Origin of the sequence: Leptolyngbya sp. CCY15150, from assembly GCF_016888135.1 — a bacterium.
Lineage (GTDB): Bacteria > Cyanobacteriota > Cyanobacteriia > RECH01 > RECH01 > RECH01.
This window is the reverse complement of the sequence record NZ_JACSWB010000175.1, coordinates 1-57,671: the sequence shown is the minus strand read 5'-3', so window position 1 is coordinate 57,671 and position 57,671 is coordinate 1. Positions and strand designations below refer to the sequence as shown.

The following is a 57,671-nucleotide window of genomic DNA, read 5'->3' as shown; positions in this document are numbered from 1 at the left end:
AGAGGCGGCCGCTATCGAGTCTTAGCAGCGGCAGTCGCCATTCACTGGCAATGGTCTTGGCGGAGAGCGATTTCCCGGTGCCCTGAATGCCCACCAGTAGGACACCCTTAGGATTGGGGATGCCATAGCGTCGTGCTTCTTCCGTGAAGGCATCCTGCCGCATCCGCACCCAGAGTTTCAGGTTTTCCAATCCTCCAACGCTTTTCAGAGAATTTTGGGGGGTAAAGAATTCTAAAATTCCCGTCTGGCGAATCGCCTGTTTTTTCTCCTCCAAAACATGCAAAATGTCGGATTCATTCACCTGCTGTTTGGCAGCGATCGCCTTGGCTAAGACTCGACGAATACGTTCTCGACTCAGACCCTGGCAGGCTTTGACGAGCTGTTCCCGAGCTAGTCCAGTCACCTTCAGCGTATCGGTCACCACCAGTGATGAAATCAGATAGTTAATCTCCGCTGCATCGGGTAAGGGAAAATCAATGACCGTAATATCTTCCGCTAACCCAGGGGGAATTTCTAGGGTATGGCTGAGTAAGATCAGCGTCTTGCGGCTGCGCTTCAGGTCGCGGGTCAGGTTTTTCAGTTCGCGGATCACCGGAGCCTGTTTTTCACTGTTGGGCTGCTGTAGGGTGGGGTGCAGATCTCGCAACACAAATAGCACTGGCTCTTGGGGCGGTACCTGGGCAATGCGCGCTAGGGCCGCCATCACCGATCCCTTGGCCGTGCCGTCATCACTCCAGCCCCGCACCACGTCCCACAGCAGCAGATGCCGGGGCGGATCGGTGAGCGCTGCCACCCGCTGCAACACCTGTTCCACCGGCTCCTCCTCCACCGACACGATGTAGAGAATCGGAAAGCGGGCCCGAATCATCAGGTCAAGTTCATGGACAAGGGGCTGGTGGGGCAGGGGGGGAGATGGGGTCATGGCTCCAGAAGCGATCGCGTTCTTCTAGGATGCCACAGGGCTAGCCACTACACCCTGCCGTTCTAGGGCCGCCGCCACTTGGAAGAGCTTCGCTTCTTGGTAGGGTGCGGCAATGAGCTGGACGCCGATGGGCAGTGCGCCGGGGCGGGCCACTGGCACGGACAGCGCCGGTAAACCAATGAAGGAAATCGGCTGGGTGAAGCAACCTAGATGGGCGCGGGGCACCAGCTCCACGCCGTCGATCACCATGCGGGTTTGGCCAATTTCCGGCGCAGGGCAGGGAGTAGCAGGGGTCATGATCACGTCTACGGATTGGAACACCTGGGCCACCTGCGCCTGATACCACCGGCGGAAACGCTGCGCCTGCACATACCAATCGCTGGGCATCATCGCCCCGGCAATCAGGCGATCGCGGGTGGCGGGGTCGAAGTCTTGGGCCCGTCGTCGGAGGTTAGCCATGTGCAGGTTGCCGCCCTCGCTGGCCGTGATCACATAGGCGGCGGCCCGGGCCCGGCTCGATTCCGGCAGGGTGACTTGCTGGGTCACGCCGAGGGCGCTGGTCACTTGGTCGAGGGCGGCAAATACCTCGGGCAGGCCGCCTTGGGCAAAGTAGTCATCGGCGATCGCTATCCGTAGGGCATCGGGATCGGCATACAACTGGTCAACGGTGGCCGTAGGGGGGCGATCGCTGCATACTGGATCCCGCGCATCTGGCCCCTGTAGGGCATCAAAACTAGCGGCGATGTCGCGCACAGAGCGGGCGAAGGGGCCGATGTGATCCAAGCTAGCCACAAAAGGAAAAGTACCCGCCCGCGATAGGCGGCCGTAGGTGGGCTTGAGGCCAAAAATGCCGCAGAGGGATGCCGGCACACGAATCGAGCCGTTGGTATCCGACCCCAGGGTGAGGGGTACCAAGCCCGCCGCCACGGATGCCGCCGAGCCGCCAGAGGAGCCGCCTGCCACTCGGTCTACATCATGGGGATTATGGGTGTTGCCGTAGTGGGTATTTTCCGTGACAAACCCGTAGGCATATTCGTCCATGTTCAGCGCCCCCATGAGGATGCCCCCCGCTTGCTTGAGGCGGGCGATCGCTGTGGCATCCTGGGTGGCGGGGGGCGTATCTCGCTCAATCATGGAACCGGCGAGGGTGGTGAGACCGGCGATATCAAACAGGTTTTTCACCGCAAAGGGCACGCCTGCCAAGGGGCCTGGGTCTTGTCCAGCAGCGATCGCCTCATCTACAGCCTGAGCTTGGGCCATGGCATCGTCGGCCAAGACCGTCGTGAAGCAATTCAGTTGGGCATCCTGGGCCTGGATGCGATCGAGGCTGGCGGTAACCACCTGCACCGCACTGACTGTTTGGGCCCGCACGGCGGCGGCAGTGGCGATCGCATCGGCGGTGGCGAGGTCAATCATGGCTTGGAAAATCTGGCGAAAAGACAGGAGAAAGATCGTCTGCAGGAGATAGCTCAAAGGCAATCACCGGCTGGGCTACACCGTAGATCATCGTCACATTGCGAATCACCGCTGCCCGAGACTCTGGGGGAAGCGATAGCCCCATCAAAGCAGCGGTTTGATCAACGTAGGCGCTAAAACCTGGCTCGGGAGAAGGCGTGGACATACACAACAGAACTGCTAAGAGCAAAAGCTTGGGAACGTAGAAACAATGGCTGATTCACTGGCATCCCTGCCCTCACCCTAAATCCCTCTCCCAGAACGGGAGAGGGACTTTGAATCCCCCGCTCTGGGAGAAGGGGTTGGGGGATGTAGAGCTTGCGCTTCCCGAAGGGTGGGTCAACTTGCAAAACTGGGATGCACTCCGTAGGAACAACGGCGGGAAGCGGGAGAAATGGTGAATATTGGTGTGATTCCCTTTCCTTTAATACCATTGGAGGGACGAAAATGGGATGTAGGTGAGCAGATGTTGACCAACCCTGATCCTCCTGCCCATCGACTACACTCTAGGCGTTGTCGTCTCCAGTCCTTCGAACATCCCCTGACCATTACCTGGCTTGATCCTACAACCGCCGAGCATTCAGCATGGACTCTCTTCTTCTCATCGCCAGCCTCATCCTCTTGGGTCTGGTTGCCTTCTACACCTGGTTTGTGTTTCAACTGCTGCAAACCGTGCGTCGCGAAAGCCACCTCTACCGCAGCAGCTTAGATCAGCAACTGCGGCTGACCACCTTCCCCCACCTCTACTGCGACCTGAGTAGCGATCGCCCCTCCGGCACCCTCACCCTAGAGATATATAACATTGGCTCCCAGCCCAGCACCGATATCCTGGTGAGCACCATCGGCACCTACACCGCCGAAACCTTGGACGTGGCCACCCTAATGCGCAACTACATCCAGCCCCGCCATCGCAAATATCCTCTGCAGCCCGACAAAGTCGGCTACTACGGCATTCGCAGCAGCGTTCGTAGCCCCATGCTGCCCTACCAAAAACGGCTGGCGATCGCCCTCCAGTTTCCCGTCTGCCCCGTGGATGTCTACGCCCTCGTGCAGTACCGCACCATCGTGGGTGAAAATTACTATCAGCTTTATTGCTTCTCGGAGCTGGACGACCAGGGGCAATATCGCGCCAATATTCCCGATGCCCATCCCCTCACGCCCATCGATCGCATCCATTTCTACGACCTCGATGCCCTAGAGCCCCCCGCCCGTGAGGGATCTCTTCCCTTTTCCCTGGCAGATTTCATTGATCTGTGGAACCATTCCATCTCCCAGCGGTTTACCACCCTCTATACCGGCGACTATGCCACCCCAACCGAACTGGAGGTGAATCGCCCGTCCGTCTAGGTCTAAAGACGGAGTGCAACCCTCGAACCGAACCAGATCGGACGGCATTTACCCGTCTAGAGAACGTAGGATAATCGGACGGACTTCATTAAGATTGGAGATAGGTGCAGAGCCAGTACCGATTTGCCATGGTCTAATTCTGGTAACCGCGCGATCGCGCCCCTGCATCCATTACTGAACTCACGGGATAACCTACATGAACAACAATATACGCATTGGCAACTTGTTCGGGATTCCCTTTTACGTCAATCCCTCCTGGTTCATTGTGTTAGGGCTTGTCACCCTCACCTACAGCGGACAGCTCGCAGTGGTCTTTCCAGAACTAGGGGCACTGGCTTGGGTACTGGGGTTAGCAGCAGCGCTGATGTTGTTCGCGTCGGTATTAGCCCACGAGCTAGGGCATAGCGTGGTGGCGATTAGCCAAGGCATTGAGGTGAACTCCATCACCCTGTTCATTTTTGGTGGACTGGCTAGCCTCGGCGAAGAATCCAAAACCCCAGGCGATGCCTTCAAGGTGGCGATCGCTGGCCCATTAGTCAGCTTTCTCCTGTTTGGCATTTTTTCCTTGGTCGGCGCTGTCGTTCCCCTGCCGGGCCCCTTCCAAGCGATCGTGGGCTTATTGGCCTACATTAACCTCGCCCTCGGCGTGTTTAACCTGATCCCCGGTCTACCCCTCGACGGTGGCAACGTCCTCAAAGCCTTGGTTTGGAAAATCACCGGCAAACCCTACAAAGGGATCGCCTTTGCCAGCATCGTCGGTCAATTCTTCGGCTGGGTCGGCATTCTCTTGGGGATTGCCTCCATCTTTAATCTCACCAGCTTCGGCAGTGTCTGGACATTGCTGATCGGCTGGTTCCTCCTGCAAAATGCGGGTCGCTCGGCTCAGTCGGCAGCCATCCAAGAAAAGATGAGCGGCTACACGGCCCTAGACGCCATCTATGCCGACAGCCCCGTCACCAAAGGCAGTCAATCGCTGCGAGAATTGGCCAACAACTACATCATTGGCAGCCAGCGCGACTGGCGCAAGTTCTTGGTCACCAATGACGACGGTCAGCTCGTTGGCGAAATCGACGTGGATGCCCTGAAAACCATTCCCACCAACGACTGGTGGTCGGTGACGGTCGATCAACTCACCCATCCCATTGAAACCCTGACAACCATTCCTGCCAAGATGCCGCTGCTGGAAGCCCTCGGTCTCTTCCAAGACGATAATGCTGGCGTCGTGGTGGTCGTCAATGAGAACAATCAGGTGCTCGGTCTGCTAGAGCGCGATTCAATTTTCCAGATGCTGCAGCGTCAGGAAGAGGAGAATACTAGCGAAGAAGCGATCGCCCTCAACGCACCCAGCAGCGACGCCCCTAGCGACTCGGTCTAACGTCTCAAGGGTTCGTCAACAGGAACGGGCAGGACATGCTCACAGGAATGCTCCTGCCGGCGACGAATCTCCCACGAATCTAGCGCCCACAGATCTCCATCCTCCTAGGTGAAACCCATCGCCCCTAGGAGGATTGGTTTTTTAAAGAATGGCGCACACAGATGCCAATTTGGGTATCAATGGTCATAATGTGGCTCACCAACCAGTCGGCTAGCTGAGCATGAGCTTTGCGGGCGATCGCTTCACTGGCACCGCTGTCCCGATACTCAATCCGTAGGTCGCTAAAGATCTGCAAAAATCTGTGGTGAGCTTGTTGATTGGTTTCGCCGATGGCACAGCGATGTTTGGCAGCGCAGCTTTCTTCTTGCTCGAAATGCCATTCGGTAAAATATTTGAGAAACGTCAGCAGCTTCTTAATATAGCTGGCTCCGGTTCCTTGCTCGATCGCATCCGATAGATCATTAAACGCTGTGATCAACTCCTTATGATGAATATCGATCATAGGCACACCAACGCTCAGGCTATCTGTCCATTCAAATTTCTGCATAGATCCCCTAACAGGCTTAGATAACGGCAGGTTACAGCGGATAAGACACAACGGCTAACCTATTTCTAGGCAACATCCATATATCTCTTACGCTTAGAATGCCCATCCAGATTGCCAACCTGTAGCGATCGCTCCCATTGACAGAAAACGTAATGTGAACAACCCCTCACGGACTGGATACGGTGGAACTCACTCGTCTAGGGTGAACCATCCAATTCAGAGGTTGGGGGATCAAGGCAGCGATCGCTGAGCCGAGCGAAGCCAAGGTCAGCGCCAGCATTTAGGCACCCTCGCCACCCATGGCTGGCAGGTCAATTTCCTTAATGCAGGTCGCGCGGGATAGGGACAGCACGCAGTCGATCACGGTAAGCAGATCGCTAAGTGGCACCGCCTCGCCGCCCACTAGCGCGTTAGCCGCTAAATCTGCCATCACCTCCGGTGTACCCACGTTGCCAGGATTGATCACCGTCACCCCAATCCGCGATGGCCGCAGTTCTTCTCGCAGAGCATGAACCACGCCCCGCAGGCCAAACTTCGAGGCCGAGTTCGCCACTTCCCGTCCCGAAAAGTTATCGCGCCCGGAGAGCGATCCCATCAGGATAATTTTCGGATTCTGGCTACATTGCAGGGACGGAAGCAGGGCTTGAATGAGACGGATGGGAGCCAACAAATTCACGTTCAGCACACGCACCAGATCGTCGTCGGAACAGTCCAAAAAACGATACTGGGGCGTGAAGGCATGGGTTTCCCAGGTGCCGCCCATATACAGCAAGGCATCGAGAGGGCGATCGCCCACTACCTCCGCCACCCGTTTTACCCCAGCTACAGTGGATAGATCTGCTTCAATCCACATGCCATAAAACGACGGCGTGCGGGACACAGAGATGAGGTTATCGATCGTGGGCTCTAAATGCTGGGCAACGGCTGCACCAATACCGCGACTGGCACCAGCAACCACTATCCTGTTCATCATGGTGAAATTGGCTCAACCTCTACGTCACAACTGGTTTCAGTATAGCGATCGCTCTCTTGCGTCATCGAATACCCCATCCAGTCTAGGGCATATCCAAACCATAAAAAAACCTGGCATTTTGAGCGATCGCGTTCATCGTCCGCTATGAATAGCTTACGGATCTCCCTAGCCTCAACGCTAAAACGCCATGATGGATGCCGCGCCTGCACGATTGATTTTGGTCATCGATGCCAACCCAGACCATAATCGCATTATCGAAACAACCTTACATGAAACCTCAGGATGCTATCAGATCGTGGCGATCGCTAGTGGACTGGAGGCCTTAGATTTTCTATATCACCGAGGGATCTACGACGCCTCTCCCCGTCCCGATATCATTCTTCTTGACCTCAATCTCTCAGACGCCGATGGTCTCGATCTCTTGGCGGAGATCAAAGCCGATCATCAACTGCGCCGCATCCCCATCGTGGTGTTCACCCTCTCGGATCAATCCGAGCACATTCTCAAAAGTTATACCCTCCACAGCAATTGCTATGTGCTCAAATCCGACGACCTGCACAATCTCGCCAGCATTGTGAAGCGCATTGAGGAATTTTGGTTAGGAATTGTGACGCTGCCGGTGGAGTGACCACATCACCCATTACGTCACTATGTTAAAAAACGTGATCATTATCCAAGGTAAGTATTGTTTCTTGATGAGCCCCAGGCGAATATACACAAATCTTTGCGGAATCTAGATAAATTCTGGTTTATTTAAGAATTGCCTTAGGAAAACCTGTGGATTTGTACGATATGCTGCCAAATAGGTTCAACTAAACGGGTCTACAACGGCTATAAATCTTATCTATGATCATGCTGTCAGAGGATGACTTGGGTGAGGAGTATAGACGCAAGGCTGATCCAAACGTTGGACAACATAGAGGCTATTGCCATAAAAGCCCTGTAGGTTGGTCACGCGCTGCTTGCCCCCATCGCCGACCTTCCAGGAGTCTCATGCTCTTGGATACCCTAGACTTGATAGCCATGGCGATCGCCAAACCCCCTCTGCTTCATCCTCATCAGCCTCAAAACCATGATTTCCCTACACGGCATCACCTGAGTTAGGACAATGGACTGGGCTAGGGTACAGAGCGGCTACCTAGAAATTGAGGCATTGCTGAATTGATAGATGATTTGCCCTCATCCCCAGCCCTTCTCCCTAGGGAGAAGGGAGCTAGAACTCCTGTCTCCCTAGGGAGAGGGCGGATTGAGCAATTCATACTTGTATTCAACAACGCCGAAATTGACTTAGAACACTAAACTCGTTGAAATTGTCACAAGACTATCCTTGGGAGGATGCTATGGTTGCGGTCGATCTTGATGCTCAACGCCTTAATCTCACCCATCTCAAACAGCCTGAGATTCATCACCTTGTCAAAATTCAGCCCCATGGGGTGGTGCTGGTGCTAGATGAGCCGGATCTGCGCATTTTACAGGTGAGTCGGAATGCCTCTAAGCTGCTTGGCGTCAAGGCGGAGGATCTGCTCGGGCAAACCCTCGACGAAATCCTCGATCCCTATCAAGTCGATCGCTTTCGGGCTGGGCTATCCTACAACAACTTAGAGCTGATCAATCCAACCAAGGTATGGGCGCGGCGCAACGGGGATGACTACAGCGTGTTTGATGCCGTCTTCCATCGCACGGCGGATCACACCCTGGTTCTAGAGCTAGAGCCTGCGGTCACCCAAGACAACATTCCCTTCCTCAGCTTCTATCACCTGGCCAAGGCATCTATTCAACAACTGGAATCAACTGCCAGCCTAGCGGACTTCTGCCATATCATTGTGCGGCAGGTGCGCAGCGTCACGGGGTTTGAGCGGGTGATGCTCTACAAGTTTGACGAAGACGGCCATGGGGAAGTGGTGGCGGAAGATAAGATCAAGGATATGGAGTCCTATCTAGGATTGCATTATCCAGAATCTGACATTCCTAGCACGGCGCGCAAAATGTTTCTGTCCAACTGGATTCGCGTCATTCCAGATGCTACGGCGGAAGCCGTTGACCTTTATCCACCGGTTAATCCCGCCACCGAACAGCTCACCGATCTCACCCTTTCCATCCTGCGCAGTGCCTATCCCTGCCATTTAGACTATCTGCACAACATGGGTGTGGGCGCATCCCTGACGATTTCTTTGATGAAGGATAACAAGCTGTGGGGTTTGATTGCCTGCCACCACCGCACGCCCAAGCTGGTGCCCTATGAATTGCGCAAGGCCTGCGAATTTTTGGGCCGGGTCATCTTTGCTGAAATTTCCACCCGCGAAGAAGAAGCCGACTATAGCTACCGCGCCAAGCTGGCTCAGGTGCAGACGGCGTTGATTGATTTCATGTCGGAATCCGACTATTTTGTGGACGGGCTAACGTGCCACCATCCCAACCTGCTGGATTTGGTGGACGCTAAAGGCGCAGCCATCTGTTTCAACGGCACCTGGACGACCGTAGGGCAAACGCCGCCAGACGAGGAACTCAACTTTTTGGTGCAGTGGCTGAACAAGACGGTGGATGGGGAGGTGTTTGCGACCAATGCCTTACCCCTCGCCTACTCCGATGCCGAGCGCTTTAAGAATGTGGCCAGCGGCCTGCTCGCCATTCCCCTTTCCAAGCGCAGCTATGTGCTGTGGTTCCGCCCTGAGGTCATTCAGACGGTGAACTGGGGGGGCGATCCCAACCATGCCTACGAGGTGACCGATGAAGGAGGAGAGGTGCGGCTCTGCCCTCGCAAGTCTTTTGAACTATGGAAAGAGACGGTGCGCTTCAAGTCGCTGCCTTGGAAGCCGGTGGAAATCAAGGCGGTGCTGGAATTACGGAAAGCGATCGTCAATATCATTCTGCGGCAGGCCGAAGAGCTGGCGTTGCTGGCCCAAGATCTGGAGCGTTCCAACGCAGAGCTGAAGAAGTTTGCCTATGTGGCATCCCATGATTTACAGGAACCGCTGAATCAGGTAGCAAACTTTGTGCAACTTCTGGAAATGCGGTACGACGAACGGTTAGACGAAGACGGCAAGGAGTTTATTGGCTTTGCCGTGGAAGGGGTGAGCTTAATGCAAACCCTGATTGATGATGTGTTGGTCTATTCCAAGGTTGATCTAAAGGGGGTGGAATGTGAACTCACCGACCTAGCCGATCCGTTAGGTCAGGCGCTGAGTAATCTACGGGGGCGGGTGGCTGAAACTGGCGCGGTGATTACCCATGACCCCATGCCGACGATTGTGGTAGACCGCACCCAACTGATGCAGCTTTTCCAAAATCTGATGGGCAATGCCATCAAGTTCCGTAAGCCTGGCGAGGCACCTCAAATCCATATTGGCGTGCAGCGGCGGGAAGATGATTGGCTGTTCTCTGTGCAAGACCATGGCATTGGCATTGATCCACAGTTTGCCGAACGCATCTTTGTGATTTTCCAACGCCTCCATACCCGTGATGAATATCCCGGCTCCGGCATGGGATTGGCGATCTGCAAAAAGATTGTTGAGTGCCACCGAGGCAAGATCTGGGTGGAGTCAGCCCTAGATCAAGGGACAACGTTTTATTTCACGATTCCTGTAGGAGGGCGCGATCGCAACCATGCTAGCGGACGAACGACTCAAAACTATCCTTTTGGTCGAAGATAATCGCGGCGATATCCGCCTGATCCAAGAGGCCCTCAAAAGCACCACGTCGCCCTGTGACGTGGTGGTAACTCGGGATGGCATGGAAGCGATGACCTACCTACGACAGAATGGGGACTACCAAGCGGCCATCCGTCCCGACTTAATTTTGCTGGATCTGAATCTGCCGAAAAAAGATGGACGGGAAGTCCTAGCAGAAATTAAGGCCGATCCCAATCTTCAGCACATTCCCATCATTGTGCTCACCACCTCGCGTAATGAGGAAGATATCTTTAATAGCTACGATTTGCATGTCAATTGCTATATTTCCAAGTCACGCAATTTGGCCCAGTTGTTCAAAATTATTCGCGGGATTGAAGAATTTTGGTTAGAAACAGCGATCTTACCCCCATCCGAGGTGCCCCTAACCGAGATGGGATAGCTCACGAGCCGCCGCCTTCCCTATCCCACATCCATGTTCTCTTGGTTGAAGATAATGCGGCAGAAGCGCGGTTGCTTCAAGAAGTCCTCAAAGGTACGCGCCATCAACGATTTGCCCTGGTGCATGTCAAACGGTTGAACGAAGCGATCGCCTACCTGCAAGACCAGCCTGCCCAGGTGGCCCTCCTCGATCTGACCCTCCCTGACAGCACTGGTCTCGATTCCCTCGATACCCTGATTCGAGAACAGCCCAGCCTGCCCATCGTGGTACTCACCAATACCAATGATGAAGACTTGGCCGTGCAGGCGGTGCGACGCGGAGCCCAGGATTATCTGATGAAGCGCCATGTCAATCAAGACCTGCTGGTGCGATCGCTCTGTTATGCCATCGAACGCAAGCAGGCGGCGGAAGCCCTACGGGAAGCCAATGAGGTGCTGGAACATCGTGTACAAGAGCGCACGGCGGAATTAAAAACGGCGAACGCCCTCCTACGCAAGGAAATCGATCAACGACAGCGCATTCAAGAACGCCTAGAGCTAGCTCAGGAAGCCGGCAAAATTGGTACCTTTGAGTGGAATCTCTACACAGACACCATTCTCTGGAGCTGCAACCCAGATTCTCGTTGCCCAGATATGCCGACTGCCGACGCTATTCCCTACAAAACGTGGCTGCAGCGCCTACATCCTGACGATCGCTCTCGCACCCATCAGCTATTCTGGCAATCAGCGACCCATCAAAACGAGCTCGATACAGAATTTCGCACCCTGACCTCCACCGATGAAGTGCGATGGACAGCCATCAAGGGAAGTGTCTTCAGCGATAGCACCGATCAACCCCTGCGGATGATTGGTATTCACATGGACATCACCGAGAAAAAACAGCTAGAAGCGCAGTTCCTGCGAGCCCAGCGCTTAGAGAGCCTAGGCACCCTGTCTAGCGGCATTGCCCATGATCTCAATAATATTTTGACGCCCATGCTGGCCGTGGTGCAGTTACTGCCCTTAAAAATCCCAGATTTGGATCCAAGCTCTCATCGCCTACTCAATTTACTGGAAACCAGTGCCCATCGGGGTGCCACCCTCGTGCAGCAGATTTTATCCTTTGCCCGAGGCATTGAGGGCAAGCGAATTACGCTCAAAATCAACTACCTGCTCGCCGAGATTAAGCAAATTATTGAGCAAACCTTACCGAAATCGATCGCTGTTTGCATCAATGTTGATCCCGATCTGTGGAATATTTCCGGCGATGCCACCCAACTGCATCAGGTATTCATGAATCTATGCGTCAATGCCCGTGATGCCATGCTGCAAGGCGGCACCCTGGACGTAGTTGCCCAGAATCAATGCATTGATGATCAACAGGCGCGTCTTTATCTAGATGGAGCAGCCGGCAGCTATGTTGTGGTTACCGTCTCAGATACCGGCACCGGCATCCCACCGGATATTATCCACCGTATTTTTGATCCCTTTTTCACGACCAAAGATCCAGGACGGGGTACCGGGTTAGGTTTATCCGCTGTCCTAGGTATCGTCAAAAGTCATGGCGGTTTTCTAGATGTCCAAAGCCAACCGGGACAGGGCAGCACCTTTACTGTTTTCTTACCTGCCTGCCAGCAAGAACCCATGTCTATCTCAACAGAGCTAGATATCCTAGCTGGGCATCAAGAATGCATTTTGGTGGTCGATGACGAAGAAGCCATCTGTGAAATCACCAAAACGACCCTAGAGACTTACAACTACACTGTCTTAACCGCAAACCACGGCGGCCAGGCGATCGCCCTCTTTGCCGAACATGGGCCAGAGATCTATTGCGTCTTGATGGACGTGATGATGCCCACCATGGATGGGTTAACCACCATTTCTCTGCTGCGACGCTTGGATCCAAAGGTGCGGGCGATCGCCATGAGTGGTCTGAGTTCTGCCGAGGCGATCGCGGAATCAGAACGGTTAGGCTTTCAAGGCTTCCTAGCCAAGCCGTTTACCACACGAGATCTCCTGCATAGTCTACGGGGCAGTGACCAAGCTGGGGATTAAGCTGTTGATACAAGACAAGCGATCGCTCCCCTAGATGTAAGACAAGCGATCGCTTCGACATCATCCTTAGTCCATCACTTCGACAACAACCGGGTCAGCAGTGGCGGTATCTTGGCGATTCTTAGCCTTCGAAGCGGTGCGGGCTTTCAAAACTTCCATGGCCATCTGCGATAGCTCTGTCACCAATAGGGTCACGATGATGCCATCATCCAACCAACCGATCACGGGAATGAAATCTGGAGCGAGGTCAATGGGGCTAATCAAATAGACGATCGTTGCAATCACGATGATCCAGCGATACTTGGCGTTGCGCAGGGTGGAACGATACCAGGCGTAAAAGGATTGGGCAAGATTCTTCATGGGTGGCCTCAAAGGGGGTGATGCTTTCCATTGTTCCAAGAAATTGGGCGATCGCCCAGTGTAGATATTGCCCTCCAGGGGTAGGGTGTTCCCCCCACCGGCCATCCGCAATGGAGCGATCGCTGCTGTAGGGGCCCAGATCCATGGCTCAAAACCAACCGTTTCCCGTCACACTAGAATGGAGCATAGCGATCCTCTGCTGTATCCTGTTTGACCTGTCTGAACCCGATCGAAGCATGTTGCACCCTCACTCTGGCCCTCTCAACCCGATTACCTGTGACTGTTGCCCCCCGGATCCGACCCATGATCTAGAAGCGGCGGCGGTTAAACTCCAACGGCTCTGGCTAGCGCTGGTGCTCATGGGCGGTTTTGCCTTAGCAGAAGGGGCGATCGCTCAGTTCAGCCATAGCTTGGCCCTGCTGGCGGAGTCGGTGCATATGATTTCCGATTGCCTGGCCTTGGGGCTAGCGCTTTTGGCTAGTTGGCTGGCCCAGCGTCCTGCCACCCAGCGCGCCACCTTTGGCTACCGCCGCATCGAAATTTTGGCGGCCTTGGTGAATGGATTAGGACTATTGGCGATCGCTCTGTGGATTGGTGGGGAAGCGATCGCTCATTTGCAAACGCCCCATGCAGATATTTTGAGCCGACCCATGCTGATCACGGCGCTGGTGGGCTTTGGCATCAATACCCTGAATGCATCGTTGCTGCACCATCATAGCCACGATGACTTGAACATCCGTGGCGCATTTTTGCATATGGTGGCGGATGCGGCCAGTTCTGTAGGGGTTGTGATTGCCGCGATCGCCATCGCCCTCTGGGGCTGGACTTGGGCAGATGGCCTGATTAGTTTGCTGGTGGCCGGACTAATTGGTCTGGCTACCCTACCGTTGATGTGGCAAAGTTTACGGGTGCTGCTCGAAGCCGTTCCGCCCCATCTAGATGTGGACACGATTCGTACCCATCTCCTAAGTTTTGAGCCGGTCAGCCAAGTCCAGCGCCTACACCTCTGGGCGATCGCCCCCGGCCAGGTGATGCTAGCTGCCCATCTTTCCGTATCGCCTACCCACGTAGACGGCCGCGATCGCCTCCTGGCAGAACTGCAAACCTCTCTGCATGAGCAATTTGGCATCAGCCAGTGCTACTTACAAATGACCCATCCCTACTCAGCTCTGATGTCTAGCCTGCCATCCCTAAGTCCTTCCCAGGATGAAGCGCTGCGGTAGACTAGTACCGAAAGATAGAAGAACGAAGACAGAAAAACGAAAAAGACTTCTAGGACACACAAGGATTCCTGCTTTAGCAACTAGGCGGGTTACGTCCGCCTCAGAGTGCTAGCTTCCTACTTGCGACTAAAGCGGCTATCCTGCCAAGCATCGCCCACGCCCTTGAGAATGCCTCGGGCAATTAACCCAATGCCGCGCCCCACCACGTCGGTCAACACATAGATGACGCCGCTGCCCACAAAGGCGATCGCTGCCCGCAGACGAGGAGACACCGCATCACGGGCTTCCAGCGCGAGGGTGACCACGTAGGGCAAGCCAGACAGTTGCTCTAGATCCTGGGTGCGCGGTGCATAGACAGCCACTTGGCGAATGGCCCGCCCCCGCAGGGCAAACAGGCGATACTGACTTTCAAACATATCCGTCGGCTCGGCAAAGTAGCGGCTTAGCCGATAGCGCCAGGATAGATCATTGCGGAAGCGCTCCATCTCTCGAAAGGACATGACGCGGCGATCGTAGAGCGCCTGTTTAATCGGCTCTACGTTGGCAAAGCGATCGAGTAACGGCTGCACGACGGCGTTGGCTAGCTGGATGACCAAATGGTCGAGAATTAGCTCCGCACGGGCGATCGCTGCCGGATTGCCCACCGGATAGGCCGTTCGTTCCACCCACAGCGGGGTTTGAAACAGGAGATGGGCCAGCCAGTCCACTACAAAGGGAATGGGATCGAGCAGTTCTCGCTGAATGCGTTCCTGATCGTCTAAAATCACGGCGACTACTTCCACCGAGCGATCGTTGAGCGAAACGGTGTAGTAGCGTCCTAGAAAATCAATCACCACCGCCTGCCATAGATCGAGCAAAATGGGCGATCGCTTCGTCTCCAGCTCATCCGGCTGCACCTGGGAGTAGCGAAGTTCATCCAAGATTGCTTCCAGTCGCCGCAAAATCAGATAGCACAATTCCCGCCGCTTTTCATCCCGCAGCACGTCGATTTCTAGGGGCATTTGGGTTTGGTTGATCAACGGCTGCTGTAATTTGGCCAACACTGCGTCAAATAAGATCGATTGCACATCATGCACCGCTGCCAACTGTGGTTCTAGGGCCCCCGGCACCGGCAGTTGCACGATCGCTCTGGTCTCATCGGGGGGTGGGGGCGAAGATTCCGGCTCCGGCTCGGGTTCCACCCTGGGCAGATCCGGCACCAGCCAGCGCCGCACCAGCCAGCGAGCTGCCTGCAGTTCCCGCTGTCGCCCTTCTATAATCAGCCGCTCCACCTCGTCCATGGGGTTCTCTAGGCTGGCGGCGATCGCTGCTAGGGCATCCTCAATTTGCTGCAGTCCCGATTGTCCAGTCTGTCGCCAAAGCCTGCCCCAGGGGCCCAGGGGTTGCCCGATCGCCCTAGGTGTTTCAGCGGCAGGAGCGATCGCCCCCTCATCGGCAACTAACCAGGTCGCTTGACCCGACCGCAGACGACGCATCACCCCCACCAGCACCTCTGCTGTCGCTTGGCGAGGACAATAACCATCGGCATCCACCTGCTGCGCCGCGGCAATGAAGATGGCTTCCGAGCGATCGCTTAAGAGCAAAACCGGGCGATCGGGCTGATCCTGCTTCAACTGTCGGCACAGATCTAGCCCTTGCATGGCTGTGGAGTCCCTCGCTCCTAGGGCAGCCTCTAGAACAATCAGATCAAGAGGGTCTGCATCCGATCGCATGGATAGGATATCGAGGGCGATTGCCCCCGTCTCGGCTTCTGCTACCACCTGTAGATCGGGAAAACGCTCCAGCCCCAACCGAAACCCCAACCGAAACACCGGGTCGGAGTCCACGATCATAATCTTGACGACCCGAGTGACGGCAGACTCTGACGGAGACACAGGGCGATCGCTCCACTGACGAATGAATGACGTTTTGGCCGCGCGTTATCAGGTATGGAACCAGCGGGCTAAATGCACTTTAGCTTAGCACTCTGCCCTATTCTTTGGGCATAGCATCCCTTGGTGCTCTTCCGTGACAACGCATTGAACAATCATTGAAAAAAGGAGGTAGATGATTCTACCTCCTCAACTGCAACGGGATGTTAGTGTTCCAGTTATTGTTCCAAATCTAGGATCAATAACAGCCGTTGCGGCACCAAGCCTAAGGTCTCAATCCTGAAACCTCAAACTTACGTCTTCAGCCTTAGTAGCGGAAACCGCTGTTGGCACCGGGCTTGTGGACGATAAAGCTTAGGGTTTGGCACTGTTTGATGTTGTCAAAGGACACAACACGCACATAGCATTCGCGGTATTCGGTGCGGCATTCGTTCACTTCTGCCAACACATCCTGCACAGAAGCAACACCAAATAGGGGCAGCTTCCACATCGTCCAGTAGTTCTCGGTGGGTTCAGAGGTTTCGTTGAACTCGATGCAAGGAATAAAGCCTTGATCCAGCATGTACTGAACTTGACGAGCAATTTGCTGATCCGTCAGCGGGGGCAGGTAGGACAGATTCTCGTACCGGCGCTCTTTAGGTAATGTCTTCATAGCTCGGGTCTTTATCTCTGAATTGTGGGTTGTGAAAAAACGTGACTGGCACCATGGCTGAGAGCATTTAGGGACTGGAGAGCGATCTCTGTCTCAACCCCTTGATGATCAACCGTGGACTAGTCAGACGGGCGATCGCCCTCTTCCATCACGTCAGGAGTAGCTTCTAAATCCGGTACGGCAGCCGCTGAAAGCTGCGTCATCCGTTCCAGATACTGACGGCGGTGCTCCATATTGGCCTGTTGGATGCCCGTCCGCACCATTTCTGGTAAATAGTCGGCTACTTCTTCCGCAAGATGGGCGCGCACCGTCATCACTCGGAATGCAAGGTCTTGGTTGGCTTGCATCAAGTCGCTTAAATAGACTTCTCCATCCTGGATTTTGCCCGTTGTGGAAAAGTTATTCAGCCACAGGGAGAGGGGAGGGTTAGTTTCGCCCAACTGGCTCACCACCACTCGCACAGCCTGATACGTGAGGTAGCTCACCAAAACCTTGACCGTGTCTTTCGCTATTCTTTTGAGATCCATGACTGACCTCAGACCTTGGGAAGATGGGCTGGAGGGAGGATAAACTCACTGAAAAATATGGCCCATCCTCCACCATCGCCTCAGATCAGACGGTATCTACGGCTTCGAACTCAAACTTGATTTCCTTCCACACTTCGCAAGCCACGGCGAGTTCAGGAGACCACTTAGCCGCTTCACGGATGACATCGCCACCTTCACGCACCAAGTCACGACCTTCGTTACGCGCTTGGATACAGGCTTCCAGCGCCACCCGGTTAGCGGTTGCACCTGGTGCATTACCCCAAGGGTGACCCAAGGTACCACCACCAAACTGCAGCACGGATTCATCACCGAAGATTTCCACCAGTGCCGGCATGTGCCACACGTGGATACCACCGGATGCTACGGCCATCACACCAGGCATGGATGCCCAGTCTTGCGTGAAGTAGATACCGCGAGATAGATCTTTCTCGATGTAGTTTTCGCGCAGGAGGTCGATGAAACCAAGGGTGATGTCGCGATCGCCCTCCAGTTTACCCACAACGGTACCGGTGTGGATGTGGTCACCACCGGACATCCGTAGACATTTTGCAAGAACGCGGAAGTGCATCCCGTGGTTCTTCTGACGGTCAATCACGGCGTGCATAGCGCGGTGAATGTGCAGCAACATACCGTTGTCACGACACCACTTAGCTAGGCTGGTGTTGGCGGTGAAACCAGCGGTCAAGAAGTCATGCATGACGATCGGCATGCCCAACTCTTTCGCAAACTCAGCCCGCTTGAACATTTCTTCGCAGGTGGCAGCAGTCACGTTCAGGTAGTGACCCTTGATTTCGCCCGTTTCTGCTTGAGCCTTGTGGATGGCATCTGCTACAAACAGGAAGCGATCGCGCCAGCGTTGGAACGGCTGAGAGTTGATGTTTTCGTCATCTTTGGTGAAGTCTAGACCACCACGCAGACATTCATAGACGGCACGACCGTAGTTCTTCGCCGACAGACCCAATTTGGGCTTAATGGTACAACCCAACAGAGGACGACCGTACTTGTTCAGCTTGTCGCGCTCAACTTGGATACCGTGGGGAGGGCCTTGGAACGTCTTCAGGTAGGCAACCGGAATCCGCAAATCTTCTAGACGAAGAGCCTTCAGCGCCTTGAAACCAAACACGTTACCGACAATGGAGGTCAGTAGGTTGGTGACAGAGCCTTCCTCGAACAGGTCGAGGGGGTAGGCGATGTAGCAGATGTATTGGTTGTCTTCGCCACGCACGGGTTGAATGTCGTAGCAACGACCCTTGTAGCGATCGAGATCGGTCAGCAAGTCTGTCCAAACCGTCGTCCAGGTTCCTGTGGAAGACTCAGCCGCAACCGCTGCACCAGCTTCTTCGGGTGGTACTCCAGGCTGAGGAGTCATCCGGAATGCAGCCAAAATATCGGTATCTTTAGGTGTGTAATCCGGCGTGTAATAGGTTAATTTGTAATCCTTAACACCGGCATCATACCCAGCTTTCGACTGGGTTCTCGTTTGTGAATAAGACATCGTTTCCCTTCCTAATGAATCGCTGAGATCCGAACAAAATTTCCCTCTGCTTAGCTCAAGCGGAGCGCTCTAAGCAGGCCGTATCTATCTCAACAGGCAACCTGTATCAGGGGCGAACCTACACAAACCAAGATGGCAGGCGAACAAAAGCCATCCACTTGCTTAATTCTTAGCTAAACATTGAGGTTCACCAAAAACTATATCAGGAATCCAATAAGCACAACTTCGAATCTTCTTTGCTGACACATAAGGTTTGTTTATGTTTTGTTTATAATTGTTGCGAATCCTATGAAATCGTTCATTTTGTATAGTTTTTTGTCCTTAAATTCGGCAAAAGGATTTAAAAGTTTACGTTGATGCGATCGCTTCCCCTAGTATTTCTAAAGATAAGTAAACTTGCTTGATTATGGGCCGGCCATGCTGAGCGATTAGGGGTCAGAACTCAGGAGTTGGGATTCGGGAGTTGGGATTCGGGAGTTGGGACTCAGGATTCAGTCCTTGGGAGTTCTACCTTCTGCCGTCTACCTTCGGCTGCCGCAACCTCCAGATTTTCGTACTATATAAGTAGACAGTATGAGTAGACAGCAGACCTACGGTAGACCTGCATAGGTAGACATCAGTAGATCGTGCCATCTAGATGGCAATTTAGGCAGTCGCCCTCAGCGGCTCTACGTCCCATTGGTGAGGAGAACAACCATGTTTACAAACGAACTATCCCCGCTGCTGAAAGAACTAGCATCTCAGCCCGTGGCCTTTCTCGGCGGTTTTGTGAGCGGCGTCTTGCGCCTCAATTTAACCGACGAACCGGTGAAAAGCTGGCTCGACAAGCAGGCAGGACGTCCCTCCACGCCCCCCACAGACACGAATGGACATCAAGATAGGCCGCAGTCCATCACCATTGATTAGCTCCCGGTGATTAATGATACGGTTAGGGGAACGGGTTGCACCGGTCAGCCCCATGTCCGCTGACCTGTCACCGCTTCTGGTTTTTCGTCAAGCACTATGGCATCCAATCTCGATCGACCGAATCTATCTGCGGCGGTGCAGCGCATTGCTCAAGCCTTTCGTATGACAGGCTGGATCAGCCTTTGGATCCAGGGAGTGTTGGCGGTTGTGTCAACGCTGGTGCTCCTCTTTTCCACGGTGATTCTTCAGGTCGAAAATCGATCGCCCAATCAAGCGATCACCAATCCGGGAGCAGGAGCGGGGGTCGCCCTAGCCATCGTGGGTATCATAGCGCTCTACGTTGGCGTCTATTGGTCTTTTCGCTACACTCGCCTCTCCCGAGCGTTGAAGACCAGCGATCGCCCCCCAACGCCCAAAGCCTTGATGGATGCCATTCGCATCGGCTTGATCATCAATATGGTTGGCATGTTCATTACCCTGCTGGGGGGAGAGGCCCTAGTAGGGTCTTTGTTTGCCAAGGCTTTATCCCAACCACAGTCGGGCGTGGCGCTCTACGAACGGATCACCCAGGCGGTGCAGCCTATCGATATTTTGGTGGTGCAGGCGAATACCAATACGGTGCTGGCCCACTTTGTCGGCCTCGCTGGATCGCTGTGGCTGCTGCGATCGCTAAATCGTTCCTAGATGCCACATCATGGTCGATGGGTCTTGACCAAGGTGCCACGATGGATCGAGAGATCTACACCAGAGACAAGCAGCAGCCCCCCGTTCCTAGGTCTCCTAGTACTTCGAGGCGTAATTAATCCGCCTATTTGCTGAGGCGGGAAAGCGTGCGTGTCCTGGAATTCCTGTTCGTTTTTCTGTCTTCGTTCTTCTGTCTTGCGGTACTAGGGCATGAAATCACACTGCTGCAAAATGTGGCGGAGGCTGATGGACTCTTCCAGCAGACAAGCATGACCACTCTGGGGCAACAGGTAGGTCTGGGCTGGGGCAATCAACGATTCTAGGCGGCGGGCTTCATCAACGGAGGGCAAGAGGCGATCGCAACCGCTGGCAACAATCAGCGTGGGCATGGAAATCCGCCGCAGATGATGATCCGGCACGTTCAAATTATGCAGCAGCGACAGCCGCCATTGGGCACTTTGATGGCTGACGCTCTGCATGGCGGAGAGGAGAGCCCGTCGTCCCGCGTCTGATATCCGGTTGAGGGCTGCCAAAAAGGGCAGAATACTCAGGCAGGAGTAGGGGTAGAGGATGCCCGGCAGCCATTGGGTGAAGTGAGATCCCCAGCGGATGAGGGTTGCCCGCTCAAAGGATGAGGCCGGGTTGACCAAAATTAAGCGCTGAAAAAGCCGGGGCGATCGCAGGGCGAGCTTGAGCGCTAAACATCCACCAAAGGACTCGCCAAAGAGATAGATTTGCCCTGTGGCGCTAGAAAACTCCATCTCAATCAACTGCAGCACTTGATCCGTCAAGGCATCCCATGAGCTGAGGTCGTCGCCGGGGATGGATAAACAGCGCACATCAAACGCATCACCTAGCTGCCGTGCCTGGCCATGCTGCAATTGAGCCGTACCGTCCATGCCTGGCAACAAGATGAATGGCGGCTGGCCGGGATTGGGAGCACAGGGCTTTAACAACTGACAGCGCTGGCGCTGGGCGGACTCCAAAACATTTACCATAGGGTTCTATTCAACGGGAATGGGATTCGAGGGGAAGGTTGGTGAACCATCTATCCTCCATGGCGCAGCAGGTGATCGATATCGGCCTGGCATTGCTCCGTCAACTCGGTAACCATAGACCGAGCCTGCCGCCCTTGGTAGGCTTGGCGATGCTGAGGCGTGATCCAAATCGGCTGTCCCACCACCACATCAACCTGTTGATACATGACTAGGGGATGCCAACCCGCTTGGTGAAACAGGGGCTCGGATGGATCAAACCAGCTCAGCAACTGCAGCGGAAAGACAGAATGGGTCATCTCCTGCCGGGAAGCGATCGCAATGGGCAAAATGGCCAAATTTTCCACCGGTGCCCGCAGGGCTAAATGGGCAAACCCCCGATGAAACGATCGAGTTTCGGTGGGGGGCGTCAGTTCCACCATCGGCTGGGCTCCTTCAGGGAAAATGCCGATCGCCTGCTGAGCCTTGAGCAAATGCACCGCCTGCTGGAAAAAGCTGCGCTGATGATCGTCAGCCGCTCCTAGGGGAAAGCAGCCAAACCCTGTAACAATTTCGTTCAGCACTGGCACCCGACTCATGTAGTGGTGGCAGGCAAAGCGAACAGGACGGCGGGAGGCCATCATCACCAAGGGGGCATCCAAAATACTGCGATGATTGCTCACCACCATCAAACTGGCCCCCGACGGCAAGGCAGCTCGGTGGTGATAGGTGACCTGGGTTCCCAGAGTGGATAACAACTGTTGAGAAAGGGCCAGCGGATTCATGGCAGGAGCTGGAGAAAGTTGCACAGGGCTATGTAATGAAGCGTCTTGCTACGATCTTAATTTTTCTTTACGGAAGCGGCAAGGTAGGGATATCCCCGCTTTTCAGGGTTTTTGTCGATGGCGCAGCTCGATGACCTACGCCTCTATAGCCAGATAGAAACCTAGGCTATGGCTGATGGTACACCTAGACCGAGGCGATCGCTCCTTCTCTCTACTCGCCCAGCCCCTTTTGATTCTCGCACTGCATGTCTGCTGTCCCACACAGAAATCAGACGATCCGATCTAAAATGTAAAGAAATCCTACATGAGTCTCTCACAACGTCTCCCCTTCGGAGGATGAAGTGATCGGAGTCAGCAGGATAGGATGCAGAAAGAGATCGATAGGGCAACACCTGATGCTTGCCAACGCGATCGTTGAGCATTTCAACCTCAACCCCTGCACACCTTAACGATAGAACGTATGCTAAGGCTTCCTGGCACTGCTAGGGCTTTAGACAAAGCGTGACTGTGTGCCTCACAATGAAGATTACTGCGAAAGGATGAACACCTATGGCTTACGAATTGCCGGCACTGCCCTACGACTACACTGCGCTAGAACCCTACATTTCTAAGGGCACCCTAGAATTCCACCACGATAAGCACCATGCCGCCTACGTGAGCAAGTTTAACGATGCGGTGTCTGGAACCGATCTAGACAGCAAATCCATTGAAGACGTGATCAAGGCGATCGCGGGCGATGCATCGAAAGCTGGCCTCTTCAACAATGCGGCTCAAGCTTGGAACCATAGCTTTTACTGGAACTGCATGAAGGCCAACGGTGGCGGCGCTCCCAGCGGTACGCTAGCGTCCAAAATTGATGCAGACTTTGGTAGCTTCGACAAATTTGTGGAAGCCTTCAAAACGGCTGGAGCTACTCAGTTCGGTAGCGGCTGGGCTTGGCTCGTGCTCGACAACGGCACCCTCAAGGTCACCAAGACGTTGAATGCAGACAATCCTCTGACCGCTGGTCAAGTGCCTCTGCTGACCATGGACGTGTGGGAACATGCCTACTATTTGGATTACCAAAACAAGCGCCCAGACTACATCTCCACCTTCCTCGATAAGCTGGTGAACTGGGACTTCGTTGGTCAGAACTTAGCCGCAGCTTAGGGGCGTTATCCCAGTCATAAGACCATCCCAGTCATAAGACTTGGGTTATCTATGAAATGACAAAAGACCTGGGTCGTGATGGCTCAGGTCTTTTGCTGGGTATAAACCGTTCGATCATCCTGAACCTGTCGCGAGATCAGACATCGTTCAAAGATAGACGTGCGTTACGGCTACGCCTAAGCAAGCCACATGATTGCCATCCCGTGATCGACCTTGGGTTGGCGCAAAAAAAGCGATCGCCCTGATCGTTGAGATGGGCGATCGCTTCTATAGAATTACGGGGGCTGGTTAATGTCAGGCTTAGAGATCGCCGCCTCGGGCTGCCAACACAAAAATCACCACTGGCCCAGCAATCATAATCATTCCAACCAAGGTCAACTGCGCGATCGCTTCCCAGTTAACGCCACCAATAATGCTTGTTAAAGCCTCCATCGCTCCTCCCAAAGTTTCGATCAGTAAACGTGCTTAGCTTAAACTATAGCGGGAACTCAGACAGATTCCCGGTACCATAGTACAGGGGAAGCTCACCGATATTTTAAGGAATTTTACAAAAATTAGGACGGTTGCCCTTAACGGCGAAAGCAAGGGTCGTGATTTCCCAGCCTGCATCCCTGGTTGATCACCCACAACCTTGATGAAACCAGCCTATGCGACGATGAGGGCCATTCTTCTGGATGGAGCATGGCACCTCATAATTCAGCCAAACGCGATCGCTCCCGGATAACCTGAATCGCACTAGGTCGCCCCCTCGATGTAACCCTTCCCCCACCATTCACTCCTACTCTTCAGCAGACTAATGGCCACTTGGCAATGTGTTAAACAATGTGGGGCTTGCTGCCAGCTCGATCCCACAGAACGTCCAGACCTTGATACCTACCTCGACCCCGACGAACTAGCTCTCTACCTCAGCATGGTGGGCGATGACGGCTGGTGCATTCACTACAATGCCCAATCGCGGGAATGCAGCATCTATGACGATCGCCCTCGGTTTTGCCGGGTGCAGGCGGATGTGTTTGAAGACCTGTTTGGCGTCAGCCCAGACGAACTCAACGACTTTGCCATTGAATGTTGCCACGAGCATATCGAAGGCATCTATGGCGATCGCAGTTTAGAAATGCTGCGTTTCAACCACGCCGTCGGCATTTGAGGCTGGTTTCCAACCCTTGAAAATAGCGTAGATGGGGTGATCTAACGCCAAGCTGAGACTGATTCGAGAGCGATCGGGTTGCGATCGCTTGCCTTTCTAAGGAATAATATGAAAAGAAAATGAAATAACCTGCTGCCTGTGACTAACCTGCCGCCCCCGTCTTCATCCACTCAGCTTCCCCCGCTATCCACCCCATCCGTAGCGGTTCTAGAGGAGGCTGAGGTGCAAGCAGCCGACTCCGGAGCGACTCCTAGCTCCCCAGCCGCTCCGCCGACAGGTGTCCAGGGTCTGACGCTGCAGATTGAGTCTAAGATTTTTGTTTCGACCTTTATCACGATTTTTCTGGCCGAGTTGGGCGACAAAACCCAGCTCACCACCCTGCTGATGAGTGCCGAATCCCAGGCACCCTGGATCGTCTTCCTCGGAGCTGGGGCCGCGCTGGTTACCACAAGTCTCATTGGGGTTTTGGTGGGGCGCTGGCTTTCGAACCGAGTTTCCGAAGCAGTCCTAGAAAAATCGGTGGGAACGCTGCTGATCAGCATTTCCCTATGGCTGGTGTGGGACATTGTTCAACTCTAGTGCAGCCACCTGTTTTGCCCCATTGAGAGGACTCAAGCCACCATGGATTTCAATCTCCTCGGCCTCAGTTTCGTCACCGTATTTTTGTCGGAACTAGGCGATAAGAGTCAAATTGCAGCGATCGCCCTTGGCGGTAGCTCCAAGTCCCTGCGAGCGGTATTCTTGGGCACCTCCGCTGCCTTATTGTTGGCGAGTTTCTTGGGCGTGTGGCTGGGGGAAGGCGTTTCGCAATTGCTGCCTGTCCATTGGGTGAAAACCATTGCTGCGGTTGGCTTTGCGGTCATGGGCGTGCGAATGCTTTGGCCCAAAGCGGCTGAGGTGGACGAAGCCGCTCCCTGTGGCGACGAGTGATGGGTTAACGCCAGTGATCGTTCACCAGCGATCGCTCAGGGATTATGAGACAATCTTTGGGGATCGGAACCGAGACCGGTAAAATTTTTGTAGCCCATGGTAGGTCAAGCAGCGATCGCCTTGGCCTGGCCATCATTCATCGATACAGATATTGGAGGACAGAACCCTGAATACTCGCGTCATTCTCGTACGACACGGCGAGAGCACCTACAACGTTTTGCGGAAAATTCAGGGACAGTGCGACGAATCGACCCTGACTGACCTGGGCCAGCAAGGGGCCATCCAGGTAGGACAAGCTCTGCAAGGTATTGCCCTAGACGCGGCCTACTGCAGTCCACTCCAGCGGGCCCAGCAAACCGCTACCTTAATCCTCGAAACCCTGGCACCCAGACAAGCCGTGCCCGCCCTCCAGCAACGAGATGATCTCAAAGAGATTAACTTGGTGAACTGGGAAGGGTTGACCTTCAAAGAGGTCGAGGAACAGTTTCCCGAACAGGCGCGCCTGTGGCACCAAGAACCCCATCGGTTGACCATGGAGCAGGTCACAGAGGCAGGAACGACCACCATCTATCCGCTGCTGGATTTGTTTGACCAAGCCACCCAGTTTTGGAAAGATACCCTCCCCCGCCACGCTGGGCAGACGATTTTGGTGGTGGCCCACAGCGGCATCAACCGCGTGTTGATCGCAACGGCGTTGGGCCTACAGCCCGAACATTATGTGCGTCTCTACCAATCCAATTGCGGCATCAGCGTATTGAACTTCCCCCATGGCTGGGGTGAGCCAGCTCAGCTTGAGTCGATGAACCTAACGGCCCACCTTGGTAAACCCTTACCTGCAGTTCGGGCCGGGCAAGGCGGCTTCCGGCTCTTGCTGGTGCGCCATGGGGAAACCGATTGGAACCGCGATAAGCGTTTCCAGGGACAGATGGATATTCCTCTCAATGAAAACGGCTATGCCCAAGCGGCTGGTGCAGCGGAATATCTCAAAGATGTGTCCTTGACCCGCGCCATCACCAGTCCCCTCCTACGCCCTAAGCAAACAGCGGAATCGATCCTCACCCACCACGCCGGTCTCGACCTGGAGCTGATGGAGGGGTTGAAGGAAATTAGTCACGGTCTCTGGGAAGGCAAGCTGGAAGAAGAGATTGAGGTGGACTATGCCACCGAGCTGCAAGATTGGAAAGTCGCGCCCGAAACGGTGCAAATGCCCGACGGCGAGAACCTACAGGATGTCTGGACGCGATCGGCAACAGCCTGGGAAGCGATCGCCCGTTCTACACCCGTGGCGCAGCCTGGGGAACCCTTGCCTACGGTGCTGGTCGTCGCCCACGATGCTGTCAATAAGGCTATTCTTTGTGACTTGATGAACCTTGGCCCCGACCAATTTTGGCGGTTTAAGCAAGGTAATGGTGCCGTCAGCGTCATCGACTACCCCCATGGAGCGGAGGGCTTGCCGGTGCTACGAGCCATGAACATTACCACTAGCGGCAGTGTCTTAGATAAAACGGCGGCAGGCGCACTGTAGCTTCGCCTCCTCGGTAGGACTCAAGCAGGCTTGCAGCTCATGGGCGTGGATGTCAATGCCAGAAGGGCCGGTAGTCGGGTTGATAAAAATGTAGCCGACCGTAGCCGAGAAACTGCCCATGGGTCTGCTCACCAGGGGGATAGGCCGTGACGCCAAAGAGGTACACGCCATCACGGCGCGGATTGCGCTCGGGGCGGATGGCTAAGGTGACCGTGGTGCCAGGAGGTACGGCAGGCTCAAACTCGACGGTTAAGGCCTGGGTTTCCTCGTCATACGCCGTGGACTGAATCGCCAGGGCCTCTCCCCGGCTGCGCCGGGTACCTGCAAAGGCGGTGGTGCGGTCGGTGCGGTAACGGATGCGTTGACTGGCGCTGTTGCCCGACTCGGGGGCGATCGCCACGGTTTTGAGGGGTTCACCGGCATTGTCTGGCACCTCTAGGGTGAAGTAATAGGTGCCGCCGGCAGTGGAGGCGGTGGAGCGGCTGGTACTGGTGTCGATTAAACTAGGCGGGCGCTCAAAATAAACGGTGCCATCGGCAAGTTGGAGGGCGATCGCTTGTGGAACGATGCCAACCATACCGATCCCCAGCGCTGCGGCTAGACCAAGGTTCAGAGTACGATTCATCTGCCTGTCCTTCATCGTGCTATCTCCATGATAGCGATCGCCTTCGACGACGGTTGGAGGTTGGGCTAGGGCGATATTAGGGGCGATCGCTCGACCGCAGATCTGGCGATCGCAGGGGTGTCGATTGTTCTTGGCGCTCATAGGCCGCCACAATCCGCTGCACAAGGGGATGGCGCACCACGTCCGATGCGGTCAGATGGCAGAAGGCAATGCCCTCCACCCGATGAAGAATTTTCTCTGCCACAGCCAAGCCCGACTGCTGGTAGTGGGGTAGATCGGTTTGGGTGACATCGCCGGTCACCACCATGCGCGACTGAAAGCCTAGCCGCGTCAGCACCATTTTCATCTGGGCTGGGGTAGTATTTTGCGCCTCATCCAAAATCACAAAGGCTTTATTCAGGGTGCGTCCCCGCATGTAGGCCAAGGGAGCCACTTCAATCACCCCACGCTCCATGAGGCTGGGGATTTTCTCCGCATCTAAGAATTCGTAGAGCGCATCGTAGAGCGGACGCAGGTAGGGGTTAATTTTTTGCTGCAAATCCCCCGGCAAAAACCCCAACCGTTCCCCGGCTTCCACCGCTGGTCGAGTCAAAATCAGACGCTCATACTCATTATTCAGCAGCGCCTGCACCGCCACCACAGCGGCTAGGTAGGTTTTCCCGGTGCCGGCTGGGCCAATGCAAAAGGTGAGGTCGTGGCTGCGAATAGCCTGAATATAGTGGCGCTGGCGGAGAGTTTTGGCGCGTACCGCCTCACCGCGGCGCGTGCGGGCCAAAACATCAGACTGGAGGGCCTGCAGCTCCACCTGTCGCTGGGTATCCCAGGCATGGGACACGGTTTGGATGTCCACCGACGTCACCGGGGATCCGGTTTCCCAATAGGGCTGCAGCAGATCGATTAAGTCTTTACAGCGGCGCATTTGGGCATCTGAGCCCGAAATCAGCACCTGCTGCCCACGCAGCACGATGGAGGTGCCGGTATGCTTTGATAGCTGTTTTAAATTTGCTTCTTGGGGGCCTGCCAGGGCGATCGCACTCTCTGGACTTGGCAACTCAACCGTCAGCATCTGGGTCATACACAACAATACCTACGGTGAGAACATGATTCCCACCCTATCATTCTCACCCTAGGACTCGTCTTGGGCACTGCGCGATCGCGGCCGCACGGGGGGAGTAGGGCGGGACGATCGCGGTGCGGCTGGTCGGGGCGCATCTTCAGTGGGTAGTCCATAGACATCAAGATGGGCTATCTGCTGGGCTGACTGAGCCGCGATGCGCAATACCGTCCGAATGGCTTGAATATTTCGCCCACCCCGACCAAACACTCGCCCGCGATCGGATTCCTCAAAGGCCACCCGCAGCCACACCCGATTGGATGTGGGCATATATTCACAATCGACGCTCAAGGTGGCAGGCTGCTCTAGAAACGGCTCAATTAAGAACCGCAGCAGCGCCTCATAGTTGGGCGTAGATTCTGCAGGGGATGGCAAGGCGGAGGGGTCAGACATGGACTTATTCAGCCTCGGAACTATCCTCAGATGGAGCCGCTTCTACAGCGGTCTCAGTAGCGGTCTCGGTAGCAGGCTCAGCAACTGCCACAGCAGAATCTTTCGGAGCATATTTGGATACGGGACGCTCTAGGATGCTGGCGCGCTCCAGAATATGACGAACGGTCTCAGTGGGCTGTGCGCCCTGCTGCAGGCGACGGAGGATTCCATCGACATCTAAACGGGTTTCATCGGTACGCGGATTGTAGAACCCTAGTTCTTCCAAGGGGCGTCCGTCCCGACGAGCGCTGCTATCCATAGCAACAATGCGGTAGCTGGCTTCACGCTTTTTGCCGAACCGCTTCAATCGCAGTTTGATCATGCCTGAAAAGAGTTCTCCTAAAACAACTGAACGTAGACCATCAACACAAAATTCTTGACCCTATCTCCAAGCGATCGCGCTGGCAGGGCTAGCGACAACCCCCATGACGTGACCTTAGCCTTGGGCTGTAGGTACTGACTGGCTGACGACGTGCCAAGTCAAACTTAGCCCCTTGACCCCAGCGACATACGGGTTAAACACCAAGTACATGATTATATCATCGATTACATGGATTGGCGTAGCGCCGCTTCAATGCTGGAGGTCTAAAGGGGCGATCGCTAGAGGGAGCCAAAGCCTTTTTTCTTCTTGTCTTTCTTTTTCTTTTTGCCCGCCGTGCCGCCGCCAGGATAGCCTCGCCAGCCGGGACGCGGCCCGCCACCGCCCATGCCTGGCATCCCGCCGCCACCGCCAAAGGGATTGCCCATGCCGCCCATACCCGGCATTCCCATGCCTGGCATCTGCCCGCTGCCCATTTGCTGCATCATGGTGCGCATACGCTGGAAATCGCTGACCAGCTTGCTGACATCATTGAGGCTATGACCCGACCCTTGGGCGACGCGCTTACGGCGGCTGGGCGACCCGGACAGGATCTCTGGATTTTTGCGCTCCTCCTTGGTCATGGAGTTGATCATGGCTTCCGATCGCTTGAGCTGGACTTCGCCTTGCTCTAGCTGATCGCTGGAGATTTTGCCCATGCCGGGGATCAGCTTCATCAAGCCGCCCAAGGAGCCCATGTTTTTCAACAGGCGCATTTGCTTGAGGAAGTCGTCAAAATCAAACTGAGCGGAGAGGATTTTCTCCTGCATCTTCTCTGCTTCAGCAAAATCCACCTCTTCCTGGGCTTTTTCCACCAGGGTGAGCACATCACCCATGCCCAAAATGCGGGAGGCCATGCGATCGGGGAAGAAGGGCTGTAGGGCCTCCACCTTTTCGCCTACCCCGATGAACTTAATCGGCTGTCCGGAAATACGGCGCACCGACAGGGCAGCACCCCCTCGGGTATCGCCATCCATCTTGGTGAGAATGGCACCGGTGACCCCAATTTGCTCATGGAAGGTGCGGGTGAGGTTGGCGGCCTCTTGCCCGGTCATGGCATCCACCACCAGCAAAACTTCGTGGGGCTGCACCATCTCCTTGACCTGGGCCAACTCGCCCATCATGTCTTGGTCAATTTGCAGCCGACCTGCCGTGTCGATAATCACCGTATCAATGCCCTCTTCCCGAGCTCGCGCCACCCCTTGGCGGGCGATCTCCACGGGATTGGCATCGCTGCCTAGCTCAAACACCGGCACATTAATCTGCTTACCCAGGGTAATCAACTGATCGATCGCCGCCGGCCGGTAGACGTCAGTGGCCACCAGCAGGGTGGAGCGATCTTGCTTACGTAGGTGCAGCGCTAGCTTAGCCGAGGCGGTGGTTTTCCCTGTCCCTTGCAAACCGGCCATCAGCACAATGGTGGGCCCGTCTTCCGCTTGGGCTAGGGGAGCATTGGTTTCCCCCATCACCTCCACGAGCTGGTCGTAGACAAGTTTGATGAACTGTTGGTCGGGACGGACGCCGGAGATCACCTCAGCCCCTTGCGCTCGGGTTTGCACCTCAGCGACAAAATCTTTCACCACCTGCAGACTGACATCTGCCTCCAGCAAGGCCCGCCGCACTTCCCGCAGGGCTTCCTGAATGTTGGCATCGGAAATCTTGTCTTGACCGCGAAGCTTTTTCCAGGCTCCTTCCAATCGCTCGTTTAGGGCATCAAACATACGTCAGGCTAGGGTTAGGGTCTACAACAGGCGATCGCTTCCACAACAGAAGCGCGTCTTTCTCAAGTCTTCTTTCTCAATTCTAAGGGGTGAGGGGCGTCTCGATCGGCTAATTGGCTAGCGAGGCCAAACCCGTGGACTACAGGGAGGGCGATCGCCCCACGTTTGGCGAACATCCTGCCAGACCTGGGTAAACCAGCGGCGGGCGGTACTTGAAGCGGGGCCACGGTAGCGACAGAGGTAGCCCGACTGCAGTTGGGTCACCCCGGCATCCCCAGGCTGGTTGATCTCAGTCCAGAGCGATCGCGCCCGTTCTAGCTGCTCCGGCTGGGGCGATCGCCCCAGGATGGCAAAACTACCGACGACGGGATAGCCCGCTAGACCGTGGGGGCTGGTGAGCAGGTCAGCATTGGCCGGTAGCCATTGGGGATCGATCCACAGGGGTTTGCCCTGCTGCCACACTTCCGTATGCGATCGCCATTCGCCCTCGGTGAAGGTTTCTTGGCGGGCGGTGCGACCAAAGCGCGTGATCTCCCAGCCTAGCCATAGAGCCTGATCCCCTAGCTCAACCCGGATGGTTTGATGCAGCCGTCCTCCTTGGAAGACGATCAGCTCTTGGGGCAGCCATTCTAGCCAGGCTCCGGCTCCTAGGTTTAGGGTGACAGACTGGGTCGCGGTTTCGCCAGCGCTGCCGTAGAGCTTGTTGGCTGCCGCCGTGGTCAGGAGGGCATGGGTGTGAGGCGCTAGATCTACCGTCGTGGATAAGCGATCGCCCCCGACGATGCCGCCTGCCGTGTGCAGCATGACGCCATGGCAAACCCCATCCTCTGGGTAAAAGGGGCGTTGAATTTTGTAGGGAGCGCGGGCGTGGCGATGGGCCAGGTAGGTGCGCCCGGTGTCGTCGGTGTCAAAGCTCAGGTGCAACTGCCCGTGCCATCCAGTAGGACGGTGGGACGCGATGGGGGCAGTGGTCATAGCAATCTCTAAAGGGGTGTGAGGAGAAGCGATCGCCGCCTATTCTACCAAGATCCGTCGCCGGGCTTTGCTCATGGCCAAGACTTTGGTGATAAGCAACCGTCCTAGGGCAATCCTTAGCGCATCTGCGACGGAAATTCTCCCGTTTGCACCGTCAAAGATTGGGTATCACCCTCACGCCATAGGCTGATCTGTAGGCGATCGCCCACATTACTACTCCGCACCACGTCTTGAATATCTTGACCGGTGGCGATCGCCTCCCCGTTAATCTCCTGAATCACATCTCCAGCTTGCAGGCCGCCTAGGGATGCAGGGGAGCCCGGCGCAACCTCTACCACCACCACACCCTGATCGATGTCGAGTTGCTGGGCGCGGTTGAGATTCGCATTCAGCTCTTGCTTCACATCCTCAGTCAGCTCCACCATGCGAATGCCCAGATAGGGATGCTGGACGCGACCGTTCGTAATGAGCTGGTTGGCAATATCCTGCACCACGTTGATGGGAATCGCAAAACCTAGACCCTGCGCCCCACCAATGATCGCCGTATTCATGCCGATCACCTGGCCGCGATCGTTCAACAGCGGCCCGCCGGAGTTGCCGGGATTAATGGCAGCATCGGTTTGAATAAAGCTCACTTGCTTATCGGGGATGCGGACATCGGCGCTGCTGCGTCCCGTGGCGCTGATGATGCCAGCGGTGACCGTATTGTCTAGCCCGAGGGGGTTGCCAATGGCGATCGCCCATTCCCCAGGACGGATCTCCTCGGCATCTCCCAAGCGCACAATCGGCAAGTTGCTAGCGCTAATGCGAATCACCGCCACATCCGTGACCGGATCCTGTCCCACCACTTCGCCTTCAAATTCTCGTCCATCCCGCAGGGTAACGGTGACCCGATCGGCTCCATCAATGACATGGGCATTGGTGATCACCAAACCATCATCCGCCAAGATAAAGCCTGAGCCAACGCCATCGGTCATCTGTCCCATGTTGGGAGACATATTGGGAGAGCCGCTACTGCCAAAAAATCGTCGTAGCGCCGGATCGTCAACTCCGCCGGGTAAGACGGCCATGCGCCGCTGGGCATCAATGCGCACCACCGCCGGCCCCACCTCATCGACGACATCGGCAATGAAGCTATCTCCGCGATCTGCCAAGACCTGCCCCGACGTACCCAGGACGGGTTCCGGTGTAGGGCGATCGCTTCTGACCTCTGTTAATTCTATCGGCGGCGATGAACTAGCCCGCTCGGGGGTGGCTGCTAGCCAACGATCGACCAAAACGACACTAGACGTACCTACAACGGTTAGTAGAACATATAATCCAATGCGAGCCAGCGACGCACCCCGAGATGACGGTGATAATGAAGATAAATCTGTCCACTGTGGTTTGTGTTGTGCCATGACCAATCTCCTGTTCTATACCCGACGCAACGCCGGCGATCGCAAGTCCACCTAGACCCTTTCATCCCACGGCTGAATGAGTGCAGACTGGGGTAATAGGGACATCCTAGGCTTTCATCATTAGCCTAAGAGACCTATGTGGCGGAGATATGACAGTCATATTCCAAAGATATGGAGTCTTAGCGATCCCCATCTTGAAGACTGCGATCGCCCTAGCCTTGATTTCATCAGCTATTCGCCTTAGTTTGACTCACCGACGACAATTTGTCACATCAAGTTCATGTCAATCACAAACGGTTGACACATCCCCTTGATACGGTTAAGTCATCAGGTGAATGAATGCAAGGGAGGAGCAGGGATTGCCCTCGTTGAGATTATCTCGTCGAGGAACCAGCAATTCGAACTGCTCCTTTTTTTTGTCTAGTTTTTGGTTGTCTAGTTTTTGGTCTGAGCGTTTGATGGGGCAGGTTGGGTCTATAAACCGACCTGCAGAGCTATTTCACCATTCTTGAATTCACCATTATCGAGCTACCCAGGTCTTGATAGAGTAAGTAGCGGGCGATCGCCCCACTTGCATTTTCCCGGTGAAATTCAGCTATGACTACTGTCCTGTTGCCAGCCGTGCGTCTTCTCGATCCCATTCGCCAAACGGATAGCGTAGCGGATGTACTGGTTCAAGACGGGATTGTCCAAGCGATCGCGCCCGCCATCGATGCACCGGCGGACACCGTGATTGACAAGCGCTCCGGTCTGGTCATGGGCCCAGGATTGATGGATCTCTACAGCACCAGCGGTGAGCCGGGGTATGAGGCGCGGGAGACATTGGAGTCGTTGCTCAAGTCCGCCGAGGCTGGGGGATTTACCCGGCTGACGCTCTTGCCTCACATGCAACCGCCCATGGATAACCCCGCCATGGTCACCTGGCTGCGATCGCGGCTGCAAACCTGTGCTAGCGCGGTGCGCGTTGAGCTGTGGGGGGCTTTAACCCAAGGACTCCAGGGCGATCGCATGGCCGAGCTGGCCGAGTTGGCAGAGGCGGGGGTGGTGGGCTTTACCGATGGCCAACCCATCGCCCAACTGAACCTGCTGCATCGTTTGCTCGACTATCTGACGCCCTATGGAAAACCCTTGGCGCTATGGTGCTGCGATCGCTCTCTTTCCTACGGCGGCACGGCCCGAGAAGGACAGGACTCGATTCGTCTGGGACTTCCCGGTCATCCGGCCATGGCGGAAACGGCAGCGATCGCGGCGGTGCTGGAATGTTTAACGCCAGAGTCTTCACCGGTGCATGTCATGCGGATTTCCACGGCCCGCAGTGTGGAGCTGATCCAGCAGGGCAAGCAGCGCGGCTTACCCATCACGGCCAGCACAACCTGGATGCACCTGCTTTGGACGACGGCAGATTTGGAGCACTATGATCCCAACCTCCGGCTAGATCCACCCTTGGGTACTCCAGCGGATCGAGCGGCCCTCGTCCAGGCGATCGCCACGGGGGTGCTCGATGCGATCGCCGTCGATCATACGCCCCACACCTACGAAGATAAGACCGTTGCCTTCAATGAAGCGCCGCCTGGAGCCATCGGACTAGAGCTGGCCCTACCCCTACTGTGGGAGGCCTTTGTGGCAACGGGGCAGTGGGATGCCCTGACCCTGTGGAGCTGCTTGAGTACTCACCCGGCTCTCTTCCTCCAGCAAGAACCGCCCCAGATCGCCGTGGGGCAGTCTGCAGAGCTAACCCTGTTTGATCCCCATGCCGACTGGACGGTGACCCGACAAACCCTCCAGTCGCGATCGCACAACACGCCGTACCTAGGGCGATCGCTGCGTGGTCGGGTCATTCCTTGGACGCAACTGATGGACGAACTGTAGAGACTACCTACAGAAACCAACTACAGGGACAGATGAAAGCCTTGACCGAGGGGTAACGCCGCCACCCAAGGGCGATCGCTCCCATAGCTTTGATCAGGATAGAGCGGCACAGGGTTAATGCCCCCGATCCGTTTGAGGGGCCAAAAGCGCACGACCGCCCGCCCAATGATGTCATCTTCGTGAACATAGCCCCAAAAATGGCTATCGTTGCTGCGATTGCGGTTGTCACCAAGCACAAAGTACGACTCTTCAGGAATGGTCACCGGGCCCCATTCATAGTTAGGTGCCTCAGCAATGTATTGCTCCGCAATCGGCAGGTCATTCACATAGACGCGCCCGTTCGTAATAGTGACGCTGTCGCCCGGTAGCCCAACCACCCGCTTGATCAGGGCATCATGAAAGTCAGGCTGTTGCCGCTGCAGGCCCTCGGGAGGACTAAAGACAATAATTTCGCCCCGTAGGGGTGGACGAAACCGGTAGGAAATTTTTTCAATAATTAACCGATCGTTGACCTGCAGCGTTGGCAGCATAGACTCAGTGGGAATATAGCGCGCTTCAGCAATGAAATAACGAATGCCGAAGGCTAGCACGATGCTCACACCAAAGATTTTTACCCATTCGACCCATCCGTCTTCTTCGGTCTCATGGGAGATGCTATGGGAATCAGGACTTATGGGTTTAGGTCGTTCACTCATTCAAGTTGTCCGGTGATAGGGCATGGGTGCATCCGGCATTTGATTCTAGACTGCGACCTGCTTCGGAGCAAGCGATCGCTGTTGCCAATCTCCTTAGTCTCCAAGCTGCTGGTTGTCGTTCTCTTGGTAGAGCAGGGCTGGAGTGACAGCTCCTAGGCGATTGGGTGGCCAAAACCGCACCGCTGCACGTCCGATAATCGTCTCCCGAGGTACATAGCCCCAGAAGTGGCTGTCTAAACTATTGTTGCGATTGTCGCCCAACACCAGGTAGGCATCGTCTGGCACCACGGCCGGGCCCCAAACATAGGTCGGCTCGGCAGCAATGTAGGGTTCGTCTAAGGGTTCTCCATTGATCAACACCTGACCATGGATCACCTGAACGGTCTCGCCGGGCAAGCCAATCACCCGTTTGATGAAGGCAAAGCGAAAGTCTGGGTTTTGTGCCTGCAAATCTTCCCGAGGCATGAAGACTACCACATCACCCCGAGCTGGATCCTGGAAGCGATAGCTGAGTTTTTCGACCACTAGGTGATCGTTAACTTGCAGGGTGGGCACCATCGACTCGGTGGGAATATAGCGAGCTTCGGCAATGAAGTGTCGGATACCCAGAGACATAAATAAACTTAGCCCCACCACCTTCAAGACTTCTCCCCAAGGATTGGATGGACCTTGAGAGGGGGGAGTGGAGCGATCGCGACGCACAGACTTCATAGGCAACATGTAGGAACTATCACAGGGATCAAGGAAGCCATGGGGGAACCCATCGGTGCCTTGGATGCTATCAACGGCCGGATGTTGGCAGTGGCTAGGGTCTAGGGTCTGCTCTGAGAATGCGACCTGCAAACCTCAAGGCTATTGCAATTCTAGCGAAGATGGTTTGGAAATCTGCTAGGTTTGCAATCTGACCCGTTGTACAGGTCAACTCAGGTATTCGTCGTGACGGCGGCATCATCCGCATTGATCCGCATTGATCCGTAGTGATCCGCCACGTGCCTATGATCATGCTGGGACTAGGACTCCATCTAGGACTCCATCGGATTTGCTATTACTTGCTGGTGAGGGTATGCACGCCGTCCCAGTCGTCATGGGGAGGGTTCTGGAGATAGAGGAGCGATCGCTCTAGGTGTAGATGGGTGGCGCGATCGCCCGGACAGATGGTCTTCGCTTGCTCAAACTGCTTCAGGGCCTGGTCAAACTGGCGATCGCCATAGGCTTGCCGACCGGCGAGATAATGCTCTAAAAATTGATGTTGGGTTGGTGTGAAAACCGCTTGGCGATTGCCTAGGAGTTCATAGATAGTCAGCGATCGCTCCTTACCTTTCACCCGAATGCGATCGAGTTCCCGCACCCAAATTTTGTCGTGGCATTCGCCATAGGTGAACTCGCTGATGATGATGTTGCAGCTCTGATCCCAGTTGCCATAGATTTTCGTCACGCCTTCGAGACGCGAGCTGATGTCTACACCATCGCCAATCACGGTGTAGTCCATGCGCTTCTTGGAGCCAATGTTGCCGCAAACCACTTCCCCGGAGCTGAGACCGATGCCAATGTGCAGTTCGCGATCGCCGCTGCGATGCCGTTCAGTGTTGAAAAGCTCTAGGCGATGGCGCATGTCTAACGCCGACTGCACCGCCTTCCAAGCATGGGTTTCTAGGGTAAGCGGTGCCCCAAAAACGGCCATGAGGGCATCGCCGATAAATTTATCCAGGGTGCCCTTGTAGTTAAACACCGCCTCCACCATGGTCTCAAAGTAGCTATTCAGCAGCGAGACCACCTCCGCTGCTTCCATGGATTCGGTAATCGAGGTATAGCCACGAATATCGGAAAAGAGAATCGTCACCTCCCGACGCTCTCCTTCCATCAGGGCATCTTCCCCAATGGCAATCACCTGTTCTGCCACCTCGGGGTTCATGTAGCGATAGAGGGTGGTCTTCATCCGCTTTTCGCTGCTGATGTCTTCTAGGACGACCAACCCACCGCGCACGCTGCCGGTGGGATTGGTCAAGGGATTCACCGTGAGGTTAATGCTGCGCTCAAAACGCTGCACCCTAGCCTCTGGATCCAGCACCTCGCCAATGCTCCAAGCGGTAAATCCCTCTTGCTCAGGATCCCAAGCGGCCAGAACCGGCAGGGGGTCGTCTTCATCGAAGGCGATCGCCACATGCAGCGTTTGCTCCGGCACATAATGACGGGCCCCGGTGTTCAAACTATCTTCCAGCCGCATCTGCAAGGATTCCACCGGCACCACCGACCACACCGGCCGCCCCACCAGATTCTGCGTCCATAGGGTTTGGCACTGCCACCCCTCGCTGCCCTGGATTAGACAACCCAACAGTTCTAGCGCCGCCTCGTTAATGGTGACAATCCGCCCATCCATATCGGTGGAAATGACCGCATCGGACAGGCTTTGCAGCATGTCTTTCTGGTACTGTTTTTCCAGCAGAATATTCTGAAATAGCTGGGCATTTTCGAGGGCAATGCCCGCCTGGATGTTGAACGCCCGCATGAAGTCTTCATCGGAACCCGTGAAGCTACCCTGATCTTTGTTGATCAACTGCGTCACTCCAATCAGCGCTCCGCTGGAGTTAAACACGGGCATACAGAGAATATTGCGGGTATGGTAGCCGGTGCTTTGATCCACTGTAGGGTCGAAGCGCGGGTCTTCGTAGGCGTTGGGAATATTCAGGGTTTCCCCTGTGGAGGCCACATAGCCCGCGATGCCGCGATTGGCTGGCAGGCGGATCTCCACCCGATTGTTGCGATCGTCTGCCACCGCCACCTTCGACCACAGTTCATGGCGATCGCGATCGATCAAAAACAGGGTGCTGCGATCGGCCTGCATCAGATCCCGCGCCTCATCCATCACCTTGCTGAGGGTGTCATCTAGATTCAAACTTTGCCCCAAGGATGCCGTCGCCTCCAGCAAGGCCGCTGCCCCCCGTTGGTTCCGCGCCGCAATGTAAAACAGATTGCAGCTTTCGAGAATCACCCCAATGGACGCCGCAAATTCACCAAACAGAGACTGATCAACCTCCGTAAACGGCTTGCCATTGGATTTATTCACCAACTGCACCACCGCCACTACCTGACTTTTGCGGTTCAGCACCGGCATACAGAGCAAGTTACGGGTTTGGCGGCCGGTGTGGCGATCGGTATCGCGGTTAAATAACGGATGGGTATCGACGTCGTGAATATTCAACGGTTCACCCGTAGATGCCACATGGCCAATGATGCCGGTGTTCATCGGCACTCGCAGCTCAGCCCCAGGCTGGTCAATGCTCGCCGTCTTACACCAAAGCTGCTGCTTCTCTTCATCCACCAAAAAAATGGTGGTGTGCTCAGCCTGCAAAATCTGCCCGATTTTGTGGGTAAAAGCATCCAGCAGTCGTTCGAGCATCACCTCCAACTTTTCGTTGTTGATGAGTTCGATCGCCTGGAGAAAATACTCAAACTCTGTGGTGATTTGTTCCAGCAGCGTCATGAACTGGGGGACAGGCAGATCCCTAATTTGGCCCGTCAAGTCCACCGTGGAGTCCACCTGAAATAGGTTGGCGAGCATACCGTGAGAGGAACCGGTCATGGGCGTGAAGATTAATGAGGCAAAAACGTAAGGCAGTCCTGAAGCCAGGAGGTCACCCGCTACCCAAACAATACAGTGAGCAATCTAAGGTGGGCGCAATCCTGGGTAACACAGGAGGATCCCATTCCATTCACCAAGCTAGATGCCTACAAAACCGGCGATCGCTCTTCACACCATAACGAATAGGAGTTATTCCCGTCGATAGCTGTGCTCCTGGTTGCCGTACTTGGTAGACCCTAGACCAGCGGAACACCTCCTCTAGCTTATCGGGCTCTAGCTGCTTGGAACCGTCTTGCTCTGGATCAAGATGGAGAATGGTGGGGAGAGCGATCGCCCTGGGGATGCTTGCTGCCTATTCCTGGCTAGGTCAGCTACAGGTCTAGAAGCACGGCTTAAAAAAAGTTAATCTATGGAGATGACTTTTTTGAGCACTCTCCAGTATTGTTGTGGTCTAAATCCTGTGAATGAGGTTCTGCGGCTGTAAGATGATCTCGATCCAGCGATCGCACCCTCTCAGATCACGGTCATCCTAGCGAAGGATGGCGCATTTGGGGCTTGAGCTCACTGCATCTACTCTGATCCTAGGTTCCTAGGGCATTCATCTCATCGTTCAGCACCTGTTCATCCTCCCAGTGGGCCGAGCCAGCTAGGAGAATGACCGCTGTGAAGGCTAGACTATGGAGCGATCGCGGCTAGGGGATAAGACTCTATGGATCCTTGCTTTGCCGCTCACCTGCGCCCGTCTACTCCTTTAAGAATCAGGGCTGGTCACCTGACCTGTTGTTTGTTCTTGTGCACGTCTCGGTATAGATTATGCAGCCGAAATTTGTGGTTCGTTCCCGGCATTTTGCGATCGCCTTTATCTTTGGGTTGGTGCTGTTTTTAGTTGCAGGCACCCATCAATCTATGGTTCGGGCCCTAGCTCCGTCCTCCTCAGCCGCCGCTGTTTTGGGGCAGCAAACCTCAGCTTTGCCGATCATTGAGCCGATGTTGCCCGCGTCTGCGACTTGGTCATCTTTCCCCACGTCCAACCATGCGGTTGATCAACAGCTCCATGCCTCTGCCCAGACGTCATCAGCGCAGCCTAGGGCCGCCATCAGCACCCAGCCTCTCACCGTTGCAGAGGCGGCTAATGTTCAGCAGGTTGAACCGTCTCAAGTGGCGATGAGCGATTGGCTATCTGCCTCGTTCCCCGTGGAAGACTTTCAAACCTATACCTCTCCCTTTGGCTATCGGGGATCGCCTACCGGCGGCTATAACCGAGAGTTTCACTATGGGCTCGATCTAGCCGCGCCGGAGGGCAGCTACATTCGCAGTTGGTGGAGCGGGGAGGTTGTGGAAGTGTCCGACGACAGCAATTGCGGCACCTCTGTGGTCATTGAGTCAGGCCCTTGGCTGCATATTTACTGCCACATGCAGGGCTATGTGGAATCTGATGGTGAAGGACGCTACATGAGCGATCGCAGCGGTGGGCTGCAAATCCGTGAGGGGCAAACCATCACCGCAGGTTCCCGCATTGGCCGGGTGGGCATGACGGGACGAACAACTGGGCCCCATCTGCATTGGGGGCTGAAATATGACAATAGCTGGGTTGATCCAGCCTTGGTTCTGCGGGCCATGTATGCTAGCCAGCAAACAGCATCGCGCTAAGTCATCAGTCTACGTCATCAGTCTACGTCATCAGTCTACGTCATCAGTACAGCCATCAGTACAGCCATCAGTGCAATCATCAGTACAGCTTGGATGCGTCACGGCTACGCCTGACGCATCCTACTCATCTACCAATCCCTAGGGCTTGCTGCGGAGATGGACAATCTCCTAACCCAGGGAACCGCGGCTATTTAGTAGTCTCGCCCCTTCACCTGAGCTAGCTCATCTCCATCGCGAACCCCGTCTTCCGAGTAGTAGCCTGAAGCTTTCTTGGCCTCGATTTCCACTTGGGCATCGGCTGGAATCAGCTCCGGTGGGATCGGCACCCGCTTCACCACCTCGATCCCCGAGTGGGTGATGGCGTTGTACTTCATCTGACTCATGGAGACTAGGCGATCGATTTTGGTGATGCCCAGCCAGTGCAGCACGTCCGGCATCAGTTCCTGGAAGCGCATATCCTGCACCCCCGCTACACATTCGGTGCGTAGGAAATAGGCATCGGCGCGATCGCCCCCCTCTTGACGTTTGCGGGCGTTGTAGACCAAGAACTTAGTGACTTCGCCCAGGGCCCTGCCTTCCTTGCGGCAGTAGACAATCACCCCAGCACCGCCCTCCTGAGCAGTTTGAATACAGGCCTCGATGCCATGAACTAGGTAGGGACGGCAGGTGCAGATATCTGAGCCAAACACGTCGGAACCATTGCATTCATCATGTACCCGCACTGCTAGAGGTATGGTGGGATCGGCCACCGTGTTGATATCACCGACGATATAGACCGTGGTACCGCCAATGGGAGGTAGAAACACCTGCAGATCGGGACGGGTGACCAGTTCTGGAAACATGCCGCCCGTTTGTTGAAACAGCACGCGCCGCAGATCGGCCTCCTCAATATCAAGACGCTGGGCAATCCCCGGCAAATACCACACCGGATCAATTGCCGCCTTGGTGACCACGAGACTGCCATCGGCCTTCAGCAAGGTGCCATCCGCCACGATGCGGCCGGCATCAATCTCGCTCTGGAGTTCAGGAATATTGATATGGGCTTTGGTGATGGCAATGGTGGGCAGAATGTCGTAATCCTCCGATGCCATATCCCGAAAGACCTCACTGACCAAACCGCCCAGGGGATCGAGGGAGACAATCTTGCTGGGGTCGCTCCAACTGGGATAGGGGCCAATATGCACCACGGGTGAGGTGTCAGTGAGATCGGCACGATGGGCTGGATCGAGGACGCCGCTAGCCACGGCCAAGGCTCGATACACGCCATAGGAGCCCGCATGGGTACCAATGACATTGCGATAGGCCAAACTGCGGGGAGAGCCGATCACCGGGCCGCGCACTTGGGGATCTGCAGCTCCCCACTCAATGGGAATACGTTTGGTGCTAGCACGATGGGAATGGGAGGTGAGAATGATGTGCTTCGGCTTCTGCGGGTTATTCACCATATCGATCCATCCGAGTGAGGGGAAAGGTTGTAGTGTATTCTAATCAGAACCCATGGAAATGCTTCAGGGGTGACAGAAGGCCACAGGTGGGGCGGTTCGAGGGACTCAGGCGCGATACCTCGATCACTGAAGCGGGGGCGATCGCTCTTGCGTCCGAACTATAGGGGCTGGTCTGTCCGGCGCATGGGATCATGTATTCGATATCTACCACCATACATCGGGATTCATGGCAGCAGAGGTTCATGTGATTACGCATCCACTGGTTCAGCACAAGCTCTCGCTTTTGCGCCACGTGGACACCCATACCCAAGACTTCCGCAAGTTGCTGAAAGAGGTGGCCATGCTGCTAGCCTACGAGGTGACGCGGGATCTTCCCCTCAAGTATGTCCCCATCCAAACGCCTCTCACCACCATGGATGCGCCCATGCTGGCTGCGGATAAAAAAATGGCGATTATTTCCATCATGCGGGCCGGGCAGGGGCTGCTGGATGGCATGTTGGAGCTGATCCCTACAGCCAAGGTGGGGCATATCGGCCTATACCGACAGCCTAGCTCCCTGATGGCGGTGGAATATTACTTCAAGCTGCCCACGGATATTGAGCAGCGGGATATGTTGGTGGTGGATCCAATGCTGGCGACGGGCAACTCGGCGGTGGCGGCGGTGGATCGACTCAAGGAAGCGGGGCCGCTCTCTATTAAGTTTGTCTGTCTGCTCGCGGCTCCCGAGGGCATCGCCCATTTCCATAGCGAACATCCCGATGTGCCCATCTACACCGCCTCCGTGGATGACCATCTTGACGCCCAAGGCTACATTCTGCCGGGGCTAGGGGATGCGGGCGATCGCCTCTATGGAACGCGCTAGGAGAACGTAACGATTGGAGCATTGAGCGCAGTCGAAATGCCCCAATCCTGATCAAAAGAAGGTTGAGCGGAGCCGAAACCCGGCAGCTTTCATTGACTTGAGTTCACCCACTAGGAGGAGTGATGGCAACCGAGGCTGACACCCTTGCCTATCTAAGATCTACAGCGGCCATTCGCGATCGCTGTGGCCAACTGTTTGACCTGGCCTGTGCCGATCAGCTCAGCCATTTCCGCTGCGACCTGACTCGCCTCAACGCCACCGCCGACTACGTCATCCAGGTGATTGAGGCCAACTATCCCGATTGGGCCGTGCCCTTCCACAGTCGCTGGCGACATTTTGAAAGCGGCGGCCGCGATCGCCTGGCCCACCTCCGCCAGCAGGCAGGAACGATCGATCCCCTCGAATGGGCCCGCATCCAGTTCGACCTAGCGATCACCAGCGTGCTGCTGGATGCCGGAGCTGGAGCCGCCTGGCAGTTTTCCGAACCCGGCACCGACGAGGTCTACCGCCGCTCAGAAGGGCTAGCGATCGCCAGTTTTTATGCCTTCACCGCCGGCACAATGTCCAGCGATGCCCAACAGCCGCTGCAAGCCGATGCCCAAGGTCTACAGCAATTCACCCCCGATCGCCTAGCCGCTGCCTTCCAGGTGAGCGATCGCAATCCCTTAGTAGGACTAGAGGGGCGGGCGGGCCTGCTGCAAACCCTGGGGCGATCGCTGCATCGCTATCCCCACCTCTTTGGACAAGAACACCCTCGGTTAGGGAATTTAGTGGACGCCTTACTCCCCCAAGTGGTCGATCAGTGCCTACCGGCCACCGCCGTCTTCGATGTCGTCCTAGAGGGATTGAGCGATATCTGGCCCGGTCGGGAGGCGATCGCCCAGGTGAACTTAGGCGATGTCTGGCCCCATAGCCGCCTGCCCGATGGCGAGCTAGGCTCCCAACTGGTGCCTTTCCATAAACTCTCCCAGTGGCTCACCTATTCTCTGCTGGAGCCGCTGCAAAGCCTAGGCATCACCATCACCGACCTCGATGCCCTCACCGGTCTGGCAGAATATCGTAACGGTGGCCTCTGTATAGATCTGGGACTGCTGCAGCCAAAACATGCGGGCGTGATGAGCGATCGCCATCGACCAGGCTCGGAGGTGATTGTTGAATGGCGGGCGCTGACCGTGGTTTTGCTGGATCAGATTGCCGCAACGATTCGCCAAAACCGCCAGCAAGATGCCACCCAGCTCCCGCTGGTGAAAATTCTCGAAGGCGGCACGTGGGCTGCCGGGCGACGGATCGCGGCAGACCTGCGAGATGGCTCGCCACCCCTGCAGATTCAAAGCGACGGCACTGTGTTTTAGCTACTTTCTAGCTACTGGGCGCGCTGCGATAAAACGAGTCGGGATGGGCCTTAATCGAGAAGGTCAACACCGTTTCATCCACGCCCTTCAGCTTCAGCGGGCTGCATTTGGTCACCGCATCGTCTTCCAGCTCCAGATAATCGGCTACGGCTGCCGAAATCAAGATTGAGTCGGGGGTGGCGGCTTCTTGAATGCGGGCGGCAATGTTCACGCTAGGGCCGATCGCCGTGTAGTCTGATCGCTCGGCACCGCCAAACATGCCCACCACCGCCGTACCTTGGTGAATGCCGCAGCGGAACTGCACCTTGCCAATGCCCTGTTCCTGCCAACGGGCATTGAGAACTTCCAGGGACGCATACATCTGACGAGCCGCCGCGATCGCTCGATGCACCTGCTCACTGGGCGGAAGCTCTTCCGGCGCGCCAAAAATCGCCAAAATCGCATCTCCCATAAATTTATCCACCGTGCCCCCATGGTCAAAAATGGCGTGGGTCATTTCCGTGAGATATTCATTGAGCAGCTCCGACACCCGCCGCGATCGCAAGGTGTTAGACAACTGGGTGAAGCCAATGATGTCGCTAAACAGAATGGTCACCAGCTTTGGCTCGGGGCGCAGATCAAGCAGCAAATCTCCCTGGGCCGCCTTTTTCACCAAGGATGGCGGCAAGAAGCGCTGCAGAACAGACTCGGTGAGATAGCGATTGAGTTCTTCCACCCGCCGCTCATTGGCCTTGAGGGCCAGCAGATTGCGCACGTCGGCTAACAGTTCGCGATCATTGAACGGTTTGGACAAATAAGCATCAGCCCCCTGCTCCACCCCTTCAATCCGGGTGTCTTCATCGGCACGGGCGGTGAGCAAGATCACCGGGATCCCCTTGAGGGTCTCATCTTGGCGAAGCTGCTGAATCATCTCCAGCCCAGACACCATGGGCATCATCAGATCTGTGAGAATCAACTGCGGCAGATGAGTTTGGGCAAGCTGGAAACCTTCCGCTCCGTTCCGAGCCGTCACCACCCGGTAGCTGGCGTTGCGCAAAATATCCGAGACATATTGCCGCAGATCGGGGTTGTCATCCACCACCAGAATCGTGGGCGCAGTTTCGCCGTCTGCCCCCTCGGGCAAAATACCCAGCACCTCGCCGACCTCACCCTCACCATCCCCAGGGCGATCGGTGGCATGGATTTCGATATCCGCCAGTTCCACCACCGCGCGGCTCGACTCCATTTCAATGGGCACTTCAATCACCTGATCCGGCGGCAGGTGGGAAATACCTGTTTGCAGCCACACCGTAAACGTACTGCCCTTGCTATATTCCGACTCAACGGAGAGATTGCCGCCGTGCATTTCCACCAATTTCTTGACCAAGGCCAGACCCAGGCCACTGCCCTCATACTTACGGTTGGCAGACCCATCCGCCTGGCGAAAACGGTCAAACAAATGGGGAATTTGATCAGGACGAATGCCAATGCCGGTGTCGCGCACCTGCAGCAGACAGTGATCGTTGGCCGACCGCAAACTGACCACAATGCTGCCCCCCGCTGGGGTAAACTTCATGGCGTTCGACAAGAGATTGTAGAGAACCTTGTCAAATTTCTCTAGATCGAGATAAATGGGCAGGCAGTCCTCCAGATCGGTGGATAGGTGAATCTCTTTGCGATCGCAATAGTGATGGAAGGCATCCACAATCTGGGCCACGAAGCTCTTGAAATCACAGGGGCGAAAACGCGGCTGCATTCGGCCCGCATCCAAGCGCTGAATGTCGAGGAGCTGATTCACCAGGCGCAGCAGGCGGCGAGAGTTGCGCAGGGCAATTTGAGACTGATCGTAGGAAAGACCTTGCCCTTGGGCGATCGCTGCCTCTAGGGGGCCAATCGTCAACGTGAGCGGCGTGCGAAATTCGTGGGACACATTTTGGAACAGCTCATTTTTCTGCTGATCCAGCTCCAGCAACTGCTCCGCCTGCTGACGCGTTTTTTGGTAGAGGCGAGACTGCTGAACAGCGATCGCTGCCTGCACGGCCACGGCCTGGGCCAGCTCAATTTCCTCCTGCTGCCACTGGCGAGAACGGCTCGACTGCCGCAGGGAAATGCTGCCAATGATATGACCGTTGTACAGCAGCGGCACCACCAACAGCGCCCGGGCCGGCAACCGCAGCGGGAGATCAGGCATATTCATCTCAGGATGATGGCCCAGATCGTCAATAATCACCGGACTCTGGGTGGACAGAAGCTGCTGCAACACCGGATTTCCCTCAATCGGCACCCGCGACGTCGGCAGGTGCGATCGCACCAAGGGAGCCTCACCCTGGGCAGAACTAGCGATCATCCAGTCAGACTGCGGCTCAGGATGAATCTCACCCAGGGTAAACGGCTGCTCTGCGTTTTGATCGGTGGCATCATGCAGCCCCACACATTGGACAAATTCATCCCCAGCCGTCCACAGCGATAGGGCACAGCCGTCGGTATGCAGCGCCTGCCCCAGTTGCTGGGTAATCGCCGCGAAAATGTCTTGGGGATTCAAACTCGACCGAATGGCCGTGGTGATGGTATTGACCAAAGCCTCTCGCCGAGCCAAGGCCCGCAGCTTTTCATAGGCCCGCGCTTGGGCCAAGGCTGGGGCGGCTTGGTTGGCCACCATGGCAATCAGTTGCACATCGTCATCCTGCCAAACGCGAGGCTGCTGCTGATGCAGGGCCAGCACCGCCATCAGTTCTTGCTGACAAATCAGAGGCACAATCAACGTTGAACGAATATTGGCCTGGCTATAGATGTGGCGAACGCAGCCGCCGTTGGGAGCCGATCGCTCTAGTCGCTCATCGGTGACCGTATCTTGAATCACCTGAATGGTTTCCGTTTCCCACAGCGTATGGATCAGGGGACTGGTGGTGGCATCTGAGACATCTGGCGCATCTGGCGCATCTGACGCATCTGGCGTATCCGACTCACTGGGGAGGTCAACGCGATCGCCCTGGGCCGCCGCACTCAGGTAGGTGAACACCTCATCGGTCATCAGTTCATCTTGGCAAGGCCGCAGCAGACAGCAGTCCACCTCAAACATATGCCCCACCGTATCCACGATGGTTTGGAAAATATATTGGTAGTTCAGCGCACCACGAATGGCGCTGCTAATGGTGTTCAGCAACGACTCTTGGCGCAACGTGCGACGCAGTTCTTGGGTGCGGGTTCTCAAGACATTATGGGTATCCACCGCTTGGCGCACCACGGTTTTCAGCTCTTCATCATCCCAGGGCTTGGTGACATACTTGAAGACCTTCCCAGCATTAATCGCCTCCACCAGATCTTCAACGTCGGTGTAGCCGGTCAAAATGATCCGAATGATGTCAGGATATTGGGTTGCTGTCAGACTCAGAAACTCTGTGCCACTCATGGAGGGCATTCGCTGATCTGAAATGATCACCGCGATATCTCCCTCGGCAGCTAAAATCTCCAGCGCGACTGGCCCACTTTCTGCCCGCAATACCTTAAATTCCCGATAAAAGGTGCGGTAGAGCAGGTCAAGATTGTCTGGTTCGTCATCAACCACCAGAATTTTAGGCTTTTCGCTATCAGGAGATTTCATGCACTATGCTCCTGCCATGGGGGCATTCGTCTGATGAGAGTAGGGGGGTAGATTGCATGACCTCAAAAATGGAACGATGTTGTCACACGAGGACGGTTAGCACGAGATTCTGAACTGTGGCAGCCTCGGGCTGAGTTGAGGAGAACCACAGGCCCATAACCCGTCATAGGTGGCCCTGCTGCTGGACAAACTCCGTTGGTAGGTAAGAGTAGGCAGAGTGAATGCGATCGCACATTAATCACGTCATTCAACGAATATTCAGTTATTCAGGACTGGTCTGATGCACCCAGAGAAATTTGTCTCGTTCAATCGTCTGATAGCCTGCTTAAGATTCTAGCCTTCTTGCTGAGCATCGTTAGCCTTGACATCGGCTACCGCACTACACTTAAGCAGCCTATCGCACACTAGAGGGTGAGCCGAAGCTCCCAAGCTTTGATGGTTGTCGAGGGTAGTCGCAACCTTGCCATCCACTCCATGCCCCTGCACAAACTGGGTTGCTTTAGTATTCCCAACTTTTATCATAGAAGCTTTATTCCTAAACTATCTTGTTGAGAAGCGTGAATCGACGTCCCTGGCCCTCAACACCCTGCTTCCCCCAGAATTAAAGGTTAGAGCCGTAGTCTAGATGGAACTATTGGTAAGCAGGGTGACGTTGCTCATATTGACGGCGCTTAAGGCTCAAATCCTGATGAGAAGAGGGTTGAGCGCCGTCGCAACCTGTCAAGCTTCATTGACTTGAATTGACTAATTGAGTTCACTTATGAGTCCACCACTAAGTCCACTTACCATAAGCCCACTTACCATAAGTCCACTTACCATAAGTCCACGTAGTAGTTGTCGTAGTAGCGCGTCTAGGCTACTATTCCACCTCAAAGCTCATAAGCGCTAGAATTCTAAAAAGATTCCTGCGTTTAGAGTGCCGCCTAACGTCGCTACGTTTCGCCTACACCATTCACCCTTACCGCATCATGTCCACGTTTATGACGGGGCAATCCCAACCGTCTGCTGAGACCTATAGCTGGCAGTCAAGCGATCGCCTCAGAAATGGTGCAGCTTGTCTGATTCGCACTGTGCGGCAGCCAGACTTGCCGCTCCTCGCTGACATGCTCACCCAATGCTTTCACCCTCAAGAAGGGCTAGGGGCTTGGCTCAATCCGGTGTTTCGCTTGGGCATCTATGAGGATTTGCGCCATCGCTTTTATGCTCGTGATCCCCATACGGTCTGTTTAGTGGCGGTGGATCCTGAGGTAGCAACCGAGGGACGGCGATCGCTGGATGCTCCGATTGCCGGCACGGTGGAAATGGCTCTGCGCTATCCCAAGCTTTGGCAGCCCCAGCGGCAGCAATACCTCTATATTTCCAACCTAGCGGTGCAGCCCCACTATCGGCGGCAGGGGGTAGCCAAACAGCTTCTAGGCGTTTGTGAGCGGATTGCTTTAGATTGGGGCTATCCCGAAATTTGTCTCCATGTGTTGGACAATAACGCCAATGCGCGCCGGCTTTACCATCAGCTCGGATTTCGGCTGCAGCGGGCGGACACCAGTGTGGGATCGATGTTGCTCAAGCGTCCCCAGCAGTTGCTGATGGGCAAGGCCCTCACTCCATCGTCCCCATGACTTGTCTAGAGCGCGATCGCCCCTCCATGATCTACCTGCATGGCTTTGCCTCCAGCCCCGCATCGGCGAAGGCCCAGTACCTTGGCGATCGCCTACGAGAATCAGGCATCACCGTGGCGATTCCCGACCTCAACCAAGACGACTTCTCCCATCTGACCCTGACGCGTCAACTGCAGCAGGTGCAGGAGATCCTAGCCACAGCCTCCTCATCGGTGACCCTGATTGGCTCCAGCTTTGGCGGCCTCACCGCTGCTTGGCTGGCAGAACAGGCACCCACCGTCGATCGCTTAGTGTTGCTCGCCCCGGCCTTTCAATTTCTCGACCACTGGCTACCCCGCCTAGGTGCCGACCAGGTGGCCCACTGGCAAACCACCGGCTATCTACAGGTGTATCACTACACAGCCCAAGCGCACCTACCGCTGCATTATGGGTTTATCACCGATGCTCAAACCTATGATGAAACGAACCTGAAGCGATCGCTGCCGACCTTGATTCTCCATGGACGATCCGATGAGGTGATTCCCATATCCGCCAGCCGCGCCTATGCGGCCGATCGCCCCTGGGTGAGCTTGGTGGAGCTGGAGGACGATCATAGTTTGGGCAAGGTGCAGCCCCAACTTTGGCAAGCGATCCAACAGTTTTGTGGGATTTCAGAACCCTAGGCAGGATAGTCGAGCGCGATCGCCCCCCTGGCTTGCCTGTATGCCACTGGATCAACGGGAATCCACGATCCAGACCACCGATTCTCAAGGGTGATTCTACGGAGCGATCGCCTTCCCCGAGAAAATTGCCCATAGGGGTAACTGACCTGATAAGTTGATGGAAGTTCGGGCCAACCTCGTCAAAAGAAGATCCTGATGAACATACATACTGTCTCTACCCAACCCTTCGATGACCAAAAACCCGGCACATCTGGCCTACGTAAGTCCGTCACTGCATTTCAAACCCGGCACTACCTCGAAAATTTTGTTCAATCCATCTTCGATAGCCTAGAAGGCTATGCCGGCAGCACCCTAGTGGTGGGCGGCGATGGACGATACTACAACCGGGTCGCCATCCAGGTCATTCTGAAAATGGCGGCAGCCAACGGCTTTGGGCGCGTGTTGGTGGGTCAAGGCGGTATCTTGTCAACGCCCGCAGCCTCCTGCATCATCCGTAAATATCAAGCCTTTGGAGGCATCATCCTATCCGCCAGCCACAACCCCGGCGGCCCCGATGGCGACTTTGGCATTAAGTACAACATCGGCAATGGCGGCCCTGCCCCCGAAAAGGTGACGGAAGCTATCTATGCCCGCAGCCAAACGATCGACCAATTCAAGATCCTAGAAGTTGCGGATGTGGATCTCGACCAACTGGGGGCCGTGCAGCTCGGCGAGATGACGGTGGAGGTGATCGACGCCGTTGCCGACTACGCCGAACTGATGCAGTCTCTCTTTGACTTCGATCGCATCCGTGCTTACCTGAGCAGCACCGCCTTCCGCATGAGCATGGACTCGATGCACGCCGTTACAGGGCCCTATGCTCAGGTGATTTTTGAACAGATGCTGGGTGCTCCAGCGGGCACAGTGGTGAATGGCGTTCCCCTAGAAGACTTCGGCGGCGGCCACCCCGATCCTAACCTGGTCTATGCCCATGACCTGGTAGAACTCTTGTTTGGCAAGGATGCGCCTGATTTTGGAGCTGCCTCGGATGGAGACGGCGATCGCAACATGATCCTCGGACAACGCTTCTTCGTCACCCCTAGCGATAGCTTAGCCGTCTTGGCCGCTAACGCTACCCTAGTGCCCGGCTACAAAGACGGTCTGGCCGGCATCGCCCGATCTATGCCCACCAGCCAAGCCCCCGATCGCGTCGCGGCAGCCCTGGGCATTGACTGCTATGAAACCCCCACTGGATGGAAGTTTTTCGGCAACTTACTCGACGCCGGGAAGGCTACCCTCTGCGGCGAGGAAAGTTTTGGCACCGGCTCGAACCACGTGCGGGAAAAAGATGGTCTGTGGGCGGTCTTATTTTGGCTGAATGTCTTAGCTGTTCGTCAAGAGTCTGTGGAAGCGATCGTCACCGAGCACTGGAAAACCTATGGTCGCAACTACTACTCCCGCCATGACTACGAAGAAGTGGCCAGCGAACCGGCTCACCAACTGATGGATAACTTGCGATCGCTTGTCCCGACGCTCAAGGGTAAGGTGTACGGCACCTATGAGGTGGACTATGGCGATGACTTTAGCTACACCGACCCCGTAGACGGCAGCATCAGCAAAAAACAGGGCATTCGTATTGGCTTCACCGATGGCTCCCGCATTGTCTTCCGCCTCTCGGGTACCGGCACCAAGGGCGCAACTCTACGGCTGTACCTAGAAAGCTACGAAGCGGATCCAACCAAGCAGGGCCTCGATCCCCAAGATGCCTTGGGTGACCTGATTGCGATCGCCCATGAAATGGCCCAAATCAAAGCCCTCACCGGCCGCGACCAGCCCACGGTGATCACCTAAGCGATCGCCCTAGATGGGTTATCTAGCCTCCTAATTCCCAATGATTTGGGAGGCTCATAGGTTTAATTTGGAAAATGAATAGGTTAATCTAACCTGATCTTGACGTAAGGAAAGGAGGAGTCTTACAACCTGTAAAGGAGAAGGAAGCTCAAGCCAGTTATTCTTCCGATTGCCCGTTAACGATCTCTTTACAGACAGTAGTTCTCAGGGTGTCTAGCAGCTTGTCCAACCTGCACGATTGATTCTGTTCTCAACAAGATCGAGCGAAATGATGACCCTGAGACTTGCTGCTCTAGAGGTTATTCTATAGACATTGATGTAGACATTGATATAATTCTATGGTACTTTCTCCGTTGGGGAATCGTTACACAACCAACTCAGGCGTAGGATTTCAGGTCAACAACTCGACTCTGATGTGTCCTGACAGGTAGGTACTTGGCGGCATGACATTTCGTACTACATGGAGCTGATTAAATTGTTATGTATGATTCTGAAAAATGCCAAGAACTAATAGATCTTCTTATCTCTCCCATTCAATTAGAAAGTTTATCAGTCTTAGAAGACAACGTTTCCACGCTGAAAGAACATCATCAGCTAGCCTTTGCAATGTTGGCTGATACGATTCAAGAAGCTACTAGAGTCTTGTCTGAACCAACGATCAAGGCTAGAGAAGCTAAGATCCATAGAATTATTGAAACGATTAAGCTGAACGTAAATTCTTTAGCATTATGGGAACAAGCTAATAATCGAACCGCTGAGGCGCTAGAAGCAGGACATATTCGTCCTGAAACTCTTAAACCCCATGTTCGGTTTTCATCTGAGAAGTATGATGAGTTCTACTCCAATCAAAGCGCCAAGTTTTCTAATATGGCAGTAGATTCAGACTTAAATTCTTCTGGTGAATCATTCTACAACGATAACAGCACCTTATCGCATAACATCAATCATGCTTTTCGGGTATCCTACGGAGTTTATTTAATTGAAGTATTATTCGGCTTGCTCTCGACTAAAAACAGCGAGCAAGCCATCCGTTGGCTAGACATCGGATGCGGGTTTGGGCAAATTATCAACTCCGTAGATCCCAAGCGCTACGGCTGCCAAAACTGGGAGATTACAGGATGCGATATGCAAGAGGGGAAAATTAAGTTCGCCAACCAGCTTAAGCTTCCTGATCGCCAGTTTTTTACAAAAGAAGCTTTTTCTTTGTTATCTGAAATGTCAACGCAAAACAACCCGTATGACATTATCTCGATGTTTGAGTTTATGGAACATCTCAACGATCCACTGAGCTTCCTAGAACAGTTAGCTGGCTTCAGATCAGAGGTGATTTTGATAGCATCTCCCCTTGCACAAACGATTGGCAAGCCATTGATGCGCAAGCCGGATCCAGTACACCTATGGTCTTTTTCCCGAGAGGGGCTAGAAGACATGCTGAAAATAGCAGGGCTAGACGTCATTTACTCGTCTGAAGTTCGAGTCGGCAGCTACATCGGAGGACTAGATTGGCTAACGGTAGTCTGTGGAGATAAAGAGCTCTTTAAGGAAAAACGAACAAATTGGAGGCGATTTTAGTGCTTTTAGCCCACATAGGATCATAGCAAGCTAACCAATAAGACGTATGAGCAATGGTGTCCCATACGTCCCCAGATGTCCACCAGCCTTTCAGCTTGGGTTAAGAGATGGCATGACCCAGCACATCTCACCAAGATGTAGGTCGGATAAAGCTATAGCGTCAATGCACCTAGACCGCTCATGGTCTGATATGCCGTTGTTTGAACCTTAGAGACCTGCCCTAGCATCCTTCATCATAGATTCTGGGCACAGTTCCTGGATTATAAGCAAGTCGGACAGCCCCAAAAGCCTCTTCATCTACAATTTCAATGAGTCCTTCTTCAGAAATCTCATAGAGGCCGGTCTCATAACACTCAGCTAGGGCCAACATCATTGTGGTTAGGCTCGTAAAAGCTAAGTGAATCTTACCCAGTTGATCCATAAAATAGACAGGAGATGAGTCGGACTCAAAATCCATCCCCTCGACGACAAAATGCTCTCCTTCAAAACCACAGAAGGGAAATACATAGGTTGGCAAATCTTCCTCTCCTCTATCATCGATCTGAAACGGATCGTTGATATATCCTTCCATGGCTTGATCTAGGGCATAGTCTATATCCAGAAATACATGATTAATAAAGATGCCACATTCCCAGTTATCGTTGCTGATGCCGTTGTGCCATTGGTAGAGGGTATAGAGTTCTTGGGGCAGGTGGCAGGGGAATGGCTTCAGCTTTGTTTTAAGTTCGTCTAAGGATAATCCTGGCAGAAACCGACTGATATACTCGGGTTTGTGCTCCCGTATCCAGGCAAGAATTCGATCGAGTGCATCCGTTAGGTCATTCATAGAAAAATTCTGATACTCGCAATAGGAAAGGGGCAAGGTATCTTAGGAGGCTGGAGACGATTGGGTATCTCTGCTATGCCGATAATACTCGATAGATGGCGCTAGGAACGCTGCTGTACCCATCGTCGCATGAGTTCGACGGTGAACTGCAAGCGATCGCCCTCTTGAATCACCACATCATGGTCGCAGAGGGTCTTGAGGGCAGCGGTGACTGCATCAGGAGAGAGTCCAGTTGCCGCGACTAGTTCCGGGAGCGCTAAGGGGGCGTTGCTGAGGGCTTGCAGTAGCTCAGGTTGCCCCGGTGGCTCGCTGGTTTCGGCCTGTCGCCACACGCCGGTGAAGTAGGCTCAGCATCTGGTCGCGCTGCGGGCCCCGCCGTAGTCCCTCTTCGATGGTCGAGCCGAAGGCGGATAGTATCTCTAGGGGCAAGCACACAGAAACAAGGTGGTGTTCATGGAACACGTAAGATATGTCGTAATTCTACAATCCAATCAAAAAGAGGAGCACTGACCAGCTAGGCATATTAGACAGCAAAAGTGACTCGATTGTAATAATAACCAAGTTCCCTATGGAGTTTCGAGGTCATGGATCATGTAATCATTCATTGATTGCGTTTACGCAAGACACTAGACGTATCATATAGTACAAAAACTTTAAGTATACTTTTGTACCAGTAGCACATGATTTAACGTTGCACTATAATAGCGCCATGCTTCTGAGTGCTCATTCTCACAAGCATCGGTTTTCCAAAAGCTTATAACAATACGCCAATTATCATGAGGTTGGTAAGCAGTGCATAGCAAACTGATCCGTCTAGACGATGGGACTCTTGTGGAAGTAGAGCTTGATCCTAGCGAAGCTCGACAGATATCTGGTGGTTCTGCCGCAAAAAGGGTTCAATCTAGCCTCGACGTAGTGTCGCCAGTTTTGAAAAGAGTTTGTCACTCGGTTAGTAATGCGTGGAAAAATGTTGAGGAATCAGTGCATATAGAGCAGGCTGAGATTGAGGTTGGTCTATGTTTTGAAGGTGAAGGCAATGTCTACATAGCCAGCTCAAAAACTAGTGCTAATTTGAAAGTTAGATTGATAATCAAGCAAAACAACGTTTCATCGAGTAATTAATTCGGGAAATGTTCTCTATGGAAGAAAGCTCTCCGCAAGACTCAGTATCTTTAATAGTCAGTGCTGACAGTGATAGAAATGAGTTTGGCAGCAGTTTTTTAATACATAAGGAGAAAAACTTTACTTATTGGCTAACCTGTGCACATGTGCTGGGTGGTGTAGGTGGAGTTGGAAAGGCAAGAATAGATGAAAATTATCCTGTTCAATTAGTGGGACATGATGAGAAAGACTTAGGTAAACTGATTAAGGGATATGACTTGGCAGTTTTGAGAGTAGAAGGAGAAGAGCTACTCAGAAAACGGCCACTTAGATTAAAATTTTTTAGCAACACAGAACTCAATCGTGCTTCCAGGTATTTTAAGTTTTGGAGTTTTGGTCACTACCAAGATAGCGGAACGCGCCAGAAATACATAGGAGAAATCTTTGGTCAATCAAAGTTAAGCCCATCTCGTCTTGTTTCAGGCGGCAGTCGCCACAAAGTCTTGGAACTTGAACTTTTAAGTAGTCAACTACTGCCTGGATATAGCGGTTCCCCTGTTCTATTTGAAAACTCATATGATGTTGTCGGCATCATATGTAAAAGTAAGGAAAATGGGCAAAAGGGTGAGGCAGCTTACATAGAATCCATTCGCCATGTCTTGTTTAATAATCTCCCTACCCTTTATAAGAGGTTAACCATGAGACCATGCATCAAGGCAGGTGAGTTGACTGATTCGCTTTCAGATAAATTTCTAAGACTCTTTGTTAGCTCGAAAGTTTGTGAAGCTCTCGACTGGCTTGGAAACCCACAACCGTTACTTGATGTTGTCATTCAATCTGTCTTTGGGAAACAATATGTTGCGGAATCTTCTAGCATTGAAGACAAAGATGTGCTCTTGCAACGAAGTATAGTAATGGAAGAATTTGAAAAAGAATTGAAATACTATATAGAAATGATATACATTTCTATACTTTCAGGTAAAGTGAGCGATCTAAGCGAAGTTTCTAGTTCCCTCCCTCCTTCACCTCCCTTAAACACATACTTAGCAGCCCTTGATTGCATTAAGGATAATATTCCACCGCAAATTAGTGATGAAATATCTTTTTTAGTGAGAAAGCACATAGACTATTTGATTGAAAAGCTGCGAAGTGGCTAAGGCTGCGTGAAGATGCCTGAATCTTCGTGTTTTTGACGTTCTTGATTAAGTTGACATGATGTTAGTAGCTGGGTAGATAGTGATCAAGATTTAATGCTTTGCATCTCCAAAAAACTGAGGGACTGTACGCTTCATGCCAAGATAATCATTAACTTTTGGTATTGTTCAGAGTAAGATATAGTCGGTAGTGCATTTTATTGCAGGACAAAGGAAAAAACGAGGTTACCTTGCTCCGCCAGCTTTTGTCTGATTTGGCGATTGTAGTCATGGATGAACAGCC

52 protein-coding genes (1 of these 52 running past the window's edge) are annotated in these 57,671 nt (G+C 54.4%); 24 read left to right on the top strand and 28 right to left on the bottom strand.

Annotated elements, in window-relative coordinates; genetic code table 11:
* The 3 genes in view from JUJ53_RS13585 to JUJ53_RS13575 are tightly spaced (at most 24 nt apart) and all read right to left on the bottom strand, a layout consistent with a single transcriptional unit that may run on beyond the window.
* On the bottom strand, positions 1 to 922 hold the 5' portion of the coding sequence (locus JUJ53_RS13585) for an AAA family ATPase (protein ID WP_204152567.1). Its footprint begins 680 nt before the window's first position; the window shows 922 of its 1,602 coding nt (coding positions 1-922); its start codon is at positions 920 to 922; its stop codon lies beyond the left edge, outside the window.
* A 24-nt stretch (positions 923 to 946) separates the two neighbouring features.
* The gene (locus JUJ53_RS13580) at positions 947 to 2,335 is read right to left on the bottom strand and encodes an AtzE family amidohydrolase (RefSeq protein ID WP_343327956.1); all 1,389 of its coding nucleotides are present in this window, start codon (positions 2,333 to 2,335) and stop codon (positions 947 to 949) included.
* A complete protein-coding gene (locus tag JUJ53_RS13575) occupies positions 2,331 to 2,543 on the bottom strand; it encodes a DUF4089 domain-containing protein (protein ID WP_204152565.1) in 213 nt (70 codons plus the stop codon). Before JUJ53_RS13575 ends, JUJ53_RS13580 begins: the two co-directional genes overlap by 5 nt.
* A gap of 419 nt (positions 2,544 to 2,962) precedes the next feature.
* On the opposite strand from JUJ53_RS13575, the gene JUJ53_RS13570 reads away from it, so the two are divergent.
* The gene (locus JUJ53_RS13570; RefSeq protein ID WP_204152564.1) at positions 2,963 to 3,724 is read left to right on the top strand and encodes a hypothetical protein; all 762 of its coding nucleotides are present in this window, start codon (positions 2,963 to 2,965) and stop codon (positions 3,722 to 3,724) included.
* Positions 3,725 to 3,920: 196 nt separating this feature from the next.
* Positions 3,921 to 5,099, top strand: coding sequence for a site-2 protease family protein (locus JUJ53_RS13565; RefSeq protein WP_204152563.1), 1,179 nt, complete (start codon positions 3,921 to 3,923; stop codon positions 5,097 to 5,099).
* 124 nt (positions 5,100 to 5,223) lie between these two features.
* Here the strand turns inward: JUJ53_RS13565 and JUJ53_RS13560 are convergent, their stop codons facing one another.
* Together JUJ53_RS13560 and JUJ53_RS13555 are read right to left on the bottom strand one after the other, a co-directional pair.
* Positions 5,224 to 5,646, bottom strand: a complete 423-nt coding sequence (locus tag JUJ53_RS13560) for a hemerythrin family protein (protein ID WP_204152562.1) — start codon at positions 5,644 to 5,646, stop codon at positions 5,224 to 5,226.
* A 280-nt stretch (positions 5,647 to 5,926) separates the two neighbouring features.
* A complete protein-coding gene (locus tag JUJ53_RS13555; RefSeq protein WP_204152561.1) occupies positions 5,927 to 6,619 on the bottom strand; it encodes an SDR family NAD(P)-dependent oxidoreductase in 693 nt (230 codons plus the stop codon).
* Positions 6,620 to 6,809: 190 nt separating this feature from the next.
* On the opposite strand from JUJ53_RS13555, the gene JUJ53_RS13550 reads away from it, so the two are divergent.
* The 4 genes from JUJ53_RS13550 (at position 6,810) to JUJ53_RS13535 (ending at position 12,720) form a co-directional block, all read left to right on the top strand.
* Positions 6,810 to 7,247 (top strand): response regulator, encoded by a 438-nt coding sequence (locus JUJ53_RS13550; protein ID WP_204152560.1) that lies wholly within the window; start codon positions 6,810 to 6,812, stop codon positions 7,245 to 7,247.
* 712 nt (positions 7,248 to 7,959) lie between these two features.
* Positions 7,960 to 10,269, top strand: a complete 2,310-nt coding sequence (locus JUJ53_RS13545; protein WP_204152559.1) for an ATP-binding protein — start codon at positions 7,960 to 7,962, stop codon at positions 10,267 to 10,269.
* Positions 10,223 to 10,687 (top strand): response regulator, encoded by a 465-nt coding sequence (locus tag JUJ53_RS13540; protein WP_204152558.1) that lies wholly within the window; start codon positions 10,223 to 10,225, stop codon positions 10,685 to 10,687. Before JUJ53_RS13545 ends, JUJ53_RS13540 begins: the two co-directional genes overlap by 47 nt.
* Complete coding sequence (locus JUJ53_RS13535) at positions 10,630 to 12,720, top strand: response regulator (RefSeq protein WP_239125039.1); 2,091 nt, start codon at positions 10,630 to 10,632, stop codon at positions 12,718 to 12,720. Before JUJ53_RS13540 ends, JUJ53_RS13535 begins: the two co-directional genes overlap by 58 nt.
* A gap of 66 nt (positions 12,721 to 12,786) precedes the next feature.
* Here the strand turns inward: JUJ53_RS13535 and JUJ53_RS13530 are convergent, their stop codons facing one another.
* Positions 12,787 to 13,080 carry a YkvA family protein gene (locus JUJ53_RS13530; protein WP_204152557.1) on the bottom strand — a complete coding sequence of 98 codons (294 nt, stop codon included), beginning with the start codon at positions 13,078 to 13,080 and terminating at the stop codon, positions 12,787 to 12,789.
* 143 nt (positions 13,081 to 13,223) lie between these two features.
* Between JUJ53_RS13530 and JUJ53_RS13525 the strand changes: the two genes are divergently transcribed.
* A complete protein-coding gene (locus tag JUJ53_RS13525) occupies positions 13,224 to 14,303 on the top strand; it encodes a cation diffusion facilitator family transporter (RefSeq protein ID WP_204152556.1) in 1,080 nt (359 codons plus the stop codon).
* Between the two features lie 116 nt (positions 14,304 to 14,419).
* Here JUJ53_RS13525 and JUJ53_RS13520 read toward each other — a convergent pair whose 3' ends face one another.
* From JUJ53_RS13520 to JUJ53_RS13505, 4 genes are all read right to left on the bottom strand, one after another.
* Positions 14,420 to 16,177, bottom strand: coding sequence for a DUF3685 domain-containing protein (locus tag JUJ53_RS13520; protein WP_204152555.1), 1,758 nt, complete (start codon positions 16,175 to 16,177; stop codon positions 14,420 to 14,422).
* A gap of 304 nt (positions 16,178 to 16,481) precedes the next feature.
* Positions 16,482 to 16,826 (bottom strand): ribulose bisphosphate carboxylase small subunit, encoded by a 345-nt coding sequence (locus JUJ53_RS13515; protein ID WP_204152554.1) that lies wholly within the window; start codon positions 16,824 to 16,826, stop codon positions 16,482 to 16,484.
* 119 nt (positions 16,827 to 16,945) lie between these two features.
* The gene (locus JUJ53_RS13510) at positions 16,946 to 17,353 is read right to left on the bottom strand and encodes a chaperonin family protein RbcX (RefSeq protein ID WP_204152553.1); all 408 of its coding nucleotides are present in this window, start codon (positions 17,351 to 17,353) and stop codon (positions 16,946 to 16,948) included.
* 85 nt (positions 17,354 to 17,438) lie between these two features.
* Positions 17,439 to 18,869 carry a form I ribulose bisphosphate carboxylase large subunit gene (locus JUJ53_RS13505; protein ID WP_204152552.1) on the bottom strand — a complete coding sequence of 477 codons (1,431 nt, stop codon included), beginning with the start codon at positions 18,867 to 18,869 and terminating at the stop codon, positions 17,439 to 17,441.
* A gap of 696 nt (positions 18,870 to 19,565) precedes the next feature.
* Here JUJ53_RS13505 and JUJ53_RS13500 point away from each other — a divergent pair.
* Both JUJ53_RS13500 and JUJ53_RS13495 read left to right on the top strand, forming a co-directional pair.
* Positions 19,566 to 19,775 carry a hypothetical protein gene (locus tag JUJ53_RS13500; RefSeq protein WP_204152551.1) on the top strand — a complete coding sequence of 70 codons (210 nt, stop codon included), beginning with the start codon at positions 19,566 to 19,568 and terminating at the stop codon, positions 19,773 to 19,775.
* Positions 19,776 to 19,871: 96 nt separating this feature from the next.
* Positions 19,872 to 20,459, top strand: coding sequence for a DUF3611 family protein (locus JUJ53_RS13495; protein WP_204152550.1), 588 nt, complete (start codon positions 19,872 to 19,874; stop codon positions 20,457 to 20,459).
* Positions 20,460 to 20,662: 203 nt separating this feature from the next.
* Here the strand turns inward: JUJ53_RS13495 and JUJ53_RS13490 are convergent, their stop codons facing one another.
* Together JUJ53_RS13490 and JUJ53_RS13485 are read right to left on the bottom strand one after the other, a co-directional pair.
* Positions 20,663 to 21,457, bottom strand: a complete 795-nt coding sequence (locus JUJ53_RS13490; protein ID WP_204152549.1) for an alpha/beta hydrolase — start codon at positions 21,455 to 21,457, stop codon at positions 20,663 to 20,665.
* Positions 21,458 to 21,507: 50 nt separating this feature from the next.
* Positions 21,508 to 22,218: a lysophospholipid acyltransferase family protein gene (locus JUJ53_RS13485; RefSeq protein WP_204152612.1), complete on the bottom strand. Its 711-nt coding sequence runs from the start codon at positions 22,216 to 22,218 to the stop codon at positions 21,508 to 21,510.
* Positions 22,219 to 22,767: 549 nt separating this feature from the next.
* Between JUJ53_RS13485 and JUJ53_RS13480 the strand changes: the two genes are divergently transcribed.
* Positions 22,768 to 23,367: a superoxide dismutase gene (locus tag JUJ53_RS13480; protein WP_204152548.1), complete on the top strand. Its 600-nt coding sequence runs from the start codon at positions 22,768 to 22,770 to the stop codon at positions 23,365 to 23,367.
* Between the two features lie 300 nt (positions 23,368 to 23,667).
* Here the strand turns inward: JUJ53_RS13480 and JUJ53_RS13475 are convergent, their stop codons facing one another.
* Complete coding sequence (locus JUJ53_RS13475) at positions 23,668 to 23,799, bottom strand: photosystem II reaction center protein Ycf12 (RefSeq protein ID WP_204152547.1); 132 nt, start codon at positions 23,797 to 23,799, stop codon at positions 23,668 to 23,670.
* Positions 23,800 to 24,163: 364 nt separating this feature from the next.
* On the opposite strand from JUJ53_RS13475, the gene JUJ53_RS13470 reads away from it, so the two are divergent.
* From JUJ53_RS13470 to JUJ53_RS13455, 4 genes are all read left to right on the top strand, one after another.
* Positions 24,164 to 24,514 carry a YkgJ family cysteine cluster protein gene (locus tag JUJ53_RS13470; RefSeq protein ID WP_204152546.1) on the top strand — a complete coding sequence of 117 codons (351 nt, stop codon included), beginning with the start codon at positions 24,164 to 24,166 and terminating at the stop codon, positions 24,512 to 24,514.
* 138 nt (positions 24,515 to 24,652) lie between these two features.
* A complete protein-coding gene (locus tag JUJ53_RS13465; protein WP_343327952.1) occupies positions 24,653 to 25,093 on the top strand; it encodes a TMEM165/GDT1 family protein in 441 nt (146 codons plus the stop codon).
* Positions 25,094 to 25,135: 42 nt separating this feature from the next.
* Positions 25,136 to 25,444 (top strand): TMEM165/GDT1 family protein, encoded by a 309-nt coding sequence (locus JUJ53_RS13460; protein ID WP_204152545.1) that lies wholly within the window; start codon positions 25,136 to 25,138, stop codon positions 25,442 to 25,444.
* A 166-nt stretch (positions 25,445 to 25,610) separates the two neighbouring features.
* Positions 25,611 to 26,969 carry a histidine phosphatase family protein gene (locus JUJ53_RS13455; protein ID WP_204152608.1) on the top strand — a complete coding sequence of 453 codons (1,359 nt, stop codon included), beginning with the start codon at positions 25,611 to 25,613 and terminating at the stop codon, positions 26,967 to 26,969.
* Positions 26,970 to 27,021: 52 nt separating this feature from the next.
* Here JUJ53_RS13455 and JUJ53_RS13450 read toward each other — a convergent pair whose 3' ends face one another.
* From JUJ53_RS13450 to JUJ53_RS13420, 7 genes are all read right to left on the bottom strand, one after another.
* Positions 27,022 to 27,735 carry a DUF2808 domain-containing protein gene (locus JUJ53_RS13450; RefSeq protein WP_239125037.1) on the bottom strand — a complete coding sequence of 238 codons (714 nt, stop codon included), beginning with the start codon at positions 27,733 to 27,735 and terminating at the stop codon, positions 27,022 to 27,024.
* Positions 27,671 to 28,669 (bottom strand): PhoH family protein, encoded by a 999-nt coding sequence (locus JUJ53_RS13445; RefSeq protein WP_204152544.1) that lies wholly within the window; start codon positions 28,667 to 28,669, stop codon positions 27,671 to 27,673. Before JUJ53_RS13445 ends, JUJ53_RS13450 begins: the two co-directional genes overlap by 65 nt.
* 51 nt (positions 28,670 to 28,720) lie before the next feature.
* A complete protein-coding gene (locus JUJ53_RS13440; RefSeq protein WP_204152543.1) occupies positions 28,721 to 29,101 on the bottom strand; it encodes a KH domain-containing protein in 381 nt (126 codons plus the stop codon).
* A gap of 4 nt (positions 29,102 to 29,105) precedes the next feature.
* Entirely contained in the window at positions 29,106 to 29,462 is a 357-nt protein-coding gene (gene rpsP / locus JUJ53_RS13435; RefSeq protein ID WP_204152542.1) for a 30S ribosomal protein S16, read from the bottom strand.
* A 278-nt stretch (positions 29,463 to 29,740) separates the two neighbouring features.
* Complete coding sequence (ffh, locus tag JUJ53_RS13430; protein WP_204152541.1) at positions 29,741 to 31,219, bottom strand: signal recognition particle protein; 1,479 nt, start codon at positions 31,217 to 31,219, stop codon at positions 29,741 to 29,743.
* 117 nt (positions 31,220 to 31,336) lie between these two features.
* On the bottom strand, positions 31,337 to 32,194 hold the full coding sequence (locus tag JUJ53_RS13425; protein ID WP_204152540.1) for an urease accessory protein UreD: 858 nt from the start codon (positions 32,192 to 32,194) through the stop codon (positions 31,337 to 31,339).
* Between the two features lie 116 nt (positions 32,195 to 32,310).
* Complete coding sequence (locus JUJ53_RS13420; RefSeq protein WP_204152539.1) at positions 32,311 to 33,594, bottom strand: HhoA/HhoB/HtrA family serine endopeptidase; 1,284 nt, start codon at positions 33,592 to 33,594, stop codon at positions 32,311 to 32,313.
* A gap of 597 nt (positions 33,595 to 34,191) precedes the next feature.
* Here JUJ53_RS13420 and JUJ53_RS13415 point away from each other — a divergent pair.
* A complete protein-coding gene (locus JUJ53_RS13415) occupies positions 34,192 to 35,463 on the top strand; it encodes a dihydroorotase (protein ID WP_204152538.1) in 1,272 nt (423 codons plus the stop codon).
* Between the two features lie 20 nt (positions 35,464 to 35,483).
* Here JUJ53_RS13415 and lepB (JUJ53_RS13410) read toward each other — a convergent pair whose 3' ends face one another.
* The 3 genes from lepB (JUJ53_RS13410) to JUJ53_RS13400 all read right to left on the bottom strand — a co-directional run bounded on the left by lepB (JUJ53_RS13410) (position 35,484) and on the right by JUJ53_RS13400 (position 39,738).
* Positions 35,484 to 36,158 carry a signal peptidase I gene (gene lepB, locus JUJ53_RS13410; RefSeq protein WP_204152537.1) on the bottom strand — a complete coding sequence of 225 codons (675 nt, stop codon included), beginning with the start codon at positions 36,156 to 36,158 and terminating at the stop codon, positions 35,484 to 35,486.
* A 93-nt stretch (positions 36,159 to 36,251) separates the two neighbouring features.
* Positions 36,252 to 36,869, bottom strand: a complete 618-nt coding sequence (gene lepB / locus JUJ53_RS13405; RefSeq protein WP_204152536.1) for a signal peptidase I — start codon at positions 36,867 to 36,869, stop codon at positions 36,252 to 36,254.
* A 334-nt stretch (positions 36,870 to 37,203) separates the two neighbouring features.
* Positions 37,204 to 39,738: an adenylate/guanylate cyclase domain-containing protein gene (locus tag JUJ53_RS13400; RefSeq protein ID WP_204152535.1), complete on the bottom strand. Its 2,535-nt coding sequence runs from the start codon at positions 39,736 to 39,738 to the stop codon at positions 37,204 to 37,206.
* Between the two features lie 1,095 nt (positions 39,739 to 40,833).
* Between JUJ53_RS13400 and JUJ53_RS13395 the strand changes: the two genes are divergently transcribed.
* Positions 40,834 to 41,388, top strand: a complete 555-nt coding sequence (locus JUJ53_RS13395) for a M23 family metallopeptidase (protein ID WP_343327955.1) — start codon at positions 40,834 to 40,836, stop codon at positions 41,386 to 41,388.
* 191 nt (positions 41,389 to 41,579) lie between these two features.
* Here JUJ53_RS13395 and JUJ53_RS13390 read toward each other — a convergent pair whose 3' ends face one another.
* Complete coding sequence (locus tag JUJ53_RS13390) at positions 41,580 to 42,833, bottom strand: GTP cyclohydrolase II (RefSeq protein ID WP_204152534.1); 1,254 nt, start codon at positions 42,831 to 42,833, stop codon at positions 41,580 to 41,582.
* Positions 42,834 to 43,059: 226 nt separating this feature from the next.
* On the opposite strand from JUJ53_RS13390, the gene upp reads away from it, so the two are divergent.
* A complete protein-coding gene (upp, locus tag JUJ53_RS13385; RefSeq protein WP_204152533.1) occupies positions 43,060 to 43,695 on the top strand; it encodes a uracil phosphoribosyltransferase in 636 nt (211 codons plus the stop codon).
* 122 nt (positions 43,696 to 43,817) lie between these two features.
* Positions 43,818 to 45,047, top strand: coding sequence for a URC4/urg3 family protein (locus tag JUJ53_RS13380; RefSeq protein WP_204152532.1), 1,230 nt, complete (start codon positions 43,818 to 43,820; stop codon positions 45,045 to 45,047).
* A gap of 7 nt (positions 45,048 to 45,054) precedes the next feature.
* On the opposite strand, the gene JUJ53_RS13375 is transcribed toward JUJ53_RS13380, so the two are convergent.
* A complete protein-coding gene (locus JUJ53_RS13375; protein ID WP_204152531.1) occupies positions 45,055 to 48,627 on the bottom strand; it encodes a response regulator in 3,573 nt (1,190 codons plus the stop codon).
* A 333-nt stretch (positions 48,628 to 48,960) separates the two neighbouring features.
* On the bottom strand, positions 48,961 to 49,149 hold the full coding sequence (locus JUJ53_RS13370; protein ID WP_204152530.1) for a hypothetical protein: 189 nt from the start codon (positions 49,147 to 49,149) through the stop codon (positions 48,961 to 48,963).
* A gap of 446 nt (positions 49,150 to 49,595) precedes the next feature.
* Here JUJ53_RS13370 and JUJ53_RS13365 point away from each other — a divergent pair, with 446 nt between their 5' ends.
* From JUJ53_RS13365 to JUJ53_RS13350, 4 genes are all read left to right on the top strand, one after another.
* Positions 49,596 to 50,243: a GNAT family N-acetyltransferase gene (locus tag JUJ53_RS13365; RefSeq protein WP_204152529.1), complete on the top strand. Its 648-nt coding sequence runs from the start codon at positions 49,596 to 49,598 to the stop codon at positions 50,241 to 50,243.
* Positions 50,240 to 50,905 carry a YqiA/YcfP family alpha/beta fold hydrolase gene (locus tag JUJ53_RS13360; RefSeq protein ID WP_239125036.1) on the top strand — a complete coding sequence of 222 codons (666 nt, stop codon included), beginning with the start codon at positions 50,240 to 50,242 and terminating at the stop codon, positions 50,903 to 50,905. The genes JUJ53_RS13365 and JUJ53_RS13360 overlap by 4 nt, the downstream gene beginning before the upstream one ends.
* Positions 50,906 to 51,100: 195 nt before the next feature.
* Complete coding sequence (locus tag JUJ53_RS13355) at positions 51,101 to 52,735, top strand: alpha-D-glucose phosphate-specific phosphoglucomutase (RefSeq protein WP_204152528.1); 1,635 nt, start codon at positions 51,101 to 51,103, stop codon at positions 52,733 to 52,735.
* A 480-nt stretch (positions 52,736 to 53,215) separates the two neighbouring features.
* Positions 53,216 to 54,307, top strand: coding sequence for a class I SAM-dependent methyltransferase (locus JUJ53_RS13350; protein ID WP_204152527.1), 1,092 nt, complete (start codon positions 53,216 to 53,218; stop codon positions 54,305 to 54,307).
* Positions 54,308 to 54,527: 220 nt separating this feature from the next.
* Here JUJ53_RS13350 and JUJ53_RS13345 read toward each other — a convergent pair whose 3' ends face one another.
* Both JUJ53_RS13345 and JUJ53_RS13340 read right to left on the bottom strand, forming a co-directional pair.
* Positions 54,528 to 55,133: an SMI1/KNR4 family protein gene (locus tag JUJ53_RS13345; RefSeq protein WP_204152526.1), complete on the bottom strand. Its 606-nt coding sequence runs from the start codon at positions 55,131 to 55,133 to the stop codon at positions 54,528 to 54,530.
* 101 nt (positions 55,134 to 55,234) lie between these two features.
* Positions 55,235 to 55,465, bottom strand: coding sequence for a hypothetical protein (locus JUJ53_RS13340; protein WP_204152525.1), 231 nt, complete (start codon positions 55,463 to 55,465; stop codon positions 55,235 to 55,237).
* A 460-nt stretch (positions 55,466 to 55,925) separates the two neighbouring features.
* Here JUJ53_RS13340 and JUJ53_RS13335 point away from each other — a divergent pair, with 460 nt between their 5' ends.
* Together JUJ53_RS13335 and JUJ53_RS13330 are read left to right on the top strand one after the other, a co-directional pair.
* Positions 55,926 to 56,255: a CU044_2847 family protein gene (locus JUJ53_RS13335; RefSeq protein WP_204152524.1), complete on the top strand. Its 330-nt coding sequence runs from the start codon at positions 55,926 to 55,928 to the stop codon at positions 56,253 to 56,255.
* Positions 56,256 to 56,272: 17 nt separating this feature from the next.
* Entirely contained in the window at positions 56,273 to 57,391 is a 1,119-nt protein-coding gene (locus tag JUJ53_RS13330) for a serine protease (RefSeq protein WP_204152523.1), read from the top strand.
* Positions 57,392 to 57,671 lie beyond the last annotated feature (280 nt).

Coding starts and splice junctions, on each gene's coding strand:
- JUJ53_RS13575 (WP_204152565.1), bottom strand. CDS start 2,543: ATGTCCACGCCTTCTCCCGAGCCAGGTTTTAGCGCCTACGTTGATCAA.
- JUJ53_RS13570 (WP_204152564.1), top strand. CDS start 2,963: ATGGACTCTCTTCTTCTCATCGCCAGCCTCATCCTCTTGGGTCTGGTT.
- JUJ53_RS13565 (WP_204152563.1), top strand. CDS start 3,921: ATGAACAACAATATACGCATTGGCAACTTGTTCGGGATTCCCTTTTAC.
- JUJ53_RS13560 (WP_204152562.1), bottom strand. CDS start 5,646: ATGCAGAAATTTGAATGGACAGATAGCCTGAGCGTTGGTGTGCCTATG.
- JUJ53_RS13555 (WP_204152561.1), bottom strand. CDS start 6,619: ATGATGAACAGGATAGTGGTTGCTGGTGCCAGTCGCGGTATTGGTGCA.
- JUJ53_RS13550 (WP_204152560.1), top strand. CDS start 6,810: ATGGATGCCGCGCCTGCACGATTGATTTTGGTCATCGATGCCAACCCA.
- JUJ53_RS13545 (WP_204152559.1), top strand. CDS start 7,960: ATGGTTGCGGTCGATCTTGATGCTCAACGCCTTAATCTCACCCATCTC.
- JUJ53_RS13540 (WP_204152558.1), top strand. CDS start 10,223: ATGCTAGCGGACGAACGACTCAAAACTATCCTTTTGGTCGAAGATAAT.
- JUJ53_RS13530 (WP_204152557.1), bottom strand. CDS start 13,080: ATGAAGAATCTTGCCCAATCCTTTTACGCCTGGTATCGTTCCACCCTG.
- JUJ53_RS13525 (WP_204152556.1), top strand. CDS start 13,224: ATGGCTCAAAACCAACCGTTTCCCGTCACACTAGAATGGAGCATAGCG.
- JUJ53_RS13515 (WP_204152554.1), bottom strand. CDS start 16,826: ATGAAGACATTACCTAAAGAGCGCCGGTACGAGAATCTGTCCTACCTG.
- JUJ53_RS13510 (WP_204152553.1), bottom strand. CDS start 17,353: ATGGATCTCAAAAGAATAGCGAAAGACACGGTCAAGGTTTTGGTGAGC.
- JUJ53_RS13505 (WP_204152552.1), bottom strand. CDS start 18,869: ATGTCTTATTCACAAACGAGAACCCAGTCGAAAGCTGGGTATGATGCC.
- JUJ53_RS13500 (WP_204152551.1), top strand. CDS start 19,566: ATGTTTACAAACGAACTATCCCCGCTGCTGAAAGAACTAGCATCTCAG.
- JUJ53_RS13495 (WP_204152550.1), top strand. CDS start 19,872: ATGGCATCCAATCTCGATCGACCGAATCTATCTGCGGCGGTGCAGCGC.
- JUJ53_RS13490 (WP_204152549.1), bottom strand. CDS start 21,457: ATGGTAAATGTTTTGGAGTCCGCCCAGCGCCAGCGCTGTCAGTTGTTA.
- JUJ53_RS13485 (WP_204152612.1), bottom strand. CDS start 22,218: ATGAATCCGCTGGCCCTTTCTCAACAGTTGTTATCCACTCTGGGAACC.
- JUJ53_RS13480 (WP_204152548.1), top strand. CDS start 22,768: ATGGCTTACGAATTGCCGGCACTGCCCTACGACTACACTGCGCTAGAA.
- JUJ53_RS13475 (WP_204152547.1), bottom strand. CDS start 23,799: ATGGAGGCTTTAACAAGCATTATTGGTGGCGTTAACTGGGAAGCGATC.
- JUJ53_RS13470 (WP_204152546.1), top strand. CDS start 24,164: ATGGCCACTTGGCAATGTGTTAAACAATGTGGGGCTTGCTGCCAGCTC.
- JUJ53_RS13460 (WP_204152545.1), top strand. CDS start 25,136: ATGGATTTCAATCTCCTCGGCCTCAGTTTCGTCACCGTATTTTTGTCG.
- JUJ53_RS13450 (WP_239125037.1), bottom strand. CDS start 27,735: ATGAGCGCCAAGAACAATCGACACCCCTGCGATCGCCAGATCTGCGGT.
- JUJ53_RS13445 (WP_204152544.1), bottom strand. CDS start 28,669: ATGACCCAGATGCTGACGGTTGAGTTGCCAAGTCCAGAGAGTGCGATC.
- JUJ53_RS13440 (WP_204152543.1), bottom strand. CDS start 29,101: ATGTCTGACCCCTCCGCCTTGCCATCCCCTGCAGAATCTACGCCCAAC.
- rpsP (WP_204152542.1), bottom strand. CDS start 29,462: ATGATCAAACTGCGATTGAAGCGGTTCGGCAAAAAGCGTGAAGCCAGC.
- ffh (WP_204152541.1), bottom strand. CDS start 31,219: ATGTTTGATGCCCTAAACGAGCGATTGGAAGGAGCCTGGAAAAAGCTT.
- JUJ53_RS13425 (WP_204152540.1), bottom strand. CDS start 32,194: ATGACCACTGCCCCCATCGCGTCCCACCGTCCTACTGGATGGCACGGG.
- JUJ53_RS13420 (WP_204152539.1), bottom strand. CDS start 33,594: ATGGCACAACACAAACCACAGTGGACAGATTTATCTTCATTATCACCG.
- JUJ53_RS13415 (WP_204152538.1), top strand. CDS start 34,192: ATGACTACTGTCCTGTTGCCAGCCGTGCGTCTTCTCGATCCCATTCGC.
- lepB (WP_204152537.1), bottom strand. CDS start 36,158: ATGAGTGAACGACCTAAACCCATAAGTCCTGATTCCCATAGCATCTCC.
- lepB (WP_204152536.1), bottom strand. CDS start 36,869: ATGAAGTCTGTGCGTCGCGATCGCTCCACTCCCCCCTCTCAAGGTCCA.
- JUJ53_RS13400 (WP_204152535.1), bottom strand. CDS start 39,738: ATGACCGGTTCCTCTCACGGTATGCTCGCCAACCTATTTCAGGTGGAC.
- JUJ53_RS13390 (WP_204152534.1), bottom strand. CDS start 42,833: ATGGTGAATAACCCGCAGAAGCCGAAGCACATCATTCTCACCTCCCAT.
- upp (WP_204152533.1), top strand. CDS start 43,060: ATGGCAGCAGAGGTTCATGTGATTACGCATCCACTGGTTCAGCACAAG.
- JUJ53_RS13380 (WP_204152532.1), top strand. CDS start 43,818: ATGGCAACCGAGGCTGACACCCTTGCCTATCTAAGATCTACAGCGGCC.
- JUJ53_RS13375 (WP_204152531.1), bottom strand. CDS start 48,627: ATGAAATCTCCTGATAGCGAAAAGCCTAAAATTCTGGTGGTTGATGAC.
- JUJ53_RS13370 (WP_204152530.1), bottom strand. CDS start 49,149: ATGATAAAAGTTGGGAATACTAAAGCAACCCAGTTTGTGCAGGGGCAT.
- JUJ53_RS13365 (WP_204152529.1), top strand. CDS start 49,596: ATGTCCACGTTTATGACGGGGCAATCCCAACCGTCTGCTGAGACCTAT.
- JUJ53_RS13360 (WP_239125036.1), top strand. CDS start 50,240: ATGACTTGTCTAGAGCGCGATCGCCCCTCCATGATCTACCTGCATGGC.
- JUJ53_RS13355 (WP_204152528.1), top strand. CDS start 51,101: ATGAACATACATACTGTCTCTACCCAACCCTTCGATGACCAAAAACCC.
- JUJ53_RS13350 (WP_204152527.1), top strand. CDS start 53,216: ATGTATGATTCTGAAAAATGCCAAGAACTAATAGATCTTCTTATCTCT.
- JUJ53_RS13345 (WP_204152526.1), bottom strand. CDS start 55,133: ATGAATGACCTAACGGATGCACTCGATCGAATTCTTGCCTGGATACGG.
- JUJ53_RS13330 (WP_204152523.1), top strand. CDS start 56,273: ATGGAAGAAAGCTCTCCGCAAGACTCAGTATCTTTAATAGTCAGTGCT.